Genomic DNA, 54575 nt, shown 5'->3' with positions numbered 1-54575 from the left:
TCACCGGCACCACCTCGCTGACCCAGCGCCTGCTGGCCAATGACGGCTCGTTCACCTGGGGCCAGGGCGCCTGGTCGCTGCAGGCGCGCGCGCTGAAGTGGCAGACGCTGCAGGACGTGTCGGCGCCCATCGTGCCGCCCTACGACCGGCTGCCGCAGCTGGTCGGGCGCTGGCGCGAGCGCAACCTGCCTGGCGGCCTGACGGGCTACGTCGAGGCCGACTTCACCGAGTTCCGCTCGGTGCGCGAGCTGACCCTCCAGCCCAACGCCCAGCGCAGCTTCGTGATGGCGCAGCTCGCCCGGCCCTGGCAGGCGCCGGGCTGGTTCGTGGTTCCGCGCCTGCAGCTGCATGCGCGCCAGTACCGCTTCGACGCGCCCCTGGGCAGCACCGCCACCGCGCCGGGCGCGGGCGCCGAGAGCGCGCAGGTCACGGTGCCCACGTACAGCCTGTCCAGCGGCCTGGTGTTCGAGCGCGACACCCGCCTGTTCGGCCGGGCCCTCGTGCAGACGCTGGAGCCGCGCGCGTTCTATGTCTACACCCCGTTCCGCTCGCAGAACCACCTGCCGAACTACGACTCGGCGGCGACCGACTTCAACTTCGCCACCATCTTCAGCGAGAACACCTTCGGCGGGCACGACCGCATCGCCGACAACAACCTCCTGACGCTGGGCGCGATCAGCCGGCTGCAGGACCCGGGCACCGGCGCCGAGCTCGCGCGCTTCGGCCTGGCCCAGCGCCTGCGCTTCGAGGACCAGCGGGTCGTCCTGCCCGGCGGCACGCCGGCGACCGACCGCCTCTCGGACCTGCTCATCGGCGGCTCGCTCAACTGGGTGCCGGCCTGGACCACCGACATGACGGCCCAGTACAACCCCAAGACCAGCCGGTCCGAACGGGTGACCCTGGGCGCGCGCTACAACCCCACGCCCTACCGCCTCGTCAACGCCGCCTACCGCCTGCAGCGCGGGCAGAGCGAGCAGCTGGACATCGGTTGGCAGTGGCCGATCAACGACCTGTGGGGCGACCGCGGCCTGGACCTCGGCCCCGGCCGCGGCCAGGGCGGCGGGCGCTGGTATGGGGTGGGCCGCCTCAACATGAGCCTGAAGGAGCGCAAGCTGGTCGATGCCATCGCCGGCATCGAGTACGACGGCTGCTGCTGGATCGGCCGCGTGGTGCTCGAGCGCCTGCAGACCGGCCGCCCGACGGCCAACACCCGGATCCTCTTCCAGCTGGAGTTCGTCGGCTTCAGCCGGCTGGGCACCAATGCGACTGGCGTGCTCAAGGACAATATCCCCCGGTACCAGTTCCTGCGCGACCAGGTGGCTGCTCCCAGCCGCTTCACCAACTACGACTAAGCCATGACTGAACGCGCCTCCCCCCGCCTGCGCGCCCTCGCGCTTGCCGCCCTTGCGGCCACAGGCGGCCTGGCCTCCTCGGCCCACGCCCAGCTGCGCCTGGGCACCTCCCCAGCGCCCGCCGCGGCGGCGCGCCCGGCCGCACCGACGCCCGAGGCGCCGCGCGCCGGCGCGAAGCCGGCGGACAGCGCGGTGCGTCAGGCCGATTTCATCGTCGCGGTCGTCAACTCCGAGCCCATCACCAACAGCGAGGTCCGCGCCCGCCTGGCACGCACCCAGCAGCAACTGGCCCAGCAGGGTGTCGCCCTGCCCCCGCCCGACCAGCTGGCGCGGCAGGTGCTCGACCGCCTGATTTCCGAACGCGCGCAGCTGCAGCTGGCGCGCGAGAGCGGCATCAAGGTGGACGATGCCCAGGTCGACCAGGCCGAGCAGAACGTCGCCCGCCAGAACCGCATCGACGTGCCCGAGCTGCGCCGCCGCATCGTGGCCGAAGGGCTCTCGCTGTCCGCCTTCCGCCAGGACCTGCGCGAGCAGCTGGTGCTGTCGCGGCTGCGTGACCGCGAGGTCGAGGCCCGCGTGCGCGTCACCGAGGCCGAGATCGACCAGTTCCTGCGCGACCAGCAAGGCAGCGGCGACCTGTCCACCCTCGAGCTCAACCTGGCCCAGGTCCTGGTGGCCGTTCCCGAGAACGCCACGCCGGTGCAGGTCGAAGCGCTGCGCGCCAAGGCCGCACGGGTGCAGGCCCGGGCCCGGGCGGGCGAGGACTTCGCCCAGCTGGCCCGCGAGGCCTCGGACGCGCCGGATGCCGCCCGCAGCGGCGGCGCCTTCGGCCTGCGGCCTGCGGACCGCTACCCGTCGTTGTTCCTCGAGGCCGCGGCGGCCCTGCCGGCCGGCGGGGTGAGCGACCTGGTGCGCTCGGGTGCCGGCTTCCACGTGCTCAAGGTGCTCGAGAAGCGCCAGGACGGGGCCTTCAGCGTGGTCCAGAGCCGCGCCCGCCACATCCTGCTGCGCCCGGGCGCCTCGCTCAGCGAGGCGGGCGCGCGGGCGCGCCTGGCTGATTACAAGCGCCGGATCGAGTCCGGCCAGGGCGACTTTGCCGCGCTTGCCCGCGAGCACTCCCAGGACGGCAGCGCCGCCCAGGGCGGCGACCTGGGCTGGGCGGCCCCCGGCATGTTCGTGCCCGAGTTCGAGGAGGTCATGAACGGCCTGAACCCCGGCCAGATCGCCGAGCCGTTCGTCTCGCGCTTCGGCGTGCACCTGCTGCAGCTGGTCGAGCGCCGCCGGCAGGCGCTGGGCGCCCGCGAGCAGCGGGAGTACGCACGCGCCCAGCTGCGCGAGAAGAAGCTCGACGATACCTACGAGCGCTGGGCGCAGGACGTGCGCGGCCGCGCCTGGGTCGAGATGCGCGAACCGCCGCAATAAGGGCTCCTGCCGTGAAGCACATCGCGCGCAAGCGCTTCGGCCAGCACTTCCTGTCCGACTCCGCCATCATCGACGCCATCGTGCGCGCCATCGACCCGCGCCCGGGCGAGCCGATGGTGGAGATCGGCCCCGGCCTGGCCGCCCTCACCCAGCCCCTGGTCGAGCGCCTGGGGCGGCTGACCGTCATCGAGCTCGATCGCGACCTCGCCGTGCGCCTGCGCGCCCACCCCCAGCTCGACGTGGTCGAGAGCGACGTGCTGAAGGTCGACTTCGGCGCGCTGCAGCAGCGCCTGGGCGCGAAGCTGCGCGTCGTCGGCAACCTGCCGTACAACATCTCCTCGCCCATCCTGTTCCACCTCCTGCCGTTCGCCGACCGGGTGCAGGACCAGCACTTCATGCTCCAGAAGGAAGTGATCGACCGGATGGTGGCGCGGCCCTCCACCGCAGCCTACGGGCGCCTGTCGGTCATGCTGCAGTGGCGTTACGAGATGGAGGACATCCTCTTCGTGCCGCCCGAGGCCTTCGATCCGCCGCCCAAGGTGGACAGCGCGGTGGTGCGCATGGTGCCCCGGGCGCAGCCCGCCGCGGTCGACCCGGACCTGCTGTCCGAGCTGGTGCAGGTGGCGTTCAGCCAGCGCCGCAAGCTGCTGCGGCACACGCTGGGCAAGTGGCTGGAGCAGCGCGGGTATGCCGGCGACTTCGACCTGCAGCGCCGGGCGGAGGAGGTCCCGCCCGATGAGTTTGTCGCGCTGGCGATGGCCCAATGAAAAAGCCCCGCACAGCGGGGCTTTTTCGTGTGAGCCGGAAGGGGCTCAGGCGGCGGTCAGCCAGTAGCCGGCGTTGAACGGGCTGCTCATACGCAGGGCCAGCGGGGACACGTCGACCAGCTTGTCGGTCGGCATCTTCTCGCCGGCTTCGGCCGCGTTCTCACCGGCTTCGGCCGCGCCGGTGGCTTCGGGTGCCTTCTCGCCGCTGGCGGCGCGTGCCACGGAGAAGGAGTAGAAGCAGCGGAACGGGATCTTGCGGTCGCCCCAGTAGTCGGAGCAGTCACGGAAGATGTCCAGCAGCTGCTCGCGTGCTTCCTTGTCGAACTTGGCGTTGGCCGGGATCGATTCCAGCACCACCACGAAGCCCGGCTGCGGGCCCGACTTGTGGACCGGGTCGGTCATGCAGTCGTACAGCGCGTCGAAGTTCTTGCCGAAGTGGGCCGGCAGCATGAATTGCGCGGCGATCATGTCCAGCACGTCCTGCTTGCTCTGGGCATTGGCCAGGTTGGCGTACAGGAAGTGGTGGCCCAGGGCGCTGGCGGCATCCTGCAGGTCCTGTACGCGGTGGGCGCGGATGGATTGCACGATGTTGCTGCGCACGCCCTTCAGGGGCGTGTCGCTGACGTTGGGGCGAAGGGACTTGTCCATCTCCGCGGTTCTTTCCATGTTCAAAAACAGATCCCGTTTCATCCGGGGTCACTCCACGATCTTGCGAAAACTGGCGTAGTGGTCGGCGGTGTAATAACAAGCGTCCGGAATCCGGGGCGGGCCGCCGCAAACGATGCGCCGGGCCCCCCGGTCGCGCGACCCGGGCGTCACCACGGTGTACTCCCGCCAGTAGCCCCTCGCCGCCGGCGGGAGCTGCTTTTCACGGTTGAAGAACACCGTGCCGTCCTTTTCGAAAGGAAAGGGACCGCCCTGGCGGATCCGTTCGTAGGTTTCACGGCCCTGCCTGGGAAGCTCGGCCAACGAAACGATGGCGGCGCTGCCGGCGGCGGGATCGGCCTGGGTCTTCGCGGGCGCTGGGCCTGTGAAGGCCACCGACATCAAGAAGCTAGTGAGCGCAAACTTGAGGAAGGCGGCGGGCGACATGGAACGGTTCTGCGGGGGGTGGCCTCGTGGACGCCACGGCCCGGGTTTACCCGGACGCTGCAAAGCCGCGAGTGTGAATGATCCCGTCAGAAAAGGCAAGCGGCTGCCCATATTTTGGGCAGCCGGGAAGGCCATTCCGGGGCCGGTTGACAGTGGCCCAAGTTAGTGCCAACTGTCGTTTTGTAGTACGTAAATGCTCAGCGAGAGACGTTGGCGTCGGCCACGGTCAGGGCCGTCATGTTGACGATCCGGCGCACGGTCGCGCTGGGAGTCAGGATGTGGACCGGCTTGGCCGCGCCCAGCAGCACCGGGCCGATGGCGATGTTGCCGCCCGCCGCCGTTTTCAGCAGGTTGTACGAGATGTTGGCCGCGTCGATGTTGGGCAGCACCAGCAGGTTGGCATCGCCGGTCAGGGTGCTGTTGGGCATCAGCTGGGCACGGGCGGCGCCGTCCAGGGCGACGTCGCCATGCATCTCGCCATCCACCTCCAGCCAGGGCGCCCGGCTGCGCAGCAGGTCCAGCACCTGGCGCATCTTGACGGCGCTGGGTTGGTTGCTCGAGCCGAAGCTGGAGTGCGACAGCAGCGCGGCCTTGGGCTTGATGCCGAAGCGCATCATTTCCTCGGCGGCCTGGACCGTGATCTCGGCGAGCTGCTCGGCCGTGGGGTCGTAGTTGACGTGCGTGTCGACCAGGAAGACCTGGCGTCCGGGCAGGATCAGGCCGTTCATGGCGGCGTAGGTGTTCACGCCCGGGCGGCGGCCGATGACCTGGTCGATGTACTGCAGGTGCAGCGAGGTCAGGCCCCAGGTGCCGCAGATCATGCCGTCGACCTGGTCCTTGTGCAGCAGCATCGCGCCGATCAGCGTGAGGCGGCGGCGCATCTCGATCTTGGCCATCTGCACCGTCACGCCCTTGCGCTCGGTCATGGCGTGGTAGGTCTGCCAGAACTCGCGGTAGCGGTCGTCCTGCTCCACGTTGACCACGTCGTAGTCGACGCCGGCGCGCAGGCGCAGGCCGAACTTCTCGATGCGCTGGGCCATCACCGCCGGGCGGCCGATCAGGGTCGGGCGGGCGATGCCCTCGTCGACCACGATCTGGGCGGCGCGCAGGATGCGTTCTTCCTCGCCCTCGCAGAAGGCGACGCGCTTCTTCTTGGCCAGCTTGGCGGCGGCCATGATGGGCTTCATCGCGGTGCCGGACGCATAGACGAAGCTCTGCAGCCGGTCGCGGTAGGCGTCCATGTCCTGGATCGGGCGCTGGGCCACACCGCTGGCGGCAGCGGCCTCGGCCACGGCCGGGGCGATCTTGATCATCAGGCGGGGGTCGAACGGCTTGGGAATCAGGTATTCCGGGCCGAAGGCCAGCTGTTCGCCCACGTAGGCCGCTGCCACCACCTCGCTCTGCTCGGCCTGGGCCAGCTCGGCGATGGCGTGGACGGCCGCGATCTCCATCTCATCGGTGATCGTGGTGGCGCCGCAGTCCAGGGCGCCGCGGAAGATGTAGGGGAAGCACAGGACGTTGTTGACCTGGTTCGGAAAGTCGGTGCGGCCGGTGGCCAGGATGGCGTCGGGGCGCACGGCCTTGGCGTCGGCCGGCTGGATCTCGGGGTTGGGGTTGGCCAGCGCCAGGATCAGCGGGTTGGCCGCCATGGTCTTGACCATCTCGGGCTTGAGCACGCCGCCGGCGGACAGGCCCAGGAAGATATCGGCGCCCTCGATGGCCTGGGCCAGGGTGCGGTGGGGCGTGTCCTGGGCGAACTGGACCTTGTCCTCGTCCATCAGCTCGGTGCGGCCCTTGTAGACCACGCCGGCGAGGTCGGTGGCGAAAATGTTCTCGCGCGGCAGGCCCAGCTTCACCAGCAGCTGCAGGCAGGCCAGGGCGGCGGCGCCGGCGCCGGAGGTGACGAGCTTGACCTGCTTGAGGTCTTTGCCCACGACCTTCAGGCCGTTGATGATGGCCGCGCCCACCACGATGGCGGTGCCGTGCTGGTCGTCGTGGAAGACCGGGATCTTCATGCGCTCGCGCAGCTTGCGCTCGACGTAGAAGCAGTCGGGGGCCTTGATGTCCTCCAGGTTCACGCCGCCGAAGGTGGGCTCCAGCGAGGCAATGATGTCGACCAGCTTGTCGAGGTCGTGCTTCTCGTTGATCTCGATGTCGAAGACGTCGATGCCGGCGAACTTCTTGAACAGGACGCCCTTGCCCTCCATCACCGGCTTGGCGGCGAGCGGGCCGATATCGCCCAGGCCCAGCACCGCGGTGCCGTTGGTGATCACGGCCACCAGGTTGCCGCGCGAGGTGTAGCGGAAGGCGTTGGCCGGGTCCTTGACGATCTCTTCGCAGGGGGCCGCCACGCCGGGCGAGTAGGCCAGCGCGAGGTCACGCTGGTTGATCAACTGCTTGGTCGCCTGGATGGCGACTTTGCCGGGGGTCGGGAACTCGTGGTACTCGAGGGCGGCCTGGCGCAGGAGCGCGCGCTTGTCTTCCGGTTTCACCGGCGGGGTGGCGGACATGAATGAGATCTCCTCGCGCACGGCATCCCTTGGAATCGTGGTGTCCGTGCTTGTTTTGAGGGTGGCGATTGTAGACCCGCCCCCTCATCCATGTGGGCGCCGGTCCAAGCCGCGCCAGGGCCGATCGAATTGTTTATATCAATCGATGATTCGCTTTCGATTCCATCAATCGATCGGCGCCCGAAGGCCACCCGGTTACCGAGGGGCCTCGTTCAAGCTTCGAGGAGATTGCGCATGGTTCCCCCTGGATCGAAACCGCCCCACCTCTGGCGGGTGCCGCCGGTGATGGGGCTCGCCGGCGAGCCCGACAGCCTGGGCCTGCCGCCTTCGTCCCCCACTTCGCCGGGACGCCCGGGCGCCCGGGCCGTGGTCCGTCCCGGCGACTCCCGGGAGCTTCGGGCCGCACGCGATCGGCTCGCCCGGGTGGAACAGGCCCTGGTCGTCGAGCGCGAGCGGTTCCCGGGACCGGCCGTGACGGGGGAGCCGTTCTTCAGTGGCGCGCGCGAGCTGGCCGCTGAACGGGTCGCGCACGCCAGCCACCTTTTGAAGAACTGCCAGGGGATCGAGGCCGCGGTCCGCCGACCGCTGCTCGACGGGTTGCCCGGCGACCTGGTCACCATCGTGTCGGATGACCTGGATATCCACGAAGGCCGGTCGTTTGTGATCGGGGCCTGCGCGCCCCGGCTCGGGGGCAAGGAATGACCCCGCTGGCGGACTCCCCCGTACGCTGGCACCCGGCGCCCTCGAGCGGCGCCCCGCCGCGCGAGGCCATGCAGGTGGAGCCGGCCGCCGTCCGAAACCCGCGCCCCGACCTCGCCGGACTCCGGCAGTCGCTGGAGGCTTCGCGGCAGGAGGCCGGCGCCATGCGGGAGCGCCGGGCGCGGGCCGGTGAGGCCGCCGTGCGTCTCACCCACAACGGATTCACGGCCGAAGGCTGCTTCGGGGTCGCCGCGATCGGCATCGGCTACCTGGTGACCGCTTCCATCTGCGCCATGCCCCTGGGCTGGCGGATCGTCTCCTACCTGGGCGGCGCGTGCTGCTCCGCAGGCGGACTCGGCCTGGGCTGTTGCTGCCTGGCGTGCCGCAGGTCGGACCAGCGCGACGTGGCGGACAACCCGACCGCCCAGGCGCTGGACGCCGCCGAGGCGGAGGTCCGCACCCGGGAGACTGCGCTGGGCGTGGCCGAGGCGGTGGAGATCCTGGAGGGGCTGGGCCGCGTGGCCGGCCCGGACTGCGTCAATCTGACGCTGGAATATGCCCGGCCGCTGCCTCCGGGCGACGGCGCGCCTGCCCCGCCCCGCTAGCCGCGCATCAGCGCCTCGATCTCGTCCGCCTTCACTGGCACGCCGCGAGTGATCAGCTCGCAGCCGCCCTCGGTGACGATGGCGTCGTCCTCGATGCGGATGCCGATGTGGTGGAAGTGCTCCGGCACGCCCGGCCCGGGGCGCACGTAGATGCCGGGCTCGATGGTGAGCACCATGCCGGGCCGCAGGATGCGGCTCGGGCGGTTCCTGATCACCTCGTTGGACAGCGGGTCGCGCCGCTCGGTGACCTCGCCCGCCTCGCCCGGCTCCACGTAGCTGCCGCAATCGTGCACGTCCATCCCCAGCCAGTGGCCGGTGCGGTGCATGTAGAAGGCGAAGTAGGCGCGCTTCTCGATCACGTCGTCCACCGTGCCGACCGCGTTGCGGTCGAGCAGGCCGACATCGAGCATGCCCTGGGCCAGCACCTTCACCGTGGCCTCGTGCGGGTCGGTGAAGCGGGCGCCCGGCTTCGTCGCCGCGATGGCGGCGTCCTGCGAGGCCAGCACCAGGTCGTACAGCGCGCGCTGCGGCCCGGTGAAGCGGCCGTCCGCCGGGAAGGTGCGGGTGATGTCGCTGGCGTAGCCATCGAGCTCGCAGCCGGCGTCGATCAGCACCAGCTCGCCGGCGCGCACCGGCGCGGCGTCGGCGCGGTAATGCAGCACGCAGGCATTGGCGCCGGCGGCGACGATGGAGCCATAGGCCGGGTACTGCGAGCCGCCCATGCGGAACTCGTGCAGCAGCTCGGCGTCGAGGTGGTACTCGCGCACGTCCCGTCCCTCGCGCAGCATCTGCGCGCAGGTGCGCATGGCCCGCACGTGGGCCCGGGCGCTGATGGCGCTGGCGCGGCGCATGATGTCCTGCTCGTGGGCGTCCTTGACCAGGCGCATCTCGTCCAGCAGGCCGCACAGGTCGTGCTGCTGCTCGGGGCACTGCGCGCCGAAGCGCACGCGGGCGCGCACCTTCTGCAGCCAGCCCGCCACGCGCGACTCCAGGCCCTCGTGGATCGCGAACGGGAACCACACCGCGTCGCGGTTTTCCAGCAGGCGCGGCAGCTGCGTGTCGAGCTCGTTCACGGAGAGCGCCGCGCTGACGCCCAGGGCCGCCGGGGCCGCCTCGGGGCCGAGGCGGTAGCCGTCCCAGATCTCGCGCTCCAGGTCCTTGGGCGCGCAGAACAGGGTGCTGGCGCCGTCGCCGGTGATCACCAGGAAGGCGTTGGGCTCGGTGAAGCCGGTGAGGTAGTAGAAGTAGCTGTCGTGCCGGTAGATGTAGTCGCTGTCGCGGTTGCGGGAGCGCTCCGGCGCGGTGGGGACCAGGGCGATGCCCTGCGGGCCCAGGTGCTGGGCGACGCGGGCGCGGCGTTCGGCGTAGACGTGGTTCATGGTGCGTTGAGCTGGGCCAGCCGCTCCGGGGTGCCGACGTCGGTCCAGGGGCCGTCGTGGCGCTGCGCGGTGATGCGGCCATTGTCCATGGCGGCGCGAAGCAGCGGGGCGAGCGGGGCCTTCAGGCCCTGCGGGTTGCCGGCGGGCAGGCCGTCGAACAGGGCCCGGCGGTACAGGCCCACGGTGGAATAGGTGTAGCGCGGCGCGCCTTCGGCTGGGGCGTTCAGGGCATGGCCGTCGGCCGCGAGGCCGAAGTCGCCGCGCGGGTTGTGTGGCGGGTTGGGCACGAGCCACAGGTGGGCCAGGGCGCTGCCCGCGGCGAAGCGCTCCAGGGCCTCGTGCGGGAATTCGAAGCCGGGCATGAACACGTCACCGGCCACCACCCAGAAGCAGTCCGCCAGCGCGGGCAGGGCGCGCGCGATGCCGCCGGCCGTCTCGAGCGCGCCGCCGAAGTCGACGCCCTCGTGCGAGTAGGTGATGTGCGGGCCCTCTGCCAGCCCGGGCCCGAAGCGCTGCTCGATCTGCGCGCCGAGCCAGGCGGTGTTGACCACCGCATGCCCGCAGCCGCCGCGCGCCAGCGCCTCCAGGTGCCACTGCATCAGGGGCTTGCCGCGCACCGCCAGCAGGGGCTTGGGGCAGGTGTCCGTCAGCGGCCGCATGCGCTCGCCGCGCCCGGCGGCCAGCACGATCGCGGTGGCGGGGTGTTGTGCTTGCATTCGGGGGACTGTAGTCGAAGCCCACCCCCGGTCCGGGGCCGGCGGACCCGCTGGGTAAAATCCGGGGTTTACCCGATCCTCCCACCCGCCTTTCCGCCTTTTCCCGGAGTCCTTCCCGATGGCCACTACCCCCCTGATGGCGGGCGCGATCCGCGCCCTGTCCATGGATGCCGTTCAACAAGCCAATTCGGGACACCCGGGTGCCCCCATGGGCATGGCCGACATCGCCGTGGCGCTGTGGGGCCGTCACCTGAAGCACAACCCCGCCAACCCGGCGTGGTTCGACCGCGACCGCTTCGTGCTCTCGAACGGCCACGGCTCGATGCTGATCTACTCGCTGCTGCACCTCACCGGCTACGACCTGCCGATCGAGGAGCTGAAGAACTTCCGCCAGCTGCACAGCAAGACCGCCGGCCACCCCGAAGTGGGCATCACCCCGGGTGTCGAGACCACCACCGGCCCGCTGGGCCAGGGCATCACCAACGCCGTGGGCATGGCCCTGGCCGAGAAGCTGCTGGCCGCCGAGTTCAACCGCGACGGCCACGCCATCGTCGACCACTACACCTACGCCTTCCTGGGCGACGGCTGCCTCATGGAAGGCATCAGCCACGAGGCCTGCGCCCTGGCCGGCGCCTGGAAGCTGAACAAGCTGGTCGCGATCTACGACGACAACGGCATCTCCATCGACGGCCAGGTCGCTCCGTGGTTCATCGACGACACCCCGGCGCGCTTCAAGGCCTACGGCTGGAACGTGGTCGGCCCGGTGGACGGCCATGACGCCGACGCCGTCGACGCCGCCATCGCCCAGGCCCGCAAGTCCTCCGACAAGCCCACCCTCGTGGTCGCCAAGACCCACATCGGCAAGGGCAGCCCGAACCGCGCCAACACGGCCAAGGCCCACGGCGAGCCCCTGGGCGCCGAGGAGATCAAGCTCACGCGCGAATCCATCGGCTGGAGCCACGAGCCCTTCGTCATCCCGCAGGAAGCCTACGACGCCTGGGATGCCAAGGCCGCCGGCGCCAAGGCCCAGGCCGCCTGGGACGAGCGCTTCGCCGCCTATGCCGCCGCCTTCCCCGAGCTGGCCGCCGAGTTCACCCGCCGCATGAAGGGCGAGCTGCCGAAGAACTTCGCGCAGGTCGCCGTGGACACCGTGATCGGCGCCCACACCAAGGCCGAGACCGTGGCCTCCCGCAAGGCCTCGCAGCTGGCGCTGGAGTCCTTCACCGCCGCCCTGCCCGAGCTGCTGGGGGGGTCCGCCGACCTGACCGGCTCCAACCTGACCAACACCAAGAGCACGCCCGCCCTGCGCGTGGATGCCCAGGGCGCCATCGTGCGCAACGAGGCCGGCCAGGTGGGCCGCCACATCAACTACGGCGTGCGCGAGTTCGGCATGGCCGCCATCATGAACGGCGTGGCCCTGCACGGCGGCTACATCCCCTACGGCGGCACCTTCCTCACGTTCAGCGACTACAGCCGCAACGCCATCCGCATGGCGGCCCTGATGAAGCAGCGCGTGGTGCACGTGTTCACGCACGACTCCATCGGCCTGGGCGAGGACGGCCCCACGCACCAGTCCATCGAGCACGCCGCCAGCCTGCGCCTCATCCCGAACCTGGATGTCTGGCGCCCGGCCGACACCGCCGAGACCGCCGTCGCCTGGGCCGTGGCCCTGGAGAACAAGACCCGCCCGACGGCCCTGCTGCTGTCCCGCCAGAACCTGGCCTACGCGCCCAAGTCCGACCTGGGCGAGATCAGCCGCGGCGCCTACGTGTTGGCCGAGCCGGCCAAGGGCAAGGCCAAGGCCGTGATCATCGCCACCGGCTCCGAAGTGCAGCTGGCCCTGAAGGCCCAGGAGCAACTCGCCGCCAGCGGCATCGCCGTGCGCGTGGTCTCCATGCCCAGCACCACGGCCTTCGACCGCCAGGAGCGCGCGTACAAGGAGTCCGTGCTGCCCGCCGGCCTCCCGCGCATCGCCGTCGAGATGGGCGTGACCGACTTCTGGTGGAAGTACGGCTGCGCCGCGGTGGTCGGCATCGACACCTACGGTGAGTCCGCGCCCGCCCCCGTCCTGTTCAAGCACTTCGGCTTCACGCCCGAGAACGTCGCGGACACCGTCCGCGCCGTGCTCGCCAAGTGAGCTTCCCCCGGTTCCTCAACTTCATCGGAGACTAATCCCATGGCTCTCAAGATCGGTATCAATGGTTTCGGCCGCATCGGCCGCATGGTGTTCCGCGCCGCGGTGCAGAACTTCAAGGACATCGAGGTGGTCGCGATCAACGACCTGCTCGAGCCCGACTACCTCGCCTACATGCTGAAGTACGACAGCGTGCACGGCCGCTTCGAGGGCGATGTCTCCGTCGAGGGCAACACCCTGGTCGTCAACGGCAAGAAGATCCGCCTGACCGCCGTCAAGGACCCCGCCGAGCTGAAGTGGGGCGAGGTCGGCGCCGACGTGGTGATCGAAGCCACCGGCATCTTCCTGACCAAGGAAGGCGCACAGAAGCACATCGACGCGGGCGCCAAGAAGGTGATCATGTCGGCCCCGTCCAAGGACGACACCCCGATGTTCGTCTTCGGCGTGAACGACAAGACCTACAAGGGCGAGGCCATCATCTCCAACGCCTCGTGCACCACCAACTGCCTGGCCCCCCTGGCCAAGGTGCTGAACGACAAGTGGGGCATCAAGCGCGGCCTCATGACCACCGTGCACGCCGCCACCGCCACCCAGAAGACCGTCGACGGCCCGTCCAACAAGGACTGGCGCGGCGGCCGCGGCATCCTCGAGAACATCATCCCCTCCAGCACCGGCGCCGCCAAGGCCGTGGGCGTGGTGATCCCCGAGTTGAACAAGAAGCTGACCGGCATGTCCTTCCGCGTGCCGACCTCCGACGTGTCGGTGGTCGACCTGACCGTCGAATTGAACAGCGCCGCCACCTACGCCGAGATCTGCGCCGAGTTCAAGGCCCAGTCCGAAGGCGCGCTCAAGGGCGTGCTGGGCTACACCGAGGACAAGGTGGTCGCCACCGACTTCCGCGGCGACCCGCGCACCTCCATCTTCGACGCCGAGGCCGGCATCGCCCTGGACAGCACTTTCGTCAAGCTCGTGAGCTGGTACGACAACGAGTGGGGCTACTCCAACAAGTGCCTGGAGATGGTCCGCGTGGTGGCCGGCCGCTGATCGAGCCGCTGCCCTCGCAGGAAGACGCGCCCCCCGGGGCGCGTTTTTTTTGCTCCTCTGCCGTGAACAGGGATGGGGGCGTCGTGACCCAACGCCGTCGCCAACAAGCACCGACCCATCCCACCATGTTCACAGTCAAGAACGGCAGCAGCAACGGCCTCTCCCACAGCGGGACCTCCGCCTACGAAACCGGGGGAGGCGGCCTCGATGGCCAGTTTCCCGGCGAGGCCGAGTGGCGCGAAGGCAAGTCCGGCGGCATGACACCCAGGAAGACGCCGCCTGTGCCCTCGCAGGGCCCGTCACCCGTCACGCAGCGGGCCGTGGAGCACCTGCCGCCCCCGTCTTCCACTCCCTCGGCCTACGGCCACGGCCAGGACCCGGTGCAGGTCGTGGTTCACCCGCCCACCGCGCCTGCGTGGCAACCCCCCCAGTCCTACGATGACGCGATGGCCATCGCCGTCCCGGTGGGCCTGGCCAATGCCGGCCGGCGCCTCGTGGCGGGCGTGTCCGGCGTGGTCGCCGGCACCTATGCGGCCGCTGCCCTGGAGCAGGCCCTGCCACCGGCCGGCGGCAGCCTGGGCGCGCAGGCGCTGGGCATTCTCGGCACGGGCGTGGCCATGGCGACGGGCACCGCGCTGGCCGCGCATGGACTGGCGCAGGTCATGGATTGCAAGGCATCAGGCCTGGCGAAGAAGGGGCTGGCCCTTGCCCTGAGCGGCGGCATCGTGCCGATGGTGGCGGCGCGCACGGCGTCCTCCTCCTCGCTGGCGCAGGGCCAGGAGCGCGCCGCCGCGGTGGCGGCGCAGTTCGTGAGCGGGTTGGTCGCTGCCCTCGGCAGCGAAGTCGTGATGCAGGTGACCGATGGCGCCACGCCGCGTGCCCGCATTGTCGAGAACCAGACCGGCGCGGCGCCCGGCCCCGGCAACGCGGTGTTCCGCGAGTGGCCGCTGGCCTCCTCGGTGGTCTATGCCGGCGCCGGCCTGGCCGCGGAAGTTGCCCTCGCCCCCGGGTTGCAGGCGACGTTTGGCAAGGACCTGCCTGCGGGCGCGGCGGCTGCCCTGGGCAGCCAGCTCGCGCAGGCGCTGGCGCAGACGGTCCTGGAGCTGTATGACGCGCTGGTGGCCGCCGGCCTCGCGAACTACGGCAGCCTCAAGCTCGAGGCCGTGAAGGGCCAGGCCGGGGCCATCTGCCGCAACCTGTGCCGCGTGGGCGAGACCGTCGGGCGCATCGTGAGCCTGGCGGGTGTGCGCACCCTCCTCACGAGCCCGGCCCAGTTCCTGCAGATGGCGGAAACGCTGTACGCCGGACAACCCGGCACGCGAGAGGCCCTGCGCATCGTGCGCGGCGTGGTCGAGGGCTTGGCGCGGCTCAATGGCCACCTGGTGCAGGAAGCGCACCCGGTGCGCCGGGCCCAGCCCGGCTGGGCCGCGGAGTTCCGGCCGAACTACGAGGCCTTCATCGGCAGCGGCGGCTCGGGCCTGGACATCCGCGAGGCGGACGACGACCCGCCCGGCACAGTGCAGCCGGCCACCTTGCGGCGCCGCCACCAGGCGGCCGGCCCGGGCGCGTCGGTGGCCGCCAGTGAGTGAGCCCGTGCAGGCCTGGCGGTCAGTGGTGGTGGCCGTGCGCGCCGTGGGCGTGGCGGTGCGCCACTTCCTCGGCGCTGGCGGCGCGCACCTCGGTCACGGTGATCGCCAGTTTCAGTGTGCGCCCGGCCAGCGGGTGGTTGCCATCGAGCAGCACCTGCGGGCCCTTGATCTTGGTCACGGTGAAGGGGTGCGGGGCGCCGTCGGGGCCGGGCAGCTCCAGCTCGCCGCCCACCTTCACGCCGGGCGGGAAGTCGCTCTTGGGGATGGTGCGCAGCAGGGACTCGTCACGCTCGCCGAAGGCGTCGGCCGGGGCCAGGGTGAGGGCGAGCTGGTCGCCCACCGCCCGGCCTTCCAGCGCCTCCTCGATCTTCGGGAAGGTGTTGTCATAGCCGCCATGCAGGTACGACAGCGGGTGCTTGCCGTCCTGGATCAACAGGCCCTTGTCGTCGGTGATGCGGCAGCGCATCGTCACCACGGTGTCTTTTTCGATCTTCATCCCGGCGATTGTGCCCGCCGGGCGGCTACAGTCTCGGGCTCATGAGCGATCCCAAGCCCCAGAAACCGAAGAACAAGAAGCCGGCGCGCAGCGCGCGCCCGGTGCATCCGCTGCTGCACACGCTGTGGGAGCTGCACCCGCGCCTGTTCGGCGCGCGCTTCCGCCCGCTGAAGCTCGGCATCTTCGAGGACCTGATGGCGCGTCACCCCGGCGCGTTCGAGAAGGACGACCTCAAGCAGGCGCTCGGCCAGCATGTGCGCTCCAGCCGCTACCTGGAGGCCGTCGCCAGCGGCGACATGCGCTGCGACCTGGACGGCCAGCCGGTGGAGCCCGTGGCCCCCGAGCATGTGCAACATGCCATCGTCGAAGTCTTCCGCCGCCGCCAGGGCAAGGATGCCGAGAAGGCCCGCGCCTGGGCCCGCGCCCGTTTCGTGCAGGCGATCGACGCCTCCGGCCTGGACCGCGACGCCTACCTCGAGCGCGTGCGCACGCAGGATGCGACCGCGCTGTCCCTGATCGACGAGGCCTGCGCCGAGCTCGCCGGCCAGGCCGCGCGCCGCGAGGCGCTGGTGCGGGCCTTCCGCGCCAGCGGCAAGGCGGTCGAGGAGTTCGCCGAGATGTACGGGCTGGACGCCGCGCTGGTGCGCGATGCCCTGGCTCGCGAACAGACGGCCTGAGCGCCTACACCCGGCGCGCGGGCCGGGCCGCTAGAACCGGGCCTCGATCCTTCCACGAAAGGCGAGGCCATGACCCGGCTGATCGAACGCGCCGTTCCGCGTGCCACCGACCTCGTGCGCCGTGACCACCGCCAGGTGCTCGAGCGTTTCCAGCGGTACCACGCCACCGCCTCGCCACGCATCAAGCAGGGCCTGGCGCGCACGGTGTGCCTGGCGCTGGAGGTGCACACCCGGCTGGAGGAGGAGCTGCTGTATCCCGCCGTGCGCGAGGCTTCCGCGTCGGACTTCCTGCGCCGCGCGGTCGACGAGCATGCGGGCATGCGCCGGCAGATCGCCCAGCTGCGCCAGCTCGAGCCCACCGACCCCACCTTCGACGGCGCCTTCCTGGGCCTGATGCGCGACGTGCTGCACCACGTGGCCGACGAGGAAACCCTGTTCCTTCCCGAGGCCGAGCGCGTGCTGCGCGGACGCCTGGGCGAGCTGGGCGCTCAGATGATGCGCCGCCGCCTGGCCCTCATGGCGCCACGCGTGCCGGCCATGGCCTGGGGCCGCGTGCAGGCCGCGCCGGCGAGATCGCTGCTGGTGGCGGCGGGCATCGTGCTGGGGAGCGCCTGGCTGGGGGGGCAGCTCTCGCGGCGGGGGCAGGCGCCGGCGTGACGGGCCCCCGCAGCGGCGGCCCTGGTGCGCGCCCGGGCGCCTTGTGGCTTCGTGAATAGCAGCATTGCATCTGCCGACGGGCACGCCGCAGGGGCCGTGCCTATCATGCCCGCCATGCCACGCATCCCCTTGCCCTCGCCCGACACCATGGACGCTGCCCAGCGCGCCGTGTACGACCGCATCGTCTCCGGCCCCCGCGGCAAGATCCAGGGCCCGCTGCGGGCCGCGCTGCACAACCCCGAGCTGGCGGACCGCTGGCAGGCGCTCGGCGCCCTGCTTCGTTACGGTACCTCCCTGCCGCCGCGGCTGTCGGAGCTGGCGATCCTGGTGACGGGCCGCGCCTGCGACTCCCCGTTCGAGTGGTACGCCCACCGCCTCGAGGGCGAGAAGGCCGGCCTGGAGTCGCCGATCATCGAGGCGCTGCTGGCGCAGCAGGAGCCGCCCGGCCTGTCCGCGGACGACGCCCTGGTCTGGTGCTTCAGCGTCGAGCTCAATCGCCACCGCTCGGTGTCCGACGCCACCTATGCCGCCGCCGTGGCGCGCTTCGGGGCGCGCACCGTCGTCGAGCTCACCGCCCTCATCGGCTACTACACCATGGTCGCGATGACGCTCAATTGCCACGAGATCCCCTTGCCCGAAGGCGTCGCGCCGGCCTTTCCCCTGCCCCAGCACGCGGGGCTCGCGTGAACGCCCCCGCCACCACCCCGGGCGGCTGGGACTGCCACGCCCACCTGTTCGGCCCCTACGAGCGCTTCCCGCTGGCCGCCGAGCGAAGCTACACCCCGCCCGAGGCCCTGGAGCCGCAGTACATGGCGCTCCTGCGGCGCCTGGACCTGGAGCACGGCGTGCTGGTGCACCCCAGCGCCTACGGCGACGACCACTCGCTGCTGCTGCATGCCCTGGCGTCGCAGCCGGCGCTGCGGGGCGTGGTCGTGGTGCGCCCGGGCAGCCCCCTGCCGCTGGCAGGCCTGCGTGACCGGGGCGTGCGCGGCGCCCGCTTCAGCCACCGCAGCGGCGCCGGCGCCAACTTCGCCGGCAGCGCCTCCTGGGACGACCTGCAGGCGCTGGCCCCCGCGCTGGCCGACAACGGCCTGCACGCCGAGCTGTGGACCGACTGTCGCGCCCTGCCCGCCATCGCCGACGGCCTGCGGTCCCTGCCCGTGCCCGTGGTGATCGACCACATGGGCGGCTTCGACGCCCGCGCGGGCATCGACGACCCGGGCTTCCGCACCCTGCTGTCCCTGCTCGAATCGGGCAAGGCCTGGGTCAAGCTGTGCGCCTACCGCAACCTGCTGAACGAGGCCGACTGGGAGGTCGGCCGCGCGTTCCAGCAGAAGCTGGTGGAGGCCGCGCCCGACCGCCTGGTCTGGGGCAGCGACTGGCCGCACCTGCGCGTGACGCCGGCACCGGACCCGGTGCAGCTGCTGGACATGTTCATGGCCTGGGCCGGCAGCGACGCGGTCGTGCGCCAGGTGCTCGAGGACAACCCGGCGCGCCTGTACCTCTGACCCGCCGGGGCCGCCGGCGTCAGCGGCCCTGGTAGCGCGGCGTGCGCTTCTCGAGGAAGGCGCGCATGCCCTCCTTCTGGTCCTCGGTCGCGAACAGCCGCTCGAAGTAGCGGCGCTCCAGCGCCAGGGCGCTGTCCATCGGCTGGTCGGCGCCCAGGCGCACCGCCTCGCGGATCGCCTGCACCGCCAGCGGCGGCATGCCGGCGATCTGCGTGGCCACGTCCACGGCCTGGGCCAGGGCCTCGCCCGGGGGCACCAGCCGGCTCACCAGGTTGGCGGCGTAGGCCTCGCGCGCGGGGACCCTCTCGCCGGTGAGGCTCCACAGCAGGGCCTTGTAGCGACCCGCGTTGCGCAGCAGGCGCTGGGTGCCGCCCGCGCCCGGCATGATGCCGACCCGGATCTCGGGCTGGCCGAACTTCGCGTCCTCGGCGGCGATGACGATGTCGCAGGCCAGCGCCAGCTCGCAGCCGCCGCCCAGCGCATAGCCCTCCACCGCGGCGATCACCGGCTTGGCAAGCTGCCGCACCACGTGGAAGACGCGGTCGGTGTCCAGGCGCACGTGGTCGACGGGCGTCATGTCCGCCATCTCGGCGATGTCGGTGCCCGCGACGAAGTAGCCGCCGCTGCCCGTGAGGACCACCGCGGCGACCTGCGGGTCCTGCTCCATCGCGCGCAGGGCGTCCACCAGTTCCTGCTTGACCTGCAGGTTCAGGGCGTTGCGGCGCTCGGGGCGTTCGATGCGCACGATGCCCACGGCACCCTGGCGCTCGCTGCGCACCACGCGCGGGGAGGCGGTGGATTCACTCATGAGGGCTTCCTTGCGTCGGGGGCTGCCCCGGCTTGGCGTTGCGGCCAGACCGAGGCGCGGCGGCGCTTCTCGCCCCCGGGGCGGGTTCAGCCATCGACCGGCTCCGTCGCCCGGAACGAGGGGCGCTCGCACAGGCGGGCATGCCAGGCCGCGAGGCGCGGCGCCAGGCTGCGCCAGCCGAGCGTGTCGAAGCGGTAGTCGAGGTAGCCCAGGGCGCAGCCCAGGGTGAGGGTGCCGATGGACAGCGGCGCCGCCTCGAGCGCCGGCACTTCGGATTCGAGCAGCGCGAGGCTGCTGCGCGTCTTCAACTCGAAAGCCTCCAGCAGCGCGGGCAGGGCCGCGGTGCGCTCGCGTTCGTTGCGCCACAGGATCAGGGCGTCGAGCAGGCCGTCGCCGAAGGCGTGCCAGCGCAGGGCCTGCCAGCGCGCCTCGCCCTCGGTGGGGAACAGGTCGCCGCCGCCGCGCGTGTTGAGGTATTCGCAGATCACCACCGAGTCGAACAGCACCGAGCCGTCCTCGCGCACCAGGGTCGGGATCTTGGACAGCGGGTTCACCGCCATGATCGCCGGGTTGGGCTTGAGCATCGCGGCGACGGAGCGCACCAGTTCCAGCTGCGGAACCAGGCCCAGCTCGTGGGCGACGACCATCACCTTGCGCACATAGGGCGACTTGGGGGACCAGTGCAGGGTCAGCGGGGCGGCCATCAGATCACTCCTTGCGCGCGCAGCCGCGCGACATCGTCCGGCGCGTAGCCGATCTGCGCCAGGATGTCGGCGCTGTGCTGTCCCAGCAGCGGGGGAGCGTCACGCAGGGGCAGCGGCGCGCCGTCGAAGCGCATGGGGCTGGCCACCTGCGGCACGTCGACGCCGCAGGGGTGCGGCGAATGCTGCAGCATGCCGCGGGCCTGGACCTGCGGGTCCTCGAACACCTCGGGCACGGTATTGATCGGGCCGCAGGGCACGCCGGCGGCGTCGAGGTCGGCGATCAGGCCGGCGCGCTGGCGGGCGGCGAAGCGCTCGCGCAGCATGGCCGAGAGTTCGCCGATGTTGCGAACGCGCTGGGCATTCGTGGCGAAGCGCGGGTCCACGGCCCAGGCGGGCTCGCCCATCACCTCGCACAGCTTGGCGAACTGGCCGTCGTTGCCGACCACGAGGATCAGGTCGCCGTCGGCGCAGGCGTAGACGTCCTGGGGCTGGATGTTGGGGTGGGCGTTGCCATTGCGCGCCGGCACCTTGCCCGAGACCAGGTAGTTCATCGCCTGGTTGGCGAGCGTGGCCACCTGCACGTCGAGCATGGCGATGTCGATGCTGCCGCCCTCGCCGGTCTGGTCGCGGCGCGATAGCGCCGCCAGCACCGAGACCGCGGTGTACATGCCCGTCATCAGGTCGACGATGGGCACGCCCACCTTCTGCGGGCCGCCGCCGGGGCGGCCGTCCTTCTCGCCGGTGACGCTCATGAGGCCGCCCATGGCCTGGATCAGGAAGTCGTAGGCGGGCTGGTCGCGGCGCGGGCCGGTCTGGCCGAAGCCGGTGACAGAGCAGTAGATCAGGCGCGGATTCACCTTGCGCAGCGAGGCCTCGTCCAGGCCGTAGCGCGCCAGCGTGCCGGCCTTGTAGTTCTCCAGCACGATGTCGGCCCAGGCCGCCAGCTCGCGCACGATCTTCTGGCCCTCGGGCTTTTCCAGGCTCACGGTGATGGAGCGCTTGCCCCGGTTCACGGCGAGGTAGTAGCCGGCTTCCTTCGTGTCCTGCCCGGTGGCGTCCTTCAGGAAGGGCGGGCCCCAGCTGCGGGTGTCGTCGCCGGCGCCGGGGCGCTCGACCTTGATCACCTCGGCGCCGAGGTCGGCCAGGATCTGGCCGGCCCAGGGGGCGGCCAGGATGCGACTGAGGTCCAGCACCTTGACGTGCGACAGCGGACCGTTGCGTTCGTTCATGAGAGGTCTCCGCGCCTGGGGCTCAGCGGCCGGTGAACACCGGCGCGCGCTTCTCGGCGAAGGCGCGCTGGGCCTCCTTCGCGTCGTCGGTCCTGGCGATCTGCGCGGTCATGTCCTGCTCGTAGCGGTAGCCGTCACGCAGGCTCATGTCCTCGATCACGTTGAGCGTGTGCTTGCCCATGCGGGTCGACACCGGGCTCTTGGCGGCGATGGTGCGGGCGATGGCCAGGGCGGTGGGCATCAGCTCCTCGTGCGGCACGCAGGCCTCGACGATGCCCAGGCGATACAGCTCGGCGCCGTCCACCCGCATCCCGGTCAGCGCCATGCGGCGCAGGCGGGAGTGGCCGAACAGGCGCATGGCGTGGCTGCAGCCCCCGAGCAGGCCCACGTCCACCTCGGGCAGGCCCAGCGTGGCCTTCTCGGAGGCGACCAGGATGTCGCTGGAGGCGGCCATCGCCAGGCCCGAGCCGAGCGCGGCGCCGTTGAGGGCGCACACCACCGGCTTGGCGCATTCGCGGATCGCGTGGAAGCACTCGCGCGTGCGGCGCGAGTGGGCCGGCAGGTCGCCCGGGCCCTTGATCACGGAGGCGCGGCCCTTGAGGTCGGCGCCGGCGCAGAACACTTTGCCCGCGCCGGTGAGGACCACGGCGCGCACCTCGTCCATCTCGGAGATGCGGTCCAGGGCCAGGGTGAGTTCGTCGTTCAGCGTGCGGGTCAGGGCGTTGACCGGCGGGGCGTTGAGCGTGAGGGTGGCGACGAAGCCGTCGAGTTCGTAGCCGAGTTGGGTGAGGTCGTTCATGTCGGGGGGCAGTCAGTCGGGTCAGTCGAGCTTGGCGCCGGAGAAACGGATCACTTTTTTCCATTTCTCCGATTCGCTGCGGATGGTGGCGGCCATCTCCGCGGGCGTGCCGCCCTGCGGGATCACGCCCATGCCGGCGAACTGCTCGCGCAGCTCGGGCGACTGCAGGACGGCGTTGATCTCGCGGTTCAAGCGGTCGATCACGGCCTGCGGCGTACGCGCGGGCACCGAGATGTAGTTCACCGGCGCGGCGTCGAAGCCCTTGAGGGTTTCGGCAATGGTGGGTACCGACGGCAGCAGCGCCGAGCGCTCGGGCGTGGCCACGCCCAGGGGGCGCAGCGCGCCGGAGTCGATCAGGGGCTTGTAGGCGGGGATGCTGTCGATCGCCATCTGCACCTGGCCGGAGACCAGGTCGGCCAGCGCGGCGCTGGTGCCGCGGTAGGGGATGTGGACGATGAACACGCCCGCCGACTGCTTGAACAGCTCGCCCGCGAGGTGGCTGCTCGCGCCGTTGCCGGCGCTGGCGTAGTTCACGCGGCCCGGGCGCTCCTTCGCGTACTGCACGAGCTCCTGCACGGTCTTCACCGGCAGGTCGCGCGGCACCACGAGCACGTTGGGCACCACCGCCACGCGCGAGACGGGCACCAGGTCCTTCTCGGGGTCGTAGGGCAGCTTCGCCTGCAGGTGCGGGTTCGTCATCTGCGGGCCGGGCGTGGTGTACAGGATGGTGTAGCCGTCCGGCGCCGACTTGGCGACCAGGTCGGCGCCGAGCGTGGCGCCGCCGCCGGGCTTGTTGTCGATCACCACCGGCTGGCCCAGGCGCTTGCCCAGGGGGGTGGCGATGGCCCGCGCGACGAGGTCCGCCCCGCCGCCCGCGGCGAAGGGCACGACCATGCGGATCGAGCGGGTGGGATAGTCCTGGGCCGCTGCAGCGGCGACGACGAGGCCTGCGATCAGGCCGGCGAAGAGTGGCTTGTACATCGGGGGTCCGGGGTCAGGTGCGGAAGGTGACGCCGCAGCCGGGGCCGGGCGGCAGGTGGATCTGGCCGGCCTCGACCGGCAGCGGGGTGAACGGGTCGTCCTGCAGGTGCAGGTGCTCCGACAGCTCGCAGGCATGGGGCAGGCGCCGGATCACGCTGGCGGCCTGCAGGCTCATGGACTGCAGCAGCGCGGGGCCGAAGGCGGCGCCCACGCGGCACCCCACCTCGCCGGCCTCGCAGAGGCGCACGGCCTGCAGGAAGCGGCGCAGGCCGCCGAGGTTGGTGACCTTGAGGTTGATCACGTCGACCGCGCGCTCGGACACCAGGCGGAACACGTCGCGGACGGTCTGCGCGCTCTCGTCGGCCTCGATGGCCACCGGCAGCGTGCGTGTCAGCAGGGCCAGGCCGGCCACGTCGGCTGCCGGCACCGGCTGCTCGATCAGCGAGATGCCGTGGCGCTCCATGCGGCCGAAGGCGGCGATCAGCTGCTTGGCGTTGTACGACTGGTTCGGGTCCAGCGTGAGGGCCACGCCGTCGCCGGCGGCCGCCCGCACCGCGGCGACGCGGCGGATGTCGGTCTCGGTGTCGCCGGACAGCTTGAGCTTCAGCTGGCGGTAGCCCTCGGCCACGAGGCCGGCGGCCTTCTCCGCCATCTCCTCGGGCGACTTGATCGGCAGGATGCGCGAGAGCGGCACCGCGTCCCGCAGCTTGCCTCCGAGCAGCACGTGCACCGGCACCCCCAGCCGGCGCGCCAGCAGGTCGTGCAGGGCCATGTCGATGGCGGCCTTGGCGGTGGGCTGGTAGGCCAGCGCGGCGTCGATGTCCTCGAGGATGCCGGCGAGGTCGTCCACCGGGCGGCCGACCAGGCGCGGCGCCAGGAAGGCCAGCGCCGCCTCGGCGCCGGCGCCATGCGTGGAGATCGCCGGGATGGCGTGGCAGTAGCCCAGGCCCTCGTGGCCGTCGTCGTCACGCAGGCGCAGCACCCAGCCCTCCAGCCGCGGCACCTGGGCGCGCGCGAACTTCCATTGCGGGTCGGCCAGGCCCTGGGTGCAGGGCTCGATCAGGAAGGAGGCGATCTTCACCGCGCGCTCACTCCAGGGTGATCTTGGCCTTGGCGATGATGTTCTTCCACTTGTCCGACTCGGCCTGCATCACCTGCTGGTACTCGGCGCCGGTGGAGGTGGAAGGCAGGGCCCCTTGCTGCGCGAACAGCTGGCGCATGTCCGGCGCGTTCACCGCGGCGACGGCGGCCTCGCGCAGCCTGGCGGCGATCGGCGCCGGCAGCGCCTTGGGCGCGATCAGGCCGTAGGTGGTCTCCATCACCACCCCGGGCAGGCCGGCCTCGGCGGTGGTCGGCACGCCGGGCAGCTGCGGCGCGCGGGCGGTGCCGGCCACGGCCAGCACCTTCAGCGCGCCGCTGGCCACGTGCGGCAGCACGGGCAGCAGGTCGACCATGGCCGCATTCACCTCCCCGGCCAGCAGGGCGGTGATGGCCGGCGCCGCGCCCTTGTAGGGGATGTGGAGCACGCTGACCTTCGCCTGGTCCTTGAAGATCTCCATGCCGATGTGGGGCGTGGTGCCCGGGCCCGCCGAGCTGTAGGTCAGCTTGCCGGGCTCGGACCGGGCCATCTTCACCAGGGCGTCCACCGAGTCGATGCCGCCTTTGGTGTTGACGACCAGCACGCTGGGGATCTTGGCCACCAGGGTCAGGAACTGGATGTCGTCCAGGCTGTAGGCCGTGCGGGTCAGGTTCGGCATGCCGGCCAGCGGGCCGGGCGCCACCAGGGCGAAGGTGTAGCCGTCGGGCGCCGACTTCACCGTGGCGTCCACGCCGAGCGCGCCGCCGGCGCCGGCCCGGTTGTCCACCACCACCGACTGGCCCAGGCTGGCCGACATCTTCGTGGCCAGCTGGCGGGCGATCGCGTCGGTCGGGCCGCCGGGGGCGTAGGGCACGACCAGCTTGATCGGGCGGGTGGGCCAGGCCTGGGGTTGCGCGAGCGCGGACGGCGCGACGGCCAGCAGGGCGCCAGCAACAGGCAGCGCGAGGGTGGCGGCGAGCAGGCCGCGGCGGGGCATGGGCATGGGGATGTCTCCTTGGAATTCGGATAGTCGCCGGCCAGTCTAGGGCGCGGGACCGGGGCGCGTCCCTGCGGAATGTGCAAGGCTGCTTTGCAGGATCGTGCCCTGACGGGGGCTTCCCCCCTGGCTAGAGTCGGTGCCCATGCACGTTCCCGCCCCGTCCCCCGCCGACCCGGCGGCTGCCCGCCGGCGCGTGGCCGTCACGCTCGCCTCCGCCTCCATCGACGTGATCGTCGAGGGTACCGGCCCGGCCGTCGTGCTGCTGCCGTCCTCCCTGCGGGACTCGCAGGACTTCGACGACCTGGCCGCCCGGATCGCCCGCGAGGGCCTGCAGGTGCTGCGGCCGCAACCCCGCGGCATGGGCCGCAGCAGCCCGCCGCCGGCGGGCATGACGCTGGAGACCCTGGCGGACGACGTGGCGGGCGTGATCGCGCAGCTGGCGGCCGGGCCCGCCGTGGTGGTCGGCCATGCCTACGGCCACTGGGTCGCCCGGATGACGGACCTGCGCCACCCGCAACGCGTGCGCGGCGTGGTGGTGCTCGGCGCCGCCGCGCGCCAGTTCCCGCCGGGGATGGCGGACGCCCTGGCGATCGCCAGCGACCCGCAGCGCACCGACGAAGCGCGCCTCGAGGCCCTGCGCGTGTGCATGTTCGCCCCGGGCAACGACCCCTCTGCCTGGCTGGCGGGCTGGCACCCGCAGTGGCGGGCCGCCTACCGAGAAGCGTCGCAGCACCCGCCGCGCGAGGCCTGGTACGGGCAGGCCCATGCGCCCCTCCTCGACCTCCAGGGCGCGCAGGACGCCTGGCGTCCCCCGGCCACGCGCGGGGAGTTGCGCGACGCGCTGGGCGAGAAGGTGACGGTCAAGGTCATCGAGCGGGCGGGGCATGCGCTGGTGCCGGAGCAGCCCGAAGCGGTGGCCCGCGCCATCGTCGACTGGGTGCGGGGGCTGGACCGGGTTCGATAATCCGCCCATGCACAAGGCCCGCGCCACCGAATTCGAACTGGACATCACGTCCGACCTGCAGAAGTGGCGCTCGTTCATCGCCATCGGCGAACTGGGCAGCCTCACGCGCGCCGCGCTGTTCCTGGACAGCAACCAGTCGTTCCTCAGTCGCCAGGTCAACGCGCTCGAGCGTGAATGCGGCGCGCGCCTGTTCAACCGCACCGGCCGCGGCGTGGAGCTGTCCGAGGCCGGGCAGCGCCTGTTCCCCCGGGTGAAGGCGCTGCTGGAGCAGGCCCAGGCCCTGGAGCGCGACATCCGCGCCGACCTGCGCGAGCCGGTGGGCTCCGTGACCCTGGGCAGCCTGCCCTCCATCGGCACCATCCTCACCGGCCGCCTGTTCGCCGAGGTGCGAGCCCAGCTGCCGGGCGTGAACCTGCGCGTGCTGGAGGGCTCCAGCGGCCAGGTCGAGGAGTGGCTGAACGAGGCCCGCGTGGACATCGCCATCCTGTATCGCTACTCGGCCACCCTCCCCGAAGGCGAGGAGACGCTGGCCACGGTGGACAGTTACCTGATCGGCCACCGCGGCGACCGCATCACCGCGGACGGCCAGGTGACCTTCGCCAGGCTCGACGGCCTGCCCTTCATCCTGCCCGGCGCGCCCAATGGCCTGCGCACAGCGCTCGATGCCGGCGCGCGCCAGGCGCGCATCACCCTCGCGCCGGTGATCGAGGCTGACTCCCTGCCGCTGCAGAAGCAGCTCACGGCACAGGAACACCTCTACACCGTGCTGCCGCTGCACGCCGTGTGGCAGGAGGTGCAGGCCGGCACGCTGCAGGCCGCGCGCATCGTGGAGCCGCCGTTCCAGCGGACCGTGGCTCTGGCCTTCGCCAAGGCCAAGGGCCCGTCGCGCGCGGTCACCGCGGTGACCGACCTGCTCGTGCGCATCGTCGGCGAAATGGCCGCGCAGGGCATGTGGCGCTCGTAGCGATTCGCTGACAGGCCCCAGGGAACCAGCGGGCCGCGGTTTTCACAACCACCGCTGTTCGGGGCGTTCCTCGCCCCGGGAGATTCCCCCATGCAACTTTCGCAGGTCATTGCGCACCTGGGCGCCGTGCTGCGCCAGCCCCAGCTCGCGGCGGACGAAGGCGGCGCCTGCGCCTTTCGCGCCGGCGGCGTCGACATCCGGCTCGAGCCGCGCCCGCAGCCCGAGGCGGCCTTCGTGATGCGCGCCTTCCTCGGCGACATCGACGTACCCGATTTCGCCCCCCTGCTCGAGCGCCTCCTGCGCGCCGACTTCTTCGCCGGCGGCGTCGGCGGCCCGGCCCTGGGCCTCGATGCGCAGTCGGGACTGTTCCTGACCCAGCACTTCGAGGAGGGCCGCCAGTCCCTGGTCTCGATCGAGGCCTGGCTGGCCCGCTTCATCGCGCATGCGCGGGTGTGCCAGGGCCTGCTGGTGCAGGCCCGCGCCGCCAGTGCCGCGCCCGCCGGGGTGCCGGCATGACGCCCCAGGCCGTCGCGGACCTGCTGCAGTCCGTCTTCGGCTGCGCCTGCGGGGCGCTCGGCGACGGCGCGCCCTTCGCCCTGCGCTCCCCGGAGGGCGAAGTGATCGAGCTGCGCTATGTCGCGGACCTGCCCGCGCTGTGCGCGGCGATTGCGCTCGGCCGGCTGGATGAGGCCCACCGCGAGGAGGCCCTGGTGCGGCTGCTCCGCACCAACCTCCACCTGGCCCATGCCGGCGGGCCCCATGGCGCGCTGGCCCCTCAGGGCGCGCAGGTCCACCTGTGCTGGACCCTGCCGCTCGATGGCGGCGATACGGCGCGGCTGGCCGAGCGCCTGCGCCGCCTCGTGGCCGCTGCCTCGCCCATGCGCGCGGCGCTGGTCGCGGACCACGTGCTGTGCGAGCCGTGACCCATCTTCTGACTTCAGGAGAACCCCATGCCCCAAACCATCACGGCGCCGGACGGCGTCGCCTCCTCCCCGCCGCCTGCACCCAGGCGACAGGCCTGGGATGCCGACCCGCAGAAGCCGGTCGACATGCCCGCCCACACGCCGCCCGCCGACCTGGCCGGTCATGAGCCGTCGCAACCCGTCGTGGCGACACCGCCACGCCAGCCGGTCGAGCGCGTACCCGCACCCGCACGGGAGTCGATGGACGAGGTCTGCCGGACCCGCCCGTCCTGCCCGCTCCAGGTGACCTGCGAGCCGATCGGCACCGAGTGTGAGGCCTGCGCCGATTGCTGCGCCGATTGCTGCGCCGATTGCTGCGCCTGTGTCGGCGTTTCCCTGCTGGCCATCTCGGTGGGGGAGTGGGTCTGCGGGTGCTCCGTGGCGACGGCCGAAGGGATGGCCATCGCCGGCGGATCGACCGTGGGCGCGTCGTTCCTGGCGCACGCGTTGAAGGACTGTGCCTACGTTCCCTGCTGCAGCTGGGCGTGAGCCGTCGTTTCGCCCCGGACGGAACCCGCGGCAGCCTGGCTGCACTCAGGCGGTCGTTGTCCGGCGGCCCGCCGGTCCCGGAGCAAGCCCCATGCAATTGATCGACATCGTCCGCGGCCTGGCCCAGGCCCTGCACCTGCCCGAGCTGCGGCCCGCTGCCGACGGCTCCTGCGCCTTCCGCGTGCATGGCATCCCGGTGCTGCTGCTGCCGCGGCCCGAGGGCGAGCAGGCCTTCGTCGCGCGGGCCCGCCTGGGCAGTCTCCACGGAGCCGACGCCGCTTCGCTGCTGCCGCAATTGATGGTGGCGAACTTCTTCGCCGACGGTGTCGGCGGCGCCGCGCTCTCGCTCGATGCGCGCGGTGATGTCTACCTGACCCAGCACTTCCCCGAAGCCTGCGCCGGCTTTGCGCACGTGCTGGCCAGCCTCGAGCGCTTCGCGGCGCAGGCGCGCCGCTGCCGCGACCTGCTGCCCGCCCCGGCCAGCCACCCCCTCCTTGAAGGACATGCCTGATGACCCTGCTTCACGCTTCCCTCGCCCATGCGTTCGCCGATTACGTGCGCCTGCCCGTCGACCAGGTCGAGGATGGCCGTGCCCGGAGTGTCACGCTCGAGGGCGGCCTCGCCCTCGAGTTCATCTGGGTGGCCGAGGTCCCAGCGCTGTGCCTGGCGATGGCGGTGGGCCAGATCCTGCGCGCCTCCCAGGACGAATGCCTTGCCGGCGCGTTGGCTTCCAACCTCTACCTCGCCGACGTCGGCGCGCCGCACTACGCGCTGAGTCCGCAGCAGGACACGCTGTACCTGTGCCAGACGCTTTCCGGTGACCCGTTCGACGCGTCGCAGGTGGGCCCCGCCGTCGACCGCCTCGCTGAACTGGCGCGACAGGCCCGAGCAGGTCTGCTCGAGCGCCAGTCGATCGCCTGATCGCCCTGCACCGTTTCCCCTTCCACTTCCAAAGGTCCACACATGTTCCCCTCCCCGTTATCGAATTCGAGTACCAGCAACCAGAGCCTGGCGGCTTCGGATTTCGAAGTGCGCCCTGCACCCGAGAAGCCGCAAGCGGAATCTCCCGCCCTGGCGCAAGCCGGCGGCCAGAAGCCCGCGGCCATGTCGATGGTCCAGGACGCGGCGCCGGCGCGTGCCGAGGACCGGGTGCCGCCGGATCCCGTGCCGGCCACCGCCAGCCAGGCGGAGGGCGACACCCGCTGCGGCGAATACCTGGAGTGGTGCGGGCTGGCGACGCCGAACTGCGTGGGTGCGGCCGGCACGATTGCCTTCTTCGCGTCATCGCCCCTGCTGGGTTGCCAGATCTGCGGCTACGGGCTCCTGGCTGGAGGGGGCCTGAGCACCCTGGTCGGGGGTCACGACACCGTGCGGGGCCCGCAGGCGCAATGCATGCCGGACGTGCGTGGGCGCATCCAGACCACGGCCGGTATGAGCGAGGCCGGCCTGGGCCTGGTCGCCCTCGGCATCGTGGGCGAGCTGGGCGCGGCGAGTTCCTCCATCCTCCCGATCGCAGCCGGAGGGACCCTCATTTGCGCCGGGTTGACCGTCGGCCAGATGTGCTGCGAGGCGTGACGCGCCTGGCAGCTTCTGCGGCCGTTCCAGATTTCAGAAGGGTATTTCCATGCTGACGCTATCCGCTTCGTCCCCCGCCGTGACCGGTTCCACCCTTTCACGGTCCGACTTCGAGACGGCCCCCGCCCACCTGCCGCCGGCCGAGGGCTCCGCGCTGGACCTGCTGCGTGACAAGGCGCCCGTGACCCTGTCGATGGCCGCTGACGTCGGCCCGGCGCGCACCGGTGACGCGGTCCAGCCCGATCCCGCGGCGCCGCGCGACGGGGGCGGCGTGCCGGGCCGGTATCGCGAGTTCCTGAACAAGATCTGCATCGGGATGGCCCCGGCTTCCATGGGTGTTGGGCTCCTGGCCTCCTTCGCGTCGCCCCCGCTCGGTTGCCAGATCTGCGGCTACGGGTTGCTCGCAGGGAGTGGCCTGGGCCTGGTGCTCGACTTCGACGAGGAATGCCGGGCGCCAGGCGTCCAGCGCATGCTGGCCGGCGAGCCTTCCGGGGTCACCACGGCGGGCCTCCTGACCGAGGCCAGCCTCGGCCTGACCGGGCTCGGGCTGGCGACGGCGGCGGCTGGGGGGCCGGTGACTTGGCCGCTGTACGTCGGGGGGTGGGGGGCGGGCGCGTTCGGGTGTGCCACTTTTGTCGCCAAGTGCTGCGGAGACTGACCTCCGCGGCGAACGCCTTACTCGCGCCGCACTCGGCCCGTGGCCGGCGCAGCGAGGCCGGGGTGTTCGGTGATGTAGTGCACCAGGGCGTCCAGATCGAGCTCTCCGCCGACCACCTCGCGCCCGCGGGCTTTCGCGCCGCCGCCGTCGCCACCCTCGGCGAGGTAACTGTTCATCGCCACACGAAGGACCTGGTGTGGCGCCACCGGTGAGCCGTCGAGGGTCATCCGCGTGACGCGGTCCCCCGGCCGCCGCTGCGGGTCCCACCCATAACCGAAGCCCGCCGACGGATACAGCACGCGCGGCGAGGGGCCGGCGAGTTGCCGCTCCAGCAGCGACTTGAGCTGCGCCCCCGTGAAGGTCTGCACCACCAGGGTATTGCCAAAGGGCTGGGCGCGGAACAACTGCCCGTAGGTCACGGGTCCGCCGCCCGGCGGCACCACCAGGTCCGCGCGGACGCCGCCCGGGTTCGTGAGCGCCAGTTGCGCCCCGCCCCGCTCGGGCGCGCGCGTGGCCGCGAGATGGGCGTCGGCGATGAGGTTGCCCAGGGGGCTGTCGCCGTCCGGGCCCGGCGTGCGCGTGACGGGGCCGGCGAGCCGTCCCACGGGCCGCTCGGCCAGCGGCGCGGCGGCCGCGGCGTAGCGGGCCACCAGGCGGTCGACTTCCGCATGGCGCTCGAAACGCGGTACCCGCGCCGTGGGCTCCACCCGCCGCCCGTTCGCGGCGATGAATCCCTCTGCGCCCTGAACGACGAGGTTGCGGGCGTTGCGCGCGACCACGCGGCGAGCGTGCGGGTCGATGGTGAGGTCGATGTCGGTGAGCAGCGTGCCGTACTGGCCGGCGCTCGTGAGCAGGAAGGGGCGTGACGGGTCGACCTGCGCGTGGTCACAGAGGTAGGCGCGGTGGGTGTGGCCCGAGACCACCACGTCGATGCCCGGGTCCAGGCGCCGCAGGATCGGCACGATCTCGCCGGACAGGCCGTCGCAGCGCGCCTCGTAGAGCGTGGCGCCCGGCACCTCGCCCCCCTGGTGCAGCAGCACCACGATCGCGGACACGCCTTGCGCCCTGAGCCGCGGCACCAGTGCGTTGGCGGTCGCGGCCTCGTCGGCGAAGCGCAGGCCGGCGACGCCCGAGGGCGCGACCATGGCGGGCGTGTTGCGCAGGGTCATGCCGATGAAGCCCACCTTCACCACCTGCCCGTCGACGCGGAATTCCTTGATGCCGGTGGCGGGCAGCAGCGTGGTGCCGTCACGCCGGTGCACGTTGGCCGCCAGGAAGCCGAAGCGCGCGCCGGGGAAGGGCCTGTCCAGCTGGCACGGCTCCCAGCGCGTGAAGCGCTCGCAGCCGCCGTGCTGCAGGCGCAGCAGCTCCTGCCAGCCCTTGTCGAACTCGTGGTTGCCGACGGCGTTGAAGTCCACCCGCATCGCGTTGGCCGCGAGGATGGTGGGCTCGTCGAGGAACAGGGCCGACACCAGCGGGCTGGCGCCCACCATGTCGCCGGCCGAGACCACCGCGTGGTGCGGGTTCTGCGCGCGCAGGTGGTCGATGGCGCTGGCCAGATAGGCCGCGCCGCCGGCGGGCACCGGCACCGTGCCCCCCGGGCCTCGCACGTTCACCGCCAGGCCGGGCGGCTCCAGGTGGCCGTGGAAGTCGTTGAACGCGATGATCTTCACGCGCACCGCGGCGCCCGCCGGCGCCGGGGGCGACGCCCGCACCGCCGCCGACGGTGCGGCGCGCGAAGCGCCTTCCTCGGGGCCCGCGCAGCCCGAGAACAGCGCCGCCGCCAGGGCCGCAGCCGCGAGCAGCAGGCGGGGCGTGCGTGCCGGCATGACGCTGCGGGTGGCCGCTGTCAGGCCTGCAGGTGCTTGCCCACCAGGCCCGCGATCTCGAACATCGTCACCTGCGGCTTGCCGAAGACGGCGGCCAGCTTGGCGTCGGCGTTGACCTTGCGCTTGTCCTGGGCGTCCTGCAGGCCGTGGGCCTTGATGTAGTCCCACAGCTTCTTGACCACCTCGGTGCGGGCCACCGGCTCGGCGCCCACCACCGCCGCCAGCTCGGCGCTCGGCGTGAGGCCGGCGGCCGCCTTGCGCGGGGCCTTGGCCTTGGGCGCGGCGGTCTTCGTCGCTGCGGCCTTCTTCGCGGCCGGCGCCTTCTTGGCCGCCGCCGCCTTTTTCGCCGGCGCGGCGCGGCCCGCAGCGGTCTTGCGCGGCGGGTACTTGCTTTCGCGCTGCTCGAACTCGAAGTTCACCTTGCCGGCCTCGGCGTCCCAGACCAGGAAGGCCTTGAAGGCGCGCCGCGTGCGCGAGGAGACGAACTTGTCCAGCAGGTCGGTCTTGCCGCCGGCCAGGAGCTTCTCCATCTGTGCGCGCTCGATCGGCTGCTGCAGGATGATCTGGCCGCTCTTGAAGTCGCACGAGGGCGAGGCCTGAGCGGGCGTGGGCACGCTCTTCTCGCAGACGTAGTTCTTGCCGAACTCGAACACGCGCGCGCCGCACTTCGGGCAAGGGCCCAGGGGCTGCTGCGCGGAGAAGTCGACCAGCTCGCCGGTCTCGGCCGGGTCGGCCTCGTCGCCGAAGTCGAACTCGAGCTTCCAGTTCCTGTCGTCGTCGCTGTACTTCAGCGCGATCTCGGCGACGAAGGGCCAGCCCGCCTTGGAGCGGAAGCCTTCGAGCGGCCCGATCTTCTTGTCACGCAGGAACTGCTCGACTTCGTCCGGCTCGAAGGCGCGGCCGGCGGGCATCTTGGTGAAGGAGAAGCCGCAGGCATCGTCACCCGCGCCGCTCTTGCCGGCGCAGGTGTAGCGGCGGTAGTTCTCCTTGACGATTCCGCCGCAGTTGGGGCACGGCGTCTTCAGCGTGGCGTAGTCGCCCGGCACGGTGTCGCGGTCGTACTCCTTGGCCTTCTTCACGATGCGCTGCGTCATCTCGGCGATCTGCTGCATGAACGCATCGCGCGAGAGCTGGCCCTTTTCCATCTGCGCCAGCTTGTATTCCCACTCGCCGGTGAGTTCGGGGCGCGAGAGTTCCTCCACGCCCAGGCCGCGCAGCAGCGTCATCAGCTGGAAGGCCTTGGCGGTGGGAATCAGCTCGCGGCCCTCGCGCAGGATGTACTTCTCGTTGATCAGGCCTTCGATGATGGCCGCGCGCGTGGCCGGCGTGCCCAGGCCCTTCTCCTGCATGGCCTCGCGCAGCTCGTCGTCGTCGATGGTCTTGCCTGCGCCTTCCATGGCGCCCAGCAGCGTGGCTTCGGAGTAGCGCGCCGGCGGGCGGGTCTTCAGGCCCTTGGCCTCGGCCTCGGCGGTCAGCACCTGCTCGCCCGGCTTCACCGCGGCCAGCATCTTGCTGTTCTCGTCGCCCTCCTGGTCGGCCTCCTTGCCCCAGATGGCCTGCCAGCCCGGCTTGACCAGCACCTTGCCCACGCTCCTGAAGCTGTGGCCCGCGGCCACGCTGATGCGGGTGGTGACGAGGAATTCCGCGCTGGGGAAGAAGACCGAGAGGAAGCGCTTGACCACCAGGTCGTACAGCTTCTGTTCGGCCTCCGACAGGCCGCTGGGCGCCTGCAGTGTCGGGATGATGGCGAAGTGGTCCGAGACCTTCTTGTTGTCGAAGATGCGCTTGTTCGGCTTGACGTAGCCCTTGTCTGCGGCCTCCTTCGCGAAGGGCGCGAGGTGGCGCATGCCGCTGGTGGCGAGCATCCCCATCGTGTCCCTCACGGTGTTCACGTAGTCCTCGGGCAGGTGGCGCGAGTCGGTACGCGGGTAGGTCAGGGCCTTGTGGCGCTCGTACAGGCTCTGGGCCAGGGCCAGCGTGGTCTTGGCCGAGAAGCCGAAGCGGCCGTTGGCCTCGCGCTGCAGCGAGGTCAGGTCGAACAGGCCGGGCGAGGCCTCGGTCTTGGGCGTGGACTCCTCGGTGACGCTGGCCTTCTGCCCGCGCACCGCGTCGGCGATGGCCTGCGCGTCGCGCGCGGACCAGAGGCGGTCGGCCTTGAGCTCGGCGTCCTCCTCGTTCTTCTTCCACTTGGGGTCGAACCACTTGCCGGCGTAGGGGCCGGCGGCGGCCTCGAAGGTGGCGTGGATTTCCCAGTAGTCGCGGCTGACGAACTTGCGGATCTGCTCCTCGCGCTCGACCACCACCGCCAGGGTGGGGGTCTGCACCCGGCCCACGGTGGTGAGGAAGAAGCCGCCGTCGCGCGAGTTGAAGGCGGTCATGGCGCGCGTGCCGTTGATGCCCACCAGCCAGTCGGCCTCGGAGCGCGAGCGCGCGGCGTCGGCCAGGCCGGCCATCTGCTTGTCGGTGCGCAGGTGCTCGAAGCCGTCGCGGATCGCCTGCGGCGTCATCGACTGCAGCCACAGGCGCTGCACCGGCTTGCCCAGGGGCTTGCTGCCGCCGGCGTACTGCTCGATCAGGCGGAAGATCAGTTCACCTTCGCGGCCCGCGTCACAGGCGTTGATCAGGGCGGTGACGTCCTTGCGCTTGGCGAGCTTGACCACCGCGCTGAGGCGGCCCTTGGTCTTGTCGACCGGCTTGAGGTCGAAGAAGGGCGGGATCACCGGCAGGTGGGCGAAGCTCCACTTGCCGCGCTTGACGTCGAACTGCTCGGGCGCCTGGATCTCGACCAGGTGGCCCACCGCGCTGGTGACCACATAGCGCTCGCTCTCGAAATATTCGTCGTGCTTGTCGAATTTGCCTGCGACCGGCGTGAGGGCGCGGACGATGTCCTGCGCCACGGACGGCTTCTCGGCGATGACCAGTATCTTGCTCATGTCTGTATTCGGCTGCAGCGGCAGGCATCGGGGCCTGCGGGCTGCGGGTTGTTCCTACAATCGGCCCTCACGCGCGTGCGCGCACGCGCATGTGTGCATGTAATCAACTTAACAGAGTTTCCAGCGATGGCAGCCAAAGAGCGGGCACCCCAGGCCAAGGCCTCCACCACGCCGGCGCGATTCTCGGGCCGGAAAATCCAGGCCCGCAAGTCCGGCGTCCACGGCCGCGGCGTGTTCGCCGTGCAGGACATTGCCGAGGGCGAGACCCTCATCGAGTACGTGGGCGAGATCATCACCTGGAAGGAGGCGCTGCGCCGCCATCCCCACGACCCGAAGGACCCGAACCACACCTTCTATTTCCACATCGACGACGGCCGCGTCATCGATGCCAAGCACGGCGGCAACTCCTCGCGCTGGATCAACCACTCCTGCGACCCGAACTGCGAGGCCGACGAGGTCGACGGCCGCGTCTTCATCAAGGCCCTGCGCAACATCCGCGCCGGCGAGGAGCTCAATTACGACTACGGCCTCGTCATCGATGAGCCCTACACGAAGAAGCTCAAGGCCGACTACCCCTGCTGGTGCGGTTCGAAGAACTGCCGCGGCACCCTGCTGGCCCCCAAGGGCCGCCGCTGAATGCACGGCGCGGCTGAAGCGGTCTGGGAGGCGGTGGCGCCGCTGCTGCCCGGGTTCTCCGTCGAGGTCCTGCCCGAGGTCGACTCGACCAACACCGAGCTGATGCGCCGCGCCCGCGCCGGCCGGGTCGAGCCGGTGCTGCTGGCGGCGCTGCAGCAGACGGCCGGCCGCGGCCGCCTGGGCCGGCCGTGGGCCAGCGCGGTGGGCGACTCCCTCACCTTCTCGCTGGGCCTGCCGCTGTCGCCGGCGGACTGGTCCGGCCTGTCGCTGGCCGTGGGCGTGGCGGTGGCCGAGGCGCTGCACCCGCGGGTGCAGCTGAAGTGGCCCAACGACCTGTGGGTCGACGGGCGCAAGCTCGGCGGCATCCTGGTCGAGACCGCGAGCTTCGCCGGCGGCGCCGGGGCGCCGCGCTACGCCGTGATCGGTATCGGCATCAACATCGCGCCGCGCGAGGCCGACGGCCTGTCCACGCCCCCCGCCGCCTTGCGCGAGTTGTGGCCCGAGGCCGAGGCCGGCGCAGCGCTGGCACGCATCGCCGGTCCCCTGGTGGCGGCGCTGCAGGCGTTCGAGCGCTTCGGCTTCGCGGCCTTCCAGGCCCGCTTCGACGCGCGCGACCTGCTGCGTGACCGGCCCGTGACCCTGAGCGACGGCACCGCCGGCACGGCCCATGGCGTGAGCGAGTCGGGGGCGCTGCTGGTGCATACTGGCTCGGGCATGCAGGCCGTCACCAGCGCCGAGGTGAGCGTGCGGCCCGCGGCCTGAATCCCAGCCCATGTTGCGCCTGACCGTCGTGATCCTGCTGCTCGCCAACCTCGGCGTCCTGGCCTGGACGCAGGGGCTGCTGCGCCCCTGGGGCCTGGGCCCCGTGCAGCAGGCCGAGCCGCACCGCCTGGCGCAGCAGCTGCGGCCCGAGGCCATGGTGATCGTGCGCGGCGAGGAGGCCCAGCGGCTGGTGGCCGAGGCCGCGAACGCCCGCCCCCCCGAGTGCCTGGCCACGCCGCCCCTGCCCGAGGCCGTGGCGTCCGCAGTGCGCCGCCCGTTGGCAGCCTGGCCCGCCGGCAGCTGGAGCCTGGAGCCGGCCAGCGACCCGGGCCGATGGATCCTCTACATGGGCAAGTTCGCCGGCCCCGAGATGCTCGCCAAGAAGAAGGCCGAACTGCGCGCGCGCGGCGTCTCCTTCGAGCCCCTGGCCAATGCCGCCCTGGAGCCCGGGCTCTCGCTGGGCGGCTTCACCTCGCAGGCCGCGGCCACCGAGCAGCTCGCCGCGCTCATGGCCAAGGGCGTGCGCACCGCGCGCGTGATCCAGGAGCGGCCGGAGGCGCGCGGCGTGACGCTGAAGCTGCCGGCCGTGGACGAGGCCCAGCGGGGCCGGCTCGAGGACCTGCGCGCGGTGCTCGGGGGCCAGCCGTTGCAGCCCTGTCGCTGAAAGGCGGCGCGGTCAGGCCACCAGGTCGCCCGCGCCCGAGGGGATCCAGTCCTTCAGCTGGAAGCGCAGGCTGATGCGCGTGCCCGGCAGCGGCGCGCCCGGGTGGACCGCCTCCACCTGCACCTGCGCGTGGTGCTGGCGCGCGATCTCACGCACGATCGACAGGCCCAGGCCCGAGCCGTCGACGTTGGTGCCCAGGACCCGGTAGAAGGGCTGGAAGACCAGTTCGCGCTCGGCTTCGGGGATGCCCGGGCCGGTGTCCTCCACCTGCAGCACCAGCACCTGGCCGAACGGGTCGGCCAACACGCGGGCGGTGACCACCCCGGGGTGCTCGGCGCTGGAAGGCGTGTAGTTCAGGGCGTTGTCCACCATGTTGCGGATCGCCTCGGACAGCAGGGTGCGGTTGCCCTCGAGCGTGGTGCCGGCCGTCTCGGGCGTGGCGCCTTCGTAGCCGAGGTCGATGTGCTTGTCCATCGCCTTGGGCAGGAAGTCGCTGACCACCTCCATCGCCAGCTCGGCGAGGTTGCAGGACTGCACGCCCAGCGGGCGTCCCGTGCCCTCGGCGCGGGCCAGCGACAGCAGCTGGTTGACGGTGTGCGTGGCGCGGATGCTGGAGCGCCCGATCTGCTTGAGGGACTGGCGCAGCGCCTCGGCATTCGTCTCCTCGCGCTGGGCGAGGTCGGCCTGCATGCGCAGGCCCGCCAGCGGCGTCTTGAGCTGGTGCGCGGCGTCGGCGAGGAAGCGCTTCTGCGTGGCGATGGAATCCTTCAGCCGCGTGAGCAGGTCGTTGACCGACTGCACCAGGGGCGCCACCTCGAGCGGCACGGCCTTGTCGTCGAGCGGGGAGAGGTCGTCGGGCTTGCGCGCGCGGATCCGCTCCTCGAGCTGCGACAGCGGCTTGATGCCGCGCACCAGCGCCAGCCACACCAGCAGCACCGCCAGCGGCAGGATCGCGAACTGCGGCAGCATCACGCCCTTGATGATCTCGGTGGCCAGCACGGAGCGCTTCTCGCGCGTCTCGGCCACCTGCACCTGCACCAGCACCTCGCCCCCGGGCGCGGCCAGGCGCACCCAGGTGTAGGCCACGCGCACCTCGAGGCCGCGCATCTCGTCGTCACGCAGCCGCACCTCGCCCGGGGCGGGCTTCTCGTCGTCCGGCGGCGGGGGCAGGTCGCGGTCGCCACTGAGCAGGTCGCCGCGGCCCGCGGCCACCTGGTAGTAGACCTGGTCGGCATCGTCGGCCCGCAGGATCTCGCGCGCCGGCTGCGGCAGGTTGAAGCTGGGGCGGTGGCTGGCGTTGAGGGTGACCAGCTGGGCCAGCGCCTGGACGTTGTACTCGAGGGCCCGGTCGAAGGGCTTGCCGGCGATGCTCTGGGCCACCAGCCAGGTCAGCGCGAGGCTCACCGGCCACAGCAGCAGCAGCGGGGTCAGCATCCAGTCGAGGATTTCTCCGAACAGCGAGCGCTGCTCGCGCTGGAAGATGCGCATGGACGCCGGCGGTGCCTCGTCAGCCCGGGATCTTCTCGAGGCAGTAGCCCAGGCCGCGCACGGTGGCGATGCGGATCGGGCCCTTCTCGATCTTCTTGCGCAGCCGGTGGATGTAGACCTCGATCGCGTTGTTCGAGACCTCCTCGCCCCACTCGCACAGGCGCTCGACGAGCTGGTCCTTGCTCACGAGGCGGCCGGCCCGCTGCAGCAGCACCTCCAGCAGGCCCAGTTCGCGGGCGGAGAGTTCGACCATCTTGCCGTCGATGGTGGCCACCCGGCCGGCCTGGTCGTAGACCAGCGGGCCGTGCTTGATGGTGCTGCTGGTGCCGCCCATGCCGCGGCGCGTGAGGGCGCGCACCCGCGCCTCCAGCTCCTGCAGCGAGAAGGGCTTGGCCATGTAGTCGTCGGCGCCGTAGTCCAGGCCCTTGACGCGCTCCTCCACGCTGTCGGCGGCGGTGAGGATCAGGACGGGGAGGCTGGAGCCGCGACCGCGCAGCTTCTTCAGGACTTCCAGGCCGTGCATGCGGGGCAGGCCCAGGTCGAGGATCAGGAGGTCGAACTCGTTGTTCGTCATCAGGGCGGCGTCGGCCTCGGTGCCGCTGGCCACGTGGTCGACCGCGGCGCCCGAGGCGCGCAGGCTGCGAAGCAGCCCGTCGGCCAGGACCTGGTCGTCTTCGGCGATGAGGATGCGCATGCCCGTCTCCTTCTCCGTTCGGTGTGCGCCGCTTGGGGCCTGCCTGTCTGGCGCAGGCGTGCGGCTGTTGGCGGATTCTAGGCGCTGTGACTCAGGCTGCCGGCCCGGCGTAGGCTTCGAGGCCCATCGCCACCACGGTGGCGATCTCCTCGCCCACCTCGGCGCGGAATTCGGCCTCGGCCTGGGCCACCGCGTCGCGGAAGGCGCGCAGCCAGGCCAGGCCGGTGGGCGTGAAGCGCACGCGCCGGGCCCGGGCGTCGGCGGGGTCGGGCTCGCGCACCACCAGGCCCCAGGCCTCGCACTGCGTGACCAGGTCGCCCATCGCCTGCTTGGTCATGCCGGCGCGCCGGGCCAGGTCGGTCAGGCGCGAGCCCTCCAGCGCGAGGTGGCGGGTGATGTGGACATGGGCCGCCGTGACCTGCGCGCGGGCGGCCAGGTTGGACAGGGCCAGGGGCACGTCCACGTCGTGCGCCATGAGGTGCAGGACGCGCTCGTCGAACCGGCGCATCGCATGCCCCAGCAGCCGGCCCAGGTGCGACAGGCGCCAGCCGTCGTCGAGGAACGGGTCAGTCATCGCCAGATGGTAAGGCAAACTGACCAAAAAACGGGTTTACTGGTTTGAACAGGCGGGTACAGTACTGGCCATGCATCCAGCCTGTGGTTAAAGACACTGGATGCCCGGTTCCACAAGTCATTGATCCACAAGGAGATTTCCATGGACGCACAAGTCAAGGGCAGCAAGGTTGCCGGCGCCGCGGGCGCGGACAGCGAGAAGGCCAAGGCCCTGCAGGCCGCGCTGGCCCAGATCGAGAAGCAGTTCGGCAAGGGCACGATCATGCGCCTGGGCGAGGGCGAGCAGATCGAGGACATCCAGGTCGTCTCCACCGGCTCCCTGGGCCTGGATATCGCGCTGGGCGTGGGCGGCCTGCCCCGTGGCCGCGTGATCGAGATCTACGGCCCGGAATCGTCCGGCAAGACCACCCTGACCCTGCAGGTCATCGCCAACATGCAGAAGCAGGGCGGCACCTGCGCCTTCGTCGACGCCGAGCACGCGCTGGACGTGCAGTACGCCAGCAAGCTGGGCGTGAACCTGCCCGACCTGCTGATCTCCCAGCCCGACACCGGCGAGCAGGCGCTCGAGATCGTCGACAGCCTGGTGCGCTCCGGCGCGGTGGACCTGATCGTCATCGACTCGGTCGCGGCCCTGGTGCCCAAGGCCGAAATCGAGGGCGAGATGGGTGACTCGCTGCCCGGCCTGCAGGCCCGCCTCATGAGCCAGGCCCTGCGCAAATTGACCGCCACCATCAAGAAGACCAACTGCACGGTCATCTTCATCAACCAGATCCGCATGAAGATCGGCGTGATGTTCGGCTCGCCCGAGACCACCACCGGCGGCAACGCGCTGAAGTTCTACGCCTCGGTGCGCCTGGACATCCGCCGCACCGGCACCATCAAGAAGGGCGAGGAGGCCATCGGCAACGAGACCAAGGTCAAGGTGGTGAAGAACAAGGTCTCGCCCCCCTTCAAGACCGCGGAGTTCGACATCCTGTTCGGCGAGGGCATCAGCCGCGAGGGCGAGATCATCGACATGGGCGTGAACGCGCGCATCCTCGAGAAGTCCGGCGCCTGGTACGCCTACAACGGCGAGAAGATCGGCCAGGGCCGTGACAACGCCCGCGAGTTCCTGCGCGAGAACCCCGAGCTGGCCCGCGAGGTCGAGAACAAGGTGCGCGAGTCGCTGGGCATCCCGCTGCTGCCGGCCGGCATCGGCCAGGACGAGGCCGAATAAGGCATGCCCGCAGGCCAGCTCTCGCTGAAGGGGCGGGCCCTGCGCCTGCTCTCGATGCGGGAGCACTCGCGCCTGGAGCTCGAACGCAAGCTCGCCGGCCACGAGCAGGAGCCCGGCGAGCTGGCCCGCGCGCTCGACGAGCTCCAGGCCAAGGGGTTCATCAGCGAGGAGCGCGTGGTGGAGTCGGTGCTGCACCGCCGTGCCGCCCGCCTGGGCGCGGGGCGCATCCGCCAGGAGCTGCAGGCCAAGGGGCTGGAGGGCGAGCTCGTCGCCCAGGCGATGGAGCAGCTCAAGGCCACCGAGCTCGAGCGCGCGCGCGAGGTCTGGCGCCGCAAGTTCGACCAGCCGCCGCAGGACGCGGTGCAGCGCGCGAAGCAATCGCGCTTCCTCGCCGCGCGCGGGTTCGGTGGCGAGGTGATCCGCAAGGTGCTCGCCGGCGGCGCCGGCGAGGAGGACTGAGCGAGGGACTCGCCCGGGCTCAGAGGCCCAGCATCAGCTGGAGGTTCTGCACCGCCGCGCCGCTGGCGCCCTTGCCCAGGTTGTCCAGGCGGGCCACCGCCACGGCATGGCGGTACTCGTCGTTGCCGAACACGCGCAGTTCGAGCTTGTTCGTGTCGTTCAGGGCCAGCGCGTCGAGCTTGCCGCTCTCGGTGGCGGGCTCCACCGTCACCCACTCGCTGCCGGCGTAGTGCCGCGCTAGCGCGTCGTGCAGGTCCTGCGCCGAGGGCTTGCCGGGCAGCAGGTCCAGATGCAGCGGCAGCTGCACCAGCATGCCCTGGCGGAAGTTGCCCACCGAGGGCGTGAAGATCGGGCGGCGGGTGAGGCCGGTGTACTTCAGGATCTCGGGCAGGTGCTTGTGCTTCAGGCCCAGCGCGTACAGCTCGAAGTCGGGGGCGCGGCCGGCCTCGTAGTCCTCGATCATGGTGCGGCCGCCGCCCGAGTAGCCGGAGACCGAGGGCAGGGCCAGCGGGAAGTCCTTCGGCACCAGGCCCGCATCGACCAGGGGGCGCAGCAGCGCGATCGCGCCGGTGGCGTAGCACCCGGGGTTGCTCACGCGCCGGGCGTTGACCACGGCCTCTCGCTGGCCGGCGCACAGCTCGGGGAAGCCATACACCCAGCCCTCGGCGGTGCGGTGCGCGGTGGAGGCGTCGATGATGCGCGGGCCCTGGCCCTGCGCCCGCTCGATCTCGTCGACCATCGCCGCCGACTCGCGCGCGGCGTCGTCGTGCAGGCACAGGATCACGAGGTCCACGCCCGCCATCAGCTCGCGCTTGGCCTGCGGGTCCTTGCGGCGGGCCGGGTCGATGCTCACGACCTCGATCGCGGGCATGTGGGCAAGGCGTTCGCGGATCTGCAGGCCGGTGGTGCCGGCTTCGCCGTCGATGAAGACTTTAGGCATCGTTTTTCAGTGAAATGGGGCGCCCCGCCCATGTAAGAGAGGCGGAAGTTTCAGGGTTATCACCATGATACAGTCGCAGGTTGCTATTCGGCACCCGAAACCCGGCCTGCCTCACCCTGCCGGGGACCCCCCTCACTCTCAAGAGATATCCTCATGAAGATCCACGAGTACCAAGGCAAGGAGATCTTGCGCAGCTTTGGCGTGCCCGTCCCCCGCGGCATTCCTGCATTCACTGTCCAGGAAGCGGTCGAAGCCGCCCAGAAGCTTGGCGGCCCGGTGTGGGTCGTGAAGGCGCAGATCCACGCGGGTGGCCGCGGCAAGGGTGGCGGCGTGAAGGTGGCCAAGTCCATCGAGCAGGTCAAGGACCTGGCCGGCCAGATCCTGGGCATGCAGCTCAAGACCCACCAGACCGGCCCCGAGGGCCAGAAGGTGCGTCGCCTGTACATCGAGGACGGCGCCGACATCCAGAAGGAATACTACCTGTCCGTGGTCACTGACCGCGCCACGCAGAAGGTCGCCTTCATCGCCTCCAGCGAAGGCGGCATGGACATCGAGGAAGTGGCCCACGCCACCCCCGAGAAGATCATCACCATCTTCGTCGACCCGCTGACCGGCCTGACGCAAGCCCAGGGCGAGGAACTCGCCAAGGGCGTCGGCATGCCCGCCGACTCCGTCGCCCAGTTCATCGACGTGTGCCAGAAGCTGTACAAGTGCTACATGGACACCGACGCGTCGCTGGTGGAAATCAACCCCCTGAACCGCGACAGCAAGGGCAACATCATCGCCCTGGACGCCAAGTTCAACTTCGACTCCAACGCCCTGTTCCGCCACCCCGAGGTCGTCGCCCTGCGTGACCTGGACGAAGAGGATCCGGCCGAAATCGAAGCCTCCAAGTTCGACCTGGCCTACATCAGCCTGGACGGCAACATCGGCTGCCTGGTGAACGGCGCCGGCCTGGCCATGGCCACCATGGACACCATCAAGCTGTTCGGCGCCGAGCCGGCCAACTTCCTGGACGTGGGCGGCGGTGCCACCCCCGAGAAGGTCACCGAAGCCTTCAAGATCATGCTGAAGAACCCCAAGGTCGAAGCGATCCTGGTGAACATCTTCGGCGGCATCATGCGCTGCGACACCATCGCCACCGGCGTGATCACCGCCTGCAAGGCCGTGAACCTGAACGTGCCCCTGGTCGTTCGCATGAAGGGCACCAACGAGGAACTGGGCAAGAAGATGCTCGCCGAGTCCGGCCTGCCGATCATCAGCGCGGACAGCATGGCGGAAGCGGCCCAGAAGGTCGTGGCGGCTCTGAAGAAGGCTTGAAGGAATCACCATGTCGATCTACATCAACAAAGACACCAAGGTCATCACCCAGGGCATCACGGGCAAGACCGGCCAGTTCCACACCGAGAAGTGCCAGGAATACGCCAACGGCAAGAACTGCTTCGTCGCGGGCGTGAACCCGAAGAAGGCCGGTGAGTCGATCTTCAACATCCCGATCTACGCCTCCGTCAAGGAAGCCGCCACGCAGACCGGCGCCACCGTGTCCGTGATCTACGTGCCGCCCGCGGGCGCCGCGGCCGCGATCTGGGAAGCCGTCGAGGCCGACCTGGACCTGGCCATCTGCATCACCGAAGGCATCCCCGTCAAGGACATGCTGGAAGTGCGCAACAAGATGAAGGCCAAGGAAGCCGCCGGCGGCAAGAAGACCCTGCTGCTGGGCCCCAACTGCCCCGGCCTGATCACGCCCGACGAGATCAAGATCGGCATCATGCCCGGCCACATCCACAAGAAGGGCCGCATCGGCGTCGTGTCGCGTTCCGGCACGCTGACCTATGAAGCCGTGGCGCAGCTGTCCGAGCTGGGCATCGGCCAGTCCTCCGCGGTCGGCATCGGCGGCGACCCGATCAACGGCCTCAAGCACATCGACGTGATGAAGGCCTTCAACGACGACCCGGACACCGACGCCGTGATCATGATCGGCGAGATCGGCGGCCCCGACGAGGCCGAAGCCGCCCGCTGGTGCAAGGCCAACATGAAGAAGCCCATCGTCGGCTTCATCGCTGGCGTCACCGCCCCTCCCGGCAAGCGCATGGGCCACGCCGGCGCGCTGATCTCCGGCGGCGCCGACACGGCCGACGCCAAGCTGGCCGTCATGGAGGAGTGCGGCTTCAAGATCACCCGCAACCCCTCGGAAATGGGCCGGCTGCTGAAGTCGCTGCTGTAATCCGCAGGCAAAAGCGGCCACGCGCCGCGGAAATTGTGGGCAACCACAATGCAGGGCCGATTGACCTGAGGGACAATCGGCCCTTTCCTTTTCTTACGGTCCCGAAAGTTTTTTGCGGGGACCCCCCTCAACATGGAAGCACTCACCACAGCCACCTTCTGGATCGCCGTCGGCCAGATCATCCTGATCGACATCCTGCTCGGTGGAGACAACGCGGTCGTCATCGCCCTGGCCTGTCGCGGCCTGCCCCCGACCCAGCGCCGCCTGGGCATCATCTACGGCACCGCCGGTGCCATCGTCCTGCGCGTCGTCCTGATCGCGTTCGCCCTGGCGCTGCTCGCGGTGCCCTACCTCAAGCTGGTCGGCGCGGTCCTGCTGGTGTGGATCGGCATCAAGCTGATCGTCCCGCAGGACGAGGACGAGCACGGCAACATCAGCTCCTCCGACAAGCTGTGGGGCGCGGTGAAGACCGTGATCGTGGCCGACCTGGTCATGAGCGTGGACAACGTGCTGGCCATCGCCGGCGCCGCCGAGAGCGCGGGCCAGCACCAGCTGGGCCTGGTGATCTTCGGCCTGCTCGTGTCGATCCCCATCATCGTGGCCGGCAGCCAGATCGTCCTCAAGCTGATGGACCGCTTCCCGATGATCATCACCCTGGGCGGCATGCTCCTGGGCTGGATCGCCGGCCAGATGGCCTTCACCGACCCCGCGCTCAAGCCCTACCTGCCGGCCGACAAGGCCTGGGAGTACGCGGCGGCGGCGGCAGGTGCCCTGCTGGTCCTGGCCGTCGGCAAGGCGCTGCTGCGCATGCGCCCTGCGGCGCACAGCGAAGAAGCCGCCTGACACGCAAGGCCGTGGGCTGACGGCTTGTCCCCGCCGTCAGCCTCTGTTAACTTTCGCTCACAGTCGCCGCCGGGGATTTAATCCTCCGATGCGGGTGCGAGGCAGGTTCGCCTCGCACGAGACCAGAATACACAGAGGTCGGCGGAAGTGGGCACTTCATCACAAACCAGGCATCGCGCCCCTTGGCGCCGGGGGGATGCCTCGGGCCGGGCGGCGCGGGACGCCGCCGGTCGTTGCATGCGAGACACAGCGCGGCCCTTGGAGCGCTGACGCATGCACTACGCGTTTGCCTGCCTGACCGACCGTGGCCTGACCCGCGCGAACAACGAGGACGCCGTCTTCGTCGATGCGGCGCACGGGCTCGCCGTCCTGGCGGACGGCATGGGCGGCTACAACGCCGGCGAGGTCGCCAGCGGCATGGCGACCTCCCTCCTGGCCGAACACCTCGGGCGCTGGCTCGAGGACGCCGGCCCGTCCCCGGACGGCCGCGACCTGCGGCGCGCCCTGCAGGCCTGCGTGGCTGAAGCCAACCGGGCCATCTTCGATGCGGCCCAGGCCAACGCCCACTACGCGGGCATGGGCACGACCCTGGTCGTCGCGGTGTTCCAGGAGGCGCGCGTCGTCGTCGGACACATCGGCGACTCGCGTTTGTACCGGCTGCGCGGTGGCCACCTCGTGCGCATCACCCGTGACCATTCCCTGCTCCAGGAGCAGCTCGACGCCGGACTGATCACGCCGCAGCAGGCGGCCGTCTCCGTCCACCGCAACCTCGTCACCCGGGCCATGGGGGTGGACGAGGCGGTGCTGCTGGAGGTGGCCGAGCACCGGGTGGAGCCGGGCGACTGTTACCTGCTGTGTTCGGACGGCTTGTCCGACATGGTGGACGATGCGAGCATCGCCACGCTGATGGCGGCGGATGTGTCGCCCGACGCCCGGGCGCGCCTGCTGGTCGACGCGGCCAATGCGCGCGGCGGCCGCGACAACATTTCCGTGCTGCTCGCCCAGGCCAGCGGCACGCCGGCGAAGCGGGGCCTGATGTCCCGCCTGCTGGGTGCGTGATTACCAGGAATCGAGAGGAGAGGGGCCATGCCGAAGATGATCATTTCGATCGACGGTGTCGTCATCAAGGAGGTGCAGCTGACCAAGGACCGCACCACCCTCGGCCGTCGGCCGTACAACGACATCGTGATCGACAACCTGGCGGTCAGCGGCGAGCACGCCGTGCTGCAGATGGGGCCGGGTGGGGTGATGCTGGAAGACCTGAACAGCACCAATGGCACCTATGTGAACGGGAAGTCGGTCAAGCGCCAGTTCCTGCATCACAACGACGCGGTGGAAATCGGCAAGTACAAGATCCGGTACCTGGACGAGGCGCCGGCCGCCTCCTTCGAAAAGACGATGGAGGTGCAGCCGCCGGCCGCCGCTGCCGCGGGCATCGCCCCGCCGATCCCGCCGACGGTGCCGGTGACGCTGGGAGAGCCTGGCGGCGAGCAGCGCGCGGTGATCAAGGTCATGTCGGGCGCCGCCGCGGGGCGCGAGGTGGCGCTGGTGAAGGTGGTCACCACCATCGGCAAGCCGGGCGTGGCGGTGGCCGCCATCACCCGGCGCACCGAGGGTTACGTCGTCGCCCACATCGACGGCGAGGACCCGCCGCGATTGAACGGCAATGCGGTGGGCGCGGACCCGGTGGGCCTGCACAACGGCGACCTGCTCGAACTCGCGGGGACGCAGATGCAATTCATCCAGGCGTGAGCGTGATCGGATGACGTTTTGTGTCACTGCGCGACACGGCCGGTCGACAAAAATGTCGATCTGAATTTGCCAATTGATCGGGATCAGGGACGCAGCGTGGATTTCTTGGCGGGATGGTAGGTTTTGGTAGTCTTCTGAAGTTGGCACATCAATTGCAGTGTCAACTTGCTTCTTCAGATTTATTCCGGAGGTTTCATGAAGCGTCAACTGCAAGCGGGTTTCACCCTTATCGAATTGATGATCGTCGTCGCGATCATCGGCATCCTGGCGGCTGTGGCGCTGCCGGCTTATACGGACTATACGAAGCGGGCGAAAGTGTCCGAAGTGATCTTGGCTGCATCTTCTTGCAGGACAACTATTTCTGAGGTGTATCAGACTGCTCCAGCCGATGCCACCACCATCGATTTCGGCTGCAATGAAACTACGCAGAAGAGCAAATACGTAAAGGCGATCGCCGTGGACGCGAACGGCGTAATCACTGTTACTGCGACGGGATTCGGTGACACGGGAACCGACGCGATTGATGACAAAAAGATCTCTTTGGTGCCTTACCATACCGAGGCGGCGAAGAAGGTTGTCGCCACCGCGGGTCACGTAGGCTCGCCGGTGTTCAAGTGGACTTGTGGTCCGACCACTGAAGGTGGGATTCCTGCAAAGTTCTTGCCCGGTTCCTGTCGCGGTCCGCTCTGATCTTTGAGAGATTAACGGGGTTAGGTCTTGTATCAACTCGACTAGTCCAGTCTGACTGACGGACCCCTGGCGCCCCCTTCCAACCCTCACGCCGGCTCCCGCCGGCGTTTTCATTTCTCGAGCCCGAACCTCTGGCCTAATCCGGGGACTCTAGGGTCAGGTCTTGCACTAACGCGACCAGTCCCCGCGGGGTGACCCGGTCCTCTCGATCACCCAACGCCGGCTGATGCCGGCGTTTTCATTTTCCATCCACAACCTCTGGCCTAATCGCGTCCATGCGCATCCCCATGGGGTGTGATTCGCCAATCGAGGCAGGACACGAGGAGATCCAACGGATGCAGGGCCGGCAAGGCACATCGAAACAGGGCGCACCCTGGCTGCTGGCGCTGGTGGTGCTCGCCATCACTGTCCCCTGGCTCAACCCCTACACCGCCGGCCCGTCCGCCGCCGTCGTCCCCTGGCTGCTGACCCTGTGCGCCACCGCGCTCCTGTGCCTGGCCGCGGGCGTGCGCAGGCTGCCGGCCTCGCTGGTCGCTGGCGGCGTCGCCTTCGCAGCCTGGGCGATCGCCCGCGGCACCGGTAGCCTGGAGACCTACGCCGTCGCCGGCGGCGTGGCCCTGGTCCTCATGGCGGCCGCCGCAGGCGCCTCGTTGGCGCAGCGCCCGCAGGGGGTGCGTACGCTCGCCGAGGCCTGGGTCATGGCCGCCTCGCTCAGCGCCGTGATCGCGCTGTGGCAGCACCAGGGCTTCGTGCAGGAAGCCATCGCCTGGGCCAGCGCCGCCTCGCCCGGCGAAGCCTACGGCAACCTGCGGCAACGCAACCAGTTCGCCAGCCTCACCGCCATCGGCCTGGCCGCCTGCGCCTGGCTGTTCACCCAGGGCACGCGCGCACGCCTGCTGCTGCCGCTGGTGCTGCTGCTGTCCGCCGCCAACGCCGCCAGCACCTCGCGCACCGGCCTGCTGCAGCTGCTGCTGATCGCCGGCTTCTCCATGGCCCTGCCCGGCCCGCGGCGCGGCGCCCGCGTGGCCCTGTCCCTGGCCGCCATCGCCGCCTACGCGCTGGCCGCCATGGGCCTGCCCTGGCTGCTGGAGGTGCGCGGGCTCGGCGGCGCCAACCTGCTCGATCGCGTGGCCGGCGTCGGCGCCTGCAGCAGCCGGCGCGTGCTGTGGTCCAACGTTCTGGACCTGATCGCGCAGCGGCCCTGGCTCGGCTGGGGCTGGGGCGAGCTCGATTACGCCCACTACGCCTTCCTGTACGACGGCCCGCGCTTCTGCGACATCCTGGACAACGCGCACAACCTGCCCCTGCACCTCGCCGTGGAACTGGGCCTGCCCGCCGCCGCGCTGTTCGTGGGCGCGGCAGCCGCCGCCGCCTGGCGCGCACGCCCCTGGCGCGAGACCGACGGCGCCCGGCGCCTGGCCTGGGCCGTGCTCGCCGCGCTCGCCCTCCACAGCCTCGTCGAATACCCGCTGTGGTACGGGCCGTTCCAGGTGGCCGTGGGGCTGTCCCTGGGCATCCTGTGCGCGCGCGGCGCGCCGGCACCCGCAGCCGCCGCGGGCGTGGCCCGCGTGGCGGTGCCCGCACTCGCCCTGGCCGTCGCGGCGTACGCGGGGTGGGACTACTGGCGCATCGACCAGATCTACCGGCCCGAGTCCGCGCGCGCGCCAGCCTATGCCAGGGACACGCTCGCCCGCATTTCAGGCTCATGGCTGTTCCATGACCAGGTGCGGTTCGCCGCCTTCACCATGGCGCCGCTGCGTCCCGACAACGCGGCCCAGGTCCACGCCGAAGCGCAGCAGGTGCTGCATTTCTCCCCCGAGCCGCGCGTGATCGAACGCGCGATCGACAGCGCCCTGGTCGCGGGCCGCGAGGACAAGGCCCGGCTCGAGATGCGGCGCTTTGCCGCGGCGTTCCCGGAGGAACACGCGCGCTGGCTGGCGCGCAGGCAGCCAGCGTCGTCCCCGCGCTGAGGCCGTCGGACGCGGCCCTCGCCGGCGAGATGGCCGCGTCGCGTGCGGCCCGCCGTGGCTTGGCCGCGAAGCGGTCGCATCCCTCGTCACATCGTCACGTGCCTGTCACTTCGCGTGCTTAACGTTGGCGTCGATTTCTTTCCAACGGAAATTTTTCGACCCAAAGGAATTTGTCGTGAACAAGCACAACGAGCGCGCACTGGACGCAGTGGATTTCAACGAGGAAAACTCCAACGACTCACCCAACCCGACTTTCGACGCCGTGCTGCAGGCGCGCCTGAGCCGCCGCGGCCTGCTGCGCGGTGGCGTGGGCACCGTCGGAACGGCCATGCTGGGAGGCTTCGCGGTGAGCGCGTGCGGCGGCGGCGACGTGGCGCCCGCCACCCAGGCTCCCCAGGACAAGCTGCTCGGTTTCAGCGCCGTCCCCAAGAGCCTGGCGGACGCGGTGAGCGTGCCTGCCGGCTACACCGCAACGCCCCTGTATGCGCTGGGCGATCCCCTCACCGCCTCGACGCCTGCCTACAGGAATGACGGCACCGACAGCGACTTCGAGAACCGTGCCGGCGACCACCACGACGGCATGGAGTGGTTCGGCCTTGGCGCCGACGGCAAGCCGTCCGCCACCGCCACGGACCGCGGCCTGCTCGCGATCAACCACGAGGCCACGACGGACGAAAGACTCAGCTCCTTCTTCCTGCACGCGGACGGCGGGACCACGACGCTTCCGCGTCCGGCCGCCGAGGTGGACAAGGAGGTCGCGGTCCACGGCGTCTCGGTCGTCGAGGTGCGCAGGGTCGGCGCCAAGTGGGAGTACGTGAAGGACTCGGCCTTCAACCGCCGCCTGACCGCGCTGTCCGAGGTGGAGATCTCGGGACCTGCCCGTGGCAACGCCCTGCTGGTGACGAAGTTCTCACCGACAGCGACGAAGACCCGCGGCACCCTGAACAACTGCGGCACCGGCAAGACGCCCTGGGGCACCTTCCTGACCGGTGAGGAAAACTGGTTCGGCTATTTCACCCGCAGCGCGACGGACAACGCGGCCCGCGGCACCGACAAGAGCGTCACCGCCCTGAACCGCTATGGCCGAACCCAGGGCGCGGCCTCCCGCCACGGCTGGGAGAGCGCCGGGACCGAAGACAAGTACGCCCGCTGGAACAACAGCAAGCTCGGCACGTCCGCGGACGGCAGCGACGACTATCGCAACGAGATGAACGGGATGGGCTACGTCGTCGAAATGGATGCCTACGACAAGACCCGGCCGGCCCGGAAGCGCTCTGCGCTGGGGCGTTTCGCGCATGAAAGTGCTGCCTTCGGCCGGCCTGTCGCGGGCCAGCCGCTGGCGGTGTACATGGGCGATGACGCGCGCAACGAATACATCTACAAGTTCGTTTCCGCCGCCAGCTGGAACGCCGCCGATGCCAACCCGGCGGACCGCATGGCCACGGGCGACAAGTACCTCGATGCCGGCAAGCTGTACGTGGCCAAGTTCAATGCGGACGGCACCGGCCAATGGGTCGAACTGTCGGTGGCCAATGCGTCGATCGCCGGCTACGCGACCTACCGCTTTGCCGACCAGGCCGATGTGTGCGTCAACGCCCGCCTCGCAGCCGACGCGGTCGGTGCGACGAAGATGGACCGCCCCGAGTGGTGTGGCGTCAATCCCGCGAACGGCGAGATTTATTTCACGCTCACCAACAACAGCAACCGGCGCGTCGATCCCACCGGCTCCTCGCAGCTGGCGCCCGATGCGGCCAACCCGCGCGCCTACACCGACATGAAGGGTGCGACGACCCAGGCCGGCAACCCCAATGGCCACCTGCTGCGGGTCAAGGAGGGTGCTGCCGGCGCGGCGGCCACCTCGTTCACCTGGGACATCTACCTGTTCGCCGCCGAGGCGGGCGCCGACAAGGCGATGGTCAACATCTCCAGCCTCACCGCCGACCAGGACATGTCCAGCCCGGACGGCCTGGTGTTCAGCCCGAACACCGGCATCTGCTGGATCCAGACCGACGATGGGGCCTACACGGATGTCACCAACTGCATGATGCTGGCCGCGATTCCCGGCCAGGTCGGCGATGGCGGCAAGAAGACCCTGACCTACACCACCGCCGCGGGCGGCACGCTCAACGTGGACACCCAGGTGGGCAAGCTGCCGACGGCTGATACGCTCAAGCGCTTCCTGGTCGGCCCGGTGGGTTGCGAAATCACCGGCCTGTGCGAGACCCCCGATGGGAAGGCGATCTTCGTCAACATCCAGCATCCGGGCGAGACGACCTCGCAGGCCAACCTCGCTGACCCGACGAAGTACACGAGCCAGTGGCCGTCGAATGCCGGCTACGGTGCCGGCAAGCGTCCCCGCTCGGCCACGATCGTGATCACCAAGAACGACGGCGGCCGGATCGGCACCTGACGCCGCCGCGAGGCAGCCGCTGCCCGGCCTCCGCAAGGGGGCCGGGCCATTTCATTCCGGCAGGTTGCCCGGTACCCCAGCCCCGGAGGCGCCGCCCTGGCCCGGGGCCACGAAGCTCCCGGACTTGCCCCCGTGCTTCTCCAGCAGCTGCACGCCCTCGATGACCATGCCCCGGTCCACCGCCTTGCACATGTCGTAGATGGTCAGGAGGGCGACCTGCACCGCGGTCAGTGCCTCCATTTCCACCCCGGTCACGCCCACGGTCTCCGCCGTGCAGCGGCACGAGACGGCGTGGTCCTGGGGCTGCAGCTCGAAGTCCACCGCCACGCGGGTCAGCGGAATCGGGTGGCACAGCGGGATCAGGTCGCTGGTCTTCTTGGCGGCCTGGATGCCGGCGATGCGCGCGATGCCCAGGACGTCGCCCTTCTTGGCGGTGCCCGAAGCCACCAGCTGGAAGGTGCCGGGCAGCATGCGGATGCGCCCCTGGGCCACCGCCACCCGGTGCGTGGCGGCCTTGGCGGACACGTCCACCATGTGGGCTTGGCCTTGCGCGTCAAAATGCGTCAGTGAACTCATGGCGGGCAGGTGACTCTGCGTGAAGGTATGAAGCATTCGATGATACGGGCGCCGCGCACGCGGGCCCTGGCGCTGCTGCTGGCCCTCGGGCTGGCGGTGCCGCCCGTGCCCGCGCAGCTGCCCGCCCTGGGCGACGGCGGCGACCTCTCGGTCAGCACCGAGCGGCGCATCGGCGACCGCGTCGCGCGCGAGTTGTTCCGCGACCCGGACTACCTCGACGACCCGATCCTGTCCGATTACCTCGACAGCCTGTGGCAGCCCCTGCTCGCGGCCGCCCGCCAGCGCGGCGACCTCGGGCCCGACCTGGACCAGCGCTACGCCTGGCGCCTGCTGCTCGGGCGTGACCGCAGCATCAACGCCTTCGCCGTGCCCGGCGGCTGGATGGGGGTGCACCTGGGCCTGATCGCCGCCACCACCACGCGCGACGAGCTCGCCTCGGTGCTGGCGCACGAGCTCACGCACGTCACCCAGCGCCACATCTCGCGCATGGTCACGCAGGACAAGCGCCAGGCGCCCTGGACGATCGCGGCGGTGCTGCTCGGCGCGCTGGCCGCCTCGCGCAGCCCCGACGCGGCCAGCGCCCTCATCACCGGCGGCCAGGCCCTGGCGATCCAAAACCAGCTCAGTTTCTCGCGCGAGATGGAGCGCGAGGCCGACCGCATCGGTTTCGCCGTCATGACCCAGGCCGGCTTCGCGCCGCAGGGGTTCGCCAGCATGTTCGAGAAGCTGCAGCAGGCCTCGCGCCTGAACGACAACGGCAGCTACCCCTACCTGCGCACCCACCCGCTGACGACCGAGCGGGTGGCCGACATGCGTTCACGCACGCAGCTGGGCGCCCGTGCCGCGCCGCTGCCGCCCGACCTGCAGCATGCGCTGATGGCGGGGCGCGCACGCGGCCTGTCGGCCGCCGGCGTGGACCGCCAGCGCGCGGTGCTGCAGGAGGCGCTGGCCCAGCGCGCCGACGGGCCCGCGGCGCGCCAGGCCGGCGCGCTGTATGCCGGCGTGGTGGCGGCTTCGCGCCTGCGCGAGCCCGCGCAGGCGCGTGCGCTGGCGGCGCG

53 protein-coding genes and 2 pseudogenes (1 of these 55 running past the window's edge) are annotated in these 54575 nt (G+C 70.7%); 35 read left to right on the top strand and 20 right to left on the bottom strand.

Annotated features, from left to right (window positions below):
* The 3 genes in view from ACFQZY_RS10670 to rsmA are tightly spaced (at most 11 nt apart) and all read left to right on the top strand, a layout consistent with a single transcriptional unit that may run on beyond the window.
* Window positions 1-1352: the 3' portion of an LPS-assembly protein LptD gene (locus ACFQZY_RS10670; protein ID WP_377415612.1), read on the top strand. 1051 nt of this gene lie to the left of the window's left edge; the window shows 1352 of its 2403 coding nt (coding positions 1052-2403); its start codon lies beyond the left edge, outside the window; its stop codon occupies window positions 1350-1352.
* A gap of 3 nt (window positions 1353-1355) precedes the next feature.
* Complete coding sequence (locus tag ACFQZY_RS10665; protein WP_377415611.1) at window positions 1356-2774, top strand: peptidylprolyl isomerase; 1419 nt, start codon at window positions 1356-1358, stop codon at window positions 2772-2774.
* A gap of 11 nt (window positions 2775-2785) precedes the next feature.
* Window positions 2786-3541, top strand: a complete 756-nt coding sequence (gene rsmA / locus ACFQZY_RS10660; protein ID WP_377415610.1) for a 16S rRNA (adenine(1518)-N(6)/adenine(1519)-N(6))-dimethyltransferase RsmA — start codon at window positions 2786-2788, stop codon at window positions 3539-3541.
* 225 nt (window positions 3542-3766) lie between these two features.
* Here rsmA and ACFQZY_RS10655 read toward each other — a convergent pair.
* The 3 genes and pseudogenes from ACFQZY_RS10655 to ACFQZY_RS10645 all read right to left on the bottom strand — a co-directional run.
* Window positions 3767-4189, bottom strand: a pseudogene (locus tag ACFQZY_RS10655) (barstar family protein); the annotation flags it as partial.
* Between the two features lie 48 nt (window positions 4190-4237).
* The gene (locus tag ACFQZY_RS10650) at window positions 4238-4633 is read right to left on the bottom strand and encodes a ribonuclease domain-containing protein (protein ID WP_377415609.1); all 396 of its coding nucleotides are present in this window, start codon (window positions 4631-4633) and stop codon (window positions 4238-4240) included.
* Window positions 4634-4830: 197 nt separating this feature from the next.
* Complete coding sequence (locus ACFQZY_RS10645; RefSeq protein WP_377415608.1) at window positions 4831-7143, bottom strand: NADP-dependent malic enzyme; 2313 nt, start codon at window positions 7141-7143, stop codon at window positions 4831-4833.
* A 234-nt stretch (window positions 7144-7377) separates the two neighbouring features.
* Between ACFQZY_RS10645 and ACFQZY_RS10640 the strand changes: the two genes are divergently transcribed.
* Window positions 7378-7845: a hypothetical protein gene (locus ACFQZY_RS10640; RefSeq protein ID WP_377415607.1), complete on the top strand. Its 468-nt coding sequence runs from the start codon at window positions 7378-7380 to the stop codon at window positions 7843-7845.
* Window positions 7842-8447: a hypothetical protein gene (locus ACFQZY_RS10635; RefSeq protein ID WP_377415606.1), complete on the top strand. Its 606-nt coding sequence runs from the start codon at window positions 7842-7844 to the stop codon at window positions 8445-8447. The genes ACFQZY_RS10640 and ACFQZY_RS10635 overlap by 4 nt, the downstream gene beginning before the upstream one ends.
* On the opposite strand, the gene ACFQZY_RS10630 is transcribed toward ACFQZY_RS10635, so the two are convergent.
* Both ACFQZY_RS10630 and murU read right to left on the bottom strand, forming a co-directional pair.
* Entirely contained in the window at window positions 8444-9826 is a 1383-nt protein-coding gene (locus ACFQZY_RS10630; RefSeq protein WP_377415605.1) for an aminopeptidase P N-terminal domain-containing protein, read from the bottom strand. The two genes, ACFQZY_RS10635 and ACFQZY_RS10630, sit on opposite strands and share 4 nt — an antisense overlap.
* Window positions 9823-10542 (bottom strand): N-acetylmuramate alpha-1-phosphate uridylyltransferase MurU, encoded by a 720-nt coding sequence (gene murU, locus ACFQZY_RS10625; RefSeq protein ID WP_377415604.1) that lies wholly within the window; start codon window positions 10540-10542, stop codon window positions 9823-9825. The genes ACFQZY_RS10630 and murU overlap by 4 nt, the downstream gene beginning before the upstream one ends.
* Before the next feature lie 118 nt (window positions 10543-10660).
* Between murU and tkt the strand changes: the two genes are divergently transcribed.
* From tkt to ACFQZY_RS10610, 3 genes are all read left to right on the top strand, one after another.
* Window positions 10661-12679, top strand: a complete 2019-nt coding sequence (gene tkt / locus ACFQZY_RS10620) for a transketolase (RefSeq protein WP_377415603.1) — start codon at window positions 10661-10663, stop codon at window positions 12677-12679.
* A 39-nt stretch (window positions 12680-12718) separates the two neighbouring features.
* Window positions 12719-13720, top strand: a complete 1002-nt coding sequence (gene gap / locus ACFQZY_RS10615) for a type I glyceraldehyde-3-phosphate dehydrogenase (RefSeq protein WP_377415602.1) — start codon at window positions 12719-12721, stop codon at window positions 13718-13720.
* 125 nt (window positions 13721-13845) lie between these two features.
* Window positions 13846-15309, top strand: a complete 1464-nt coding sequence (locus ACFQZY_RS10610) for a hypothetical protein (protein WP_377415601.1) — start codon at window positions 13846-13848, stop codon at window positions 15307-15309.
* Window positions 15310-15328: 19 nt separating this feature from the next.
* Here ACFQZY_RS10610 and ACFQZY_RS10605 read toward each other — a convergent pair whose 3' ends face one another.
* Entirely contained in the window at window positions 15329-15805 is a 477-nt protein-coding gene (locus tag ACFQZY_RS10605; RefSeq protein WP_377415600.1) for a peptidylprolyl isomerase, read from the bottom strand.
* A 41-nt stretch (window positions 15806-15846) separates the two neighbouring features.
* Here ACFQZY_RS10605 and ACFQZY_RS10600 point away from each other — a divergent pair, with 41 nt between their 5' ends.
* From ACFQZY_RS10600 to ACFQZY_RS10585, 4 genes are all read left to right on the top strand, one after another.
* Window positions 15847-16482, top strand: coding sequence for a ProQ/FinO family protein (locus ACFQZY_RS10600; RefSeq protein ID WP_377415599.1), 636 nt, complete (start codon window positions 15847-15849; stop codon window positions 16480-16482).
* Between the two features lie 69 nt (window positions 16483-16551).
* Window positions 16552-17139: a hemerythrin domain-containing protein gene (locus tag ACFQZY_RS10595; RefSeq protein WP_377415598.1), complete on the top strand. Its 588-nt coding sequence runs from the start codon at window positions 16552-16554 to the stop codon at window positions 17137-17139.
* 114 nt (window positions 17140-17253) lie between these two features.
* A complete protein-coding gene (locus ACFQZY_RS10590; protein WP_377415597.1) occupies window positions 17254-17826 on the top strand; it encodes a carboxymuconolactone decarboxylase family protein in 573 nt (190 codons plus the stop codon).
* On the top strand, window positions 17823-18647 hold the full coding sequence (locus ACFQZY_RS10585) for an amidohydrolase family protein (protein ID WP_377415596.1): 825 nt from the start codon (window positions 17823-17825) through the stop codon (window positions 18645-18647). Before ACFQZY_RS10590 ends, ACFQZY_RS10585 begins: the two co-directional genes overlap by 4 nt.
* A gap of 19 nt (window positions 18648-18666) precedes the next feature.
* On the opposite strand, the gene ACFQZY_RS10580 is transcribed toward ACFQZY_RS10585, so the two are convergent.
* The 7 genes from ACFQZY_RS10580 to ACFQZY_RS10550 form a co-directional block, all read right to left on the bottom strand.
* The gene (locus tag ACFQZY_RS10580; protein WP_377415595.1) at window positions 18667-19455 is read right to left on the bottom strand and encodes an enoyl-CoA hydratase-related protein; all 789 of its coding nucleotides are present in this window, start codon (window positions 19453-19455) and stop codon (window positions 18667-18669) included.
* Window positions 19456-19541: 86 nt separating this feature from the next.
* Window positions 19542-20159: a glutathione S-transferase family protein gene (locus ACFQZY_RS10575; protein WP_377415594.1), complete on the bottom strand. Its 618-nt coding sequence runs from the start codon at window positions 20157-20159 to the stop codon at window positions 19542-19544.
* Window positions 20159-21388 (bottom strand): CaiB/BaiF CoA transferase family protein, encoded by a 1230-nt coding sequence (locus ACFQZY_RS10570; protein ID WP_377415593.1) that lies wholly within the window; start codon window positions 21386-21388, stop codon window positions 20159-20161. Before ACFQZY_RS10570 ends, ACFQZY_RS10575 begins: the two co-directional genes overlap by 1 nt.
* A 22-nt stretch (window positions 21389-21410) precedes the next feature.
* Window positions 21411-22187 (bottom strand): enoyl-CoA hydratase/isomerase family protein, encoded by a 777-nt coding sequence (locus tag ACFQZY_RS10565; protein WP_377415592.1) that lies wholly within the window; start codon window positions 22185-22187, stop codon window positions 21411-21413.
* 21 nt (window positions 22188-22208) lie between these two features.
* Entirely contained in the window at window positions 22209-23168 is a 960-nt protein-coding gene (locus ACFQZY_RS10560) for a Bug family tripartite tricarboxylate transporter substrate binding protein (protein WP_377415591.1), read from the bottom strand.
* Window positions 23169-23181: 13 nt separating this feature from the next.
* Window positions 23182-24249 (bottom strand): mandelate racemase/muconate lactonizing enzyme family protein, encoded by a 1068-nt coding sequence (locus ACFQZY_RS10555; RefSeq protein WP_377415590.1) that lies wholly within the window; start codon window positions 24247-24249, stop codon window positions 23182-23184.
* Between the two features lie 7 nt (window positions 24250-24256).
* The gene (locus tag ACFQZY_RS10550) at window positions 24257-25249 is read right to left on the bottom strand and encodes a Bug family tripartite tricarboxylate transporter substrate binding protein (protein ID WP_377415589.1); all 993 of its coding nucleotides are present in this window, start codon (window positions 25247-25249) and stop codon (window positions 24257-24259) included.
* A 139-nt stretch (window positions 25250-25388) separates the two neighbouring features.
* On the opposite strand from ACFQZY_RS10550, the gene ACFQZY_RS10545 reads away from it, so the two are divergent.
* From ACFQZY_RS10545 to ACFQZY_RS10505, 9 genes are all read left to right on the top strand, one after another.
* Window positions 25389-26210, top strand: a complete 822-nt coding sequence (locus ACFQZY_RS10545) for an alpha/beta fold hydrolase (RefSeq protein WP_377415588.1) — start codon at window positions 25389-25391, stop codon at window positions 26208-26210.
* Between the two features lie 7 nt (window positions 26211-26217).
* Window positions 26218-27174 (top strand): LysR family transcriptional regulator, encoded by a 957-nt coding sequence (locus ACFQZY_RS10540; protein WP_377415587.1) that lies wholly within the window; start codon window positions 26218-26220, stop codon window positions 27172-27174.
* 90 nt (window positions 27175-27264) lie between these two features.
* Window positions 27265-27690 (top strand): type III secretion system chaperone, encoded by a 426-nt coding sequence (locus tag ACFQZY_RS10535; RefSeq protein ID WP_377415586.1) that lies wholly within the window; start codon window positions 27265-27267, stop codon window positions 27688-27690.
* Window positions 27687-28097 (top strand): CesT family type III secretion system chaperone, encoded by a 411-nt coding sequence (locus ACFQZY_RS10530; RefSeq protein ID WP_377415585.1) that lies wholly within the window; start codon window positions 27687-27689, stop codon window positions 28095-28097. Before ACFQZY_RS10535 ends, ACFQZY_RS10530 begins: the two co-directional genes overlap by 4 nt.
* Window positions 28098-28124: 27 nt before the next feature.
* Window positions 28125-28625, top strand: coding sequence for a hypothetical protein (locus ACFQZY_RS10525; protein ID WP_377415584.1), 501 nt, complete (start codon window positions 28125-28127; stop codon window positions 28623-28625).
* Between the two features lie 91 nt (window positions 28626-28716).
* Window positions 28717-29136: a type III secretion system chaperone gene (locus ACFQZY_RS10520; protein ID WP_377415583.1), complete on the top strand. Its 420-nt coding sequence runs from the start codon at window positions 28717-28719 to the stop codon at window positions 29134-29136.
* Entirely contained in the window at window positions 29136-29546 is a 411-nt protein-coding gene (locus ACFQZY_RS10515) for a hypothetical protein (RefSeq protein ID WP_377415582.1), read from the top strand. The genes ACFQZY_RS10520 and ACFQZY_RS10515 overlap by 1 nt, the downstream gene beginning before the upstream one ends.
* 183 nt (window positions 29547-29729) lie before the next feature.
* Window positions 29730-30200, top strand: a complete 471-nt coding sequence (locus ACFQZY_RS10510) for a hypothetical protein (protein ID WP_377415581.1) — start codon at window positions 29730-29732, stop codon at window positions 30198-30200.
* A 49-nt stretch (window positions 30201-30249) separates the two neighbouring features.
* Entirely contained in the window at window positions 30250-30858 is a 609-nt protein-coding gene (locus tag ACFQZY_RS10505) for a hypothetical protein (RefSeq protein WP_377415580.1), read from the top strand.
* Between the two features lie 17 nt (window positions 30859-30875).
* On the opposite strand, the gene ACFQZY_RS10500 is transcribed toward ACFQZY_RS10505, so the two are convergent.
* Both ACFQZY_RS10500 and ACFQZY_RS10495 read right to left on the bottom strand, forming a co-directional pair.
* Complete coding sequence (locus tag ACFQZY_RS10500; RefSeq protein WP_377415579.1) at window positions 30876-32687, bottom strand: bifunctional metallophosphatase/5'-nucleotidase; 1812 nt, start codon at window positions 32685-32687, stop codon at window positions 30876-30878.
* A gap of 20 nt (window positions 32688-32707) precedes the next feature.
* A complete protein-coding gene (locus ACFQZY_RS10495; RefSeq protein ID WP_377415578.1) occupies window positions 32708-35620 on the bottom strand; it encodes a DNA topoisomerase III in 2913 nt (970 codons plus the stop codon).
* 126 nt (window positions 35621-35746) lie between these two features.
* Here ACFQZY_RS10495 and ACFQZY_RS10490 point away from each other — a divergent pair.
* From ACFQZY_RS10490 to ACFQZY_RS10480, 3 genes and pseudogenes are all read left to right on the top strand, one after another.
* Window positions 35747-36244, top strand: a pseudogene (locus ACFQZY_RS10490) (SET domain-containing protein); the annotation flags it as partial.
* Window positions 36245-36256: 12 nt separating this feature from the next.
* Window positions 36257-37018 carry a biotin--[acetyl-CoA-carboxylase] ligase gene (locus ACFQZY_RS10485; protein WP_377415577.1) on the top strand — a complete coding sequence of 254 codons (762 nt, stop codon included), beginning with the start codon at window positions 36257-36259 and terminating at the stop codon, window positions 37016-37018.
* A 10-nt stretch (window positions 37019-37028) separates the two neighbouring features.
* Window positions 37029-37682 (top strand): SPOR domain-containing protein, encoded by a 654-nt coding sequence (locus tag ACFQZY_RS10480; protein ID WP_377415576.1) that lies wholly within the window; start codon window positions 37029-37031, stop codon window positions 37680-37682.
* 12 nt (window positions 37683-37694) lie between these two features.
* Here ACFQZY_RS10480 and ACFQZY_RS10475 read toward each other — a convergent pair whose 3' ends face one another.
* From ACFQZY_RS10475 to ACFQZY_RS10465, 3 genes are all read right to left on the bottom strand, one after another.
* Window positions 37695-39170: a sensor histidine kinase N-terminal domain-containing protein gene (locus ACFQZY_RS10475; RefSeq protein ID WP_377415575.1), complete on the bottom strand. Its 1476-nt coding sequence runs from the start codon at window positions 39168-39170 to the stop codon at window positions 37695-37697.
* Window positions 39171-39189: 19 nt separating this feature from the next.
* Window positions 39190-39864: a response regulator gene (locus ACFQZY_RS10470; RefSeq protein ID WP_377415574.1), complete on the bottom strand. Its 675-nt coding sequence runs from the start codon at window positions 39862-39864 to the stop codon at window positions 39190-39192.
* Window positions 39865-39955: 91 nt separating this feature from the next.
* A complete protein-coding gene (locus ACFQZY_RS10465; protein WP_377415573.1) occupies window positions 39956-40438 on the bottom strand; it encodes a MarR family winged helix-turn-helix transcriptional regulator in 483 nt (160 codons plus the stop codon).
* Window positions 40439-40579: 141 nt separating this feature from the next.
* On the opposite strand from ACFQZY_RS10465, the gene recA reads away from it, so the two are divergent.
* Together recA and recX are read left to right on the top strand one after the other, a co-directional pair.
* Window positions 40580-41653 (top strand): recombinase RecA, encoded by a 1074-nt coding sequence (gene recA / locus ACFQZY_RS10460; protein WP_377415572.1) that lies wholly within the window; start codon window positions 40580-40582, stop codon window positions 41651-41653.
* A gap of 3 nt (window positions 41654-41656) precedes the next feature.
* A complete protein-coding gene (gene recX, locus ACFQZY_RS10455) occupies window positions 41657-42112 on the top strand; it encodes a recombination regulator RecX (protein WP_377415571.1) in 456 nt (151 codons plus the stop codon).
* Window positions 42113-42131: 19 nt separating this feature from the next.
* On the opposite strand, the gene argC is transcribed toward recX, so the two are convergent.
* Window positions 42132-43052 (bottom strand): N-acetyl-gamma-glutamyl-phosphate reductase, encoded by a 921-nt coding sequence (gene argC / locus ACFQZY_RS10450; RefSeq protein WP_377415570.1) that lies wholly within the window; start codon window positions 43050-43052, stop codon window positions 42132-42134.
* A 153-nt stretch (window positions 43053-43205) separates the two neighbouring features.
* Here argC and sucC point away from each other — a divergent pair, with 153 nt between their 5' ends.
* The 8 genes from sucC (at window position 43206) to ACFQZY_RS10410 (ending at window position 52941) form a co-directional block, all read left to right on the top strand.
* Window positions 43206-44372 carry an ADP-forming succinate--CoA ligase subunit beta gene (sucC, locus tag ACFQZY_RS10445; protein WP_377415569.1) on the top strand — a complete coding sequence of 389 codons (1167 nt, stop codon included), beginning with the start codon at window positions 43206-43208 and terminating at the stop codon, window positions 44370-44372.
* A gap of 10 nt (window positions 44373-44382) precedes the next feature.
* Window positions 44383-45276, top strand: a complete 894-nt coding sequence (gene sucD, locus ACFQZY_RS10440) for a succinate--CoA ligase subunit alpha (protein WP_377415568.1) — start codon at window positions 44383-44385, stop codon at window positions 45274-45276.
* A gap of 132 nt (window positions 45277-45408) precedes the next feature.
* Window positions 45409-46119: a TerC family protein gene (locus tag ACFQZY_RS10435; RefSeq protein ID WP_377415567.1), complete on the top strand. Its 711-nt coding sequence runs from the start codon at window positions 45409-45411 to the stop codon at window positions 46117-46119.
* A gap of 273 nt (window positions 46120-46392) precedes the next feature.
* The gene (locus ACFQZY_RS10430; RefSeq protein ID WP_377415566.1) at window positions 46393-47178 is read left to right on the top strand and encodes a Stp1/IreP family PP2C-type Ser/Thr phosphatase; all 786 of its coding nucleotides are present in this window, start codon (window positions 46393-46395) and stop codon (window positions 47176-47178) included.
* A 27-nt stretch (window positions 47179-47205) separates the two neighbouring features.
* A complete protein-coding gene (locus tag ACFQZY_RS10425; RefSeq protein ID WP_377415565.1) occupies window positions 47206-47871 on the top strand; it encodes an FHA domain-containing protein in 666 nt (221 codons plus the stop codon).
* Window positions 47872-48066: 195 nt separating this feature from the next.
* Complete coding sequence (locus ACFQZY_RS10420; RefSeq protein ID WP_377415564.1) at window positions 48067-48561, top strand: pilin; 495 nt, start codon at window positions 48067-48069, stop codon at window positions 48559-48561.
* A 335-nt stretch (window positions 48562-48896) separates the two neighbouring features.
* Window positions 48897-50531: a Wzy polymerase domain-containing protein gene (locus ACFQZY_RS10415; protein WP_377415563.1), complete on the top strand. Its 1635-nt coding sequence runs from the start codon at window positions 48897-48899 to the stop codon at window positions 50529-50531.
* 175 nt (window positions 50532-50706) lie between these two features.
* On the top strand, window positions 50707-52941 hold the full coding sequence (locus tag ACFQZY_RS10410; protein ID WP_377415562.1) for a PhoX family protein: 2235 nt from the start codon (window positions 50707-50709) through the stop codon (window positions 52939-52941).
* A 51-nt stretch (window positions 52942-52992) separates the two neighbouring features.
* Here the strand turns inward: ACFQZY_RS10410 and moaC are convergent, their stop codons facing one another.
* Window positions 52993-53517, bottom strand: a complete 525-nt coding sequence (moaC, locus tag ACFQZY_RS10405; RefSeq protein WP_377415561.1) for a cyclic pyranopterin monophosphate synthase MoaC — start codon at window positions 53515-53517, stop codon at window positions 52993-52995.
* A 27-nt stretch (window positions 53518-53544) separates the two neighbouring features.
* On the opposite strand from moaC, the gene ACFQZY_RS10400 reads away from it, so the two are divergent.
* Window positions 53545-54575 (top strand): M48 family metalloprotease (locus ACFQZY_RS10400; protein WP_377415560.1); only part of this gene is annotated, 1031 nt, incomplete at its 3' end.

The organism is Ramlibacter sp. GCM10027632, assembly GCF_042675325.1.
In the GTDB taxonomy this organism is placed as follows: Bacteria; Pseudomonadota; Gammaproteobacteria; order Burkholderiales; family Burkholderiaceae_C; genus Ramlibacter.
The sequence above is the reverse complement of the archived record's forward strand: the minus strand, read 5'-3'. Positions and strand labels throughout refer to the sequence as shown.

Excerpts from the sequence above, each read along its gene's own strand:
- ACFQZY_RS10495 (WP_377415578.1), bottom strand. The coding sequence starts at position 35,620 with ATGAGCAAGATACTGGTCATCGCCGAGAAGCCGTCCGTGGCGCAGGAC.
- ACFQZY_RS10610 (WP_377415601.1), top strand. The coding sequence starts at position 13,846 with ATGTTCACAGTCAAGAACGGCAGCAGCAACGGCCTCTCCCACAGCGGG.
- argC (WP_377415570.1), bottom strand. The coding sequence starts at position 43,052 with ATGCCTAAAGTCTTCATCGACGGCGAAGCCGGCACCACCGGCCTGCAG.
- ACFQZY_RS10470 (WP_377415574.1), bottom strand. The coding sequence starts at position 39,864 with ATGCGCATCCTCATCGCCGAAGACGACCAGGTCCTGGCCGACGGGCTG.
- ACFQZY_RS10600 (WP_377415599.1), top strand. The coding sequence starts at position 15,847 with ATGAGCGATCCCAAGCCCCAGAAACCGAAGAACAAGAAGCCGGCGCGC.
- recA (WP_377415572.1), top strand. The coding sequence starts at position 40,580 with ATGGACGCACAAGTCAAGGGCAGCAAGGTTGCCGGCGCCGCGGGCGCG.
- murU (WP_377415604.1), bottom strand. The coding sequence starts at position 10,542 with ATGCAAGCACAACACCCCGCCACCGCGATCGTGCTGGCCGCCGGGCGC.
- ACFQZY_RS10590 (WP_377415597.1), top strand. The coding sequence starts at position 17,254 with ATGCCACGCATCCCCTTGCCCTCGCCCGACACCATGGACGCTGCCCAG.
- ACFQZY_RS10635 (WP_377415606.1), top strand. The coding sequence starts at position 7,842 with ATGACCCCGCTGGCGGACTCCCCCGTACGCTGGCACCCGGCGCCCTCG.
- ACFQZY_RS10640 (WP_377415607.1), top strand. The coding sequence starts at position 7,378 with ATGGTTCCCCCTGGATCGAAACCGCCCCACCTCTGGCGGGTGCCGCCG.
- ACFQZY_RS10665 (WP_377415611.1), top strand. The coding sequence starts at position 1,356 with ATGACTGAACGCGCCTCCCCCCGCCTGCGCGCCCTCGCGCTTGCCGCC.
- moaC (WP_377415561.1), bottom strand. The coding sequence starts at position 53,517 with ATGAGTTCACTGACGCATTTTGACGCGCAAGGCCAAGCCCACATGGTG.
- ACFQZY_RS10545 (WP_377415588.1), top strand. The coding sequence starts at position 25,389 with ATGCACGTTCCCGCCCCGTCCCCCGCCGACCCGGCGGCTGCCCGCCGG.
- ACFQZY_RS10580 (WP_377415595.1), bottom strand. The coding sequence starts at position 19,455 with ATGAGTGAATCCACCGCCTCCCCGCGCGTGGTGCGCAGCGAGCGCCAG.
- gap (WP_377415602.1), top strand. The coding sequence starts at position 12,719 with ATGGCTCTCAAGATCGGTATCAATGGTTTCGGCCGCATCGGCCGCATG.
- ACFQZY_RS10505 (WP_377415580.1), top strand. The coding sequence starts at position 30,250 with ATGCTGACGCTATCCGCTTCGTCCCCCGCCGTGACCGGTTCCACCCTT.
- ACFQZY_RS10415 (WP_377415563.1), top strand. The coding sequence starts at position 48,897 with ATGCAGGGCCGGCAAGGCACATCGAAACAGGGCGCACCCTGGCTGCTG.
- recX (WP_377415571.1), top strand. The coding sequence starts at position 41,657 with ATGCCCGCAGGCCAGCTCTCGCTGAAGGGGCGGGCCCTGCGCCTGCTC.
- ACFQZY_RS10645 (WP_377415608.1), bottom strand. The coding sequence starts at position 7,143 with ATGTCCGCCACCCCGCCGGTGAAACCGGAAGACAAGCGCGCGCTCCTG.
- ACFQZY_RS10565 (WP_377415592.1), bottom strand. The coding sequence starts at position 22,187 with ATGAACGACCTCACCCAACTCGGCTACGAACTCGACGGCTTCGTCGCC.
- ACFQZY_RS10560 (WP_377415591.1), bottom strand. The coding sequence starts at position 23,168 with ATGTACAAGCCACTCTTCGCCGGCCTGATCGCAGGCCTCGTCGTCGCC.
- ACFQZY_RS10650 (WP_377415609.1), bottom strand. The coding sequence starts at position 4,633 with ATGTCGCCCGCCGCCTTCCTCAAGTTTGCGCTCACTAGCTTCTTGATG.
- ACFQZY_RS10520 (WP_377415583.1), top strand. The coding sequence starts at position 28,717 with ATGCAATTGATCGACATCGTCCGCGGCCTGGCCCAGGCCCTGCACCTG.
- ACFQZY_RS10575 (WP_377415594.1), bottom strand. The coding sequence starts at position 20,159 with ATGGCCGCCCCGCTGACCCTGCACTGGTCCCCCAAGTCGCCCTATGTG.
- ACFQZY_RS10605 (WP_377415600.1), bottom strand. The coding sequence starts at position 15,805 with ATGAAGATCGAAAAAGACACCGTGGTGACGATGCGCTGCCGCATCACC.
- ACFQZY_RS10525 (WP_377415584.1), top strand. The coding sequence starts at position 28,125 with ATGCCCCAAACCATCACGGCGCCGGACGGCGTCGCCTCCTCCCCGCCG.
- ACFQZY_RS10500 (WP_377415579.1), bottom strand. The coding sequence starts at position 32,687 with ATGCCGGCACGCACGCCCCGCCTGCTGCTCGCGGCTGCGGCCCTGGCG.
- ACFQZY_RS10480 (WP_377415576.1), top strand. The coding sequence starts at position 37,029 with ATGTTGCGCCTGACCGTCGTGATCCTGCTGCTCGCCAACCTCGGCGTC.
- ACFQZY_RS10425 (WP_377415565.1), top strand. The coding sequence starts at position 47,206 with ATGCCGAAGATGATCATTTCGATCGACGGTGTCGTCATCAAGGAGGTG.
- ACFQZY_RS10430 (WP_377415566.1), top strand. The coding sequence starts at position 46,393 with ATGCACTACGCGTTTGCCTGCCTGACCGACCGTGGCCTGACCCGCGCG.
- ACFQZY_RS10515 (WP_377415582.1), top strand. The coding sequence starts at position 29,136 with ATGACCCTGCTTCACGCTTCCCTCGCCCATGCGTTCGCCGATTACGTG.
- ACFQZY_RS10540 (WP_377415587.1), top strand. The coding sequence starts at position 26,218 with ATGCACAAGGCCCGCGCCACCGAATTCGAACTGGACATCACGTCCGAC.
- ACFQZY_RS10435 (WP_377415567.1), top strand. The coding sequence starts at position 45,409 with ATGGAAGCACTCACCACAGCCACCTTCTGGATCGCCGTCGGCCAGATC.
- ACFQZY_RS10485 (WP_377415577.1), top strand. The coding sequence starts at position 36,257 with ATGCACGGCGCGGCTGAAGCGGTCTGGGAGGCGGTGGCGCCGCTGCTG.
- ACFQZY_RS10510 (WP_377415581.1), top strand. The coding sequence starts at position 29,730 with ATGTCGATGGTCCAGGACGCGGCGCCGGCGCGTGCCGAGGACCGGGTG.
- sucD (WP_377415568.1), top strand. The coding sequence starts at position 44,383 with ATGTCGATCTACATCAACAAAGACACCAAGGTCATCACCCAGGGCATC.
- tkt (WP_377415603.1), top strand. The coding sequence starts at position 10,661 with ATGGCCACTACCCCCCTGATGGCGGGCGCGATCCGCGCCCTGTCCATG.
- ACFQZY_RS10465 (WP_377415573.1), bottom strand. The coding sequence starts at position 40,438 with ATGACTGACCCGTTCCTCGACGACGGCTGGCGCCTGTCGCACCTGGGC.
- ACFQZY_RS10475 (WP_377415575.1), bottom strand. The coding sequence starts at position 39,170 with ATGCGCATCTTCCAGCGCGAGCAGCGCTCGCTGTTCGGAGAAATCCTC.
- ACFQZY_RS10550 (WP_377415589.1), bottom strand. The coding sequence starts at position 25,249 with ATGCCCATGCCCCGCCGCGGCCTGCTCGCCGCCACCCTCGCGCTGCCT.
- ACFQZY_RS10570 (WP_377415593.1), bottom strand. The coding sequence starts at position 21,388 with ATGAACGAACGCAACGGTCCGCTGTCGCACGTCAAGGTGCTGGACCTC.
- ACFQZY_RS10595 (WP_377415598.1), top strand. The coding sequence starts at position 16,552 with ATGACCCGGCTGATCGAACGCGCCGTTCCGCGTGCCACCGACCTCGTG.
- ACFQZY_RS10535 (WP_377415586.1), top strand. The coding sequence starts at position 27,265 with ATGCAACTTTCGCAGGTCATTGCGCACCTGGGCGCCGTGCTGCGCCAG.
- ACFQZY_RS10420 (WP_377415564.1), top strand. The coding sequence starts at position 48,067 with ATGAAGCGTCAACTGCAAGCGGGTTTCACCCTTATCGAATTGATGATC.
- ACFQZY_RS10630 (WP_377415605.1), bottom strand. The coding sequence starts at position 9,826 with ATGAACCACGTCTACGCCGAACGCCGCGCCCGCGTCGCCCAGCACCTG.
- ACFQZY_RS10530 (WP_377415585.1), top strand. The coding sequence starts at position 27,687 with ATGACGCCCCAGGCCGTCGCGGACCTGCTGCAGTCCGTCTTCGGCTGC.
- sucC (WP_377415569.1), top strand. The coding sequence starts at position 43,206 with ATGAAGATCCACGAGTACCAAGGCAAGGAGATCTTGCGCAGCTTTGGC.